59 protein-coding genes (2 of these 59 only partly in view) are annotated in these 55,983 nt (G+C 66.5%); 48 read left to right on the top strand and 11 right to left on the bottom strand.

All coding sequences use genetic code 11. From position 1 onward, the window contains the following. The 20 genes from BOQ54_RS15195 to BOQ54_RS15100 all read left to right on the top strand — a co-directional run. Positions 1-355 carry the 3' portion of a flagellin gene (locus BOQ54_RS15195; protein WP_071924203.1) on the top strand. It extends 614 nt beyond the left edge of the window, so 355 of the gene's 969 nt are visible here — the last part of the coding sequence; its start codon lies off the left edge, out of view; the stop codon is at positions 353-355. Between the two features lie 656 nt (positions 356-1,011). Further along, complete coding sequence (locus BOQ54_RS15190; RefSeq protein ID WP_071924202.1) at positions 1,012-1,983, top strand: flagellin; 972 nt, start codon at positions 1,012-1,014, stop codon at positions 1,981-1,983. A 222-nt stretch (positions 1,984-2,205) separates the two neighbouring features. After that, complete coding sequence (gene fliF / locus BOQ54_RS15185) at positions 2,206-3,837, top strand: flagellar basal-body MS-ring/collar protein FliF (protein ID WP_063187202.1); 1,632 nt, start codon at positions 2,206-2,208, stop codon at positions 3,835-3,837. After that, positions 3,837-4,472, top strand: coding sequence for a hypothetical protein (locus BOQ54_RS15180; protein ID WP_055457860.1), 636 nt, complete (start codon positions 3,837-3,839; stop codon positions 4,470-4,472). Before fliF ends, BOQ54_RS15180 begins: the two co-directional genes overlap by 1 nt. Next, positions 4,469-5,695, top strand: a complete 1,227-nt coding sequence (locus tag BOQ54_RS15175) for a flagellar motor protein MotB (protein ID WP_055457859.1) — start codon at positions 4,469-4,471, stop codon at positions 5,693-5,695. The genes BOQ54_RS15180 and BOQ54_RS15175 overlap by 4 nt, the downstream gene beginning before the upstream one ends. Continuing rightward, a complete protein-coding gene (locus BOQ54_RS15170) occupies positions 5,692-7,104 on the top strand; it encodes a hypothetical protein (protein WP_055457858.1) in 1,413 nt (470 codons plus the stop codon). Before BOQ54_RS15175 ends, BOQ54_RS15170 begins: the two co-directional genes overlap by 4 nt. Further along, positions 7,101-8,447 carry a flagellar hook-length control protein FliK gene (locus BOQ54_RS15165; RefSeq protein WP_071924201.1) on the top strand — a complete coding sequence of 449 codons (1,347 nt, stop codon included), beginning with the start codon at positions 7,101-7,103 and terminating at the stop codon, positions 8,445-8,447. Before BOQ54_RS15170 ends, BOQ54_RS15165 begins: the two co-directional genes overlap by 4 nt. After that, positions 8,392-8,958 carry a transglycosylase SLT domain-containing protein gene (locus tag BOQ54_RS15160; RefSeq protein WP_096335227.1) on the top strand — a complete coding sequence of 189 codons (567 nt, stop codon included), beginning with the start codon at positions 8,392-8,394 and terminating at the stop codon, positions 8,956-8,958. Before BOQ54_RS15165 ends, BOQ54_RS15160 begins: the two co-directional genes overlap by 56 nt. A gap of 83 nt (positions 8,959-9,041) precedes the next feature. Beyond that, a complete protein-coding gene (gene flgB, locus BOQ54_RS15155; RefSeq protein ID WP_055457856.1) occupies positions 9,042-9,425 on the top strand; it encodes a flagellar basal body rod protein FlgB in 384 nt (127 codons plus the stop codon). Further along, positions 9,425-9,847, top strand: coding sequence for a flagellar basal body rod protein FlgC (flgC, locus tag BOQ54_RS15150; protein WP_055457855.1), 423 nt, complete (start codon positions 9,425-9,427; stop codon positions 9,845-9,847). The genes flgB and flgC overlap by 1 nt, the downstream gene beginning before the upstream one ends. Further along, positions 9,844-10,173 (top strand): flagellar hook-basal body complex protein FliE, encoded by a 330-nt coding sequence (locus BOQ54_RS15145; protein ID WP_055457854.1) that lies wholly within the window; start codon positions 9,844-9,846, stop codon positions 10,171-10,173. The genes flgC and BOQ54_RS15145 overlap by 4 nt, the downstream gene beginning before the upstream one ends. Before the next feature lie 10 nt (positions 10,174-10,183). Next, on the top strand, positions 10,184-10,972 hold the full coding sequence (flgG, locus tag BOQ54_RS15140; RefSeq protein WP_055457853.1) for a flagellar basal-body rod protein FlgG: 789 nt from the start codon (positions 10,184-10,186) through the stop codon (positions 10,970-10,972). A gap of 17 nt (positions 10,973-10,989) precedes the next feature. Beyond that, on the top strand, positions 10,990-11,475 hold the full coding sequence (gene flgA / locus BOQ54_RS15135; RefSeq protein WP_245316234.1) for a flagellar basal body P-ring formation chaperone FlgA: 486 nt from the start codon (positions 10,990-10,992) through the stop codon (positions 11,473-11,475). Then, on the top strand, positions 11,475-12,584 hold the full coding sequence (flgI, locus tag BOQ54_RS15130) for a flagellar basal body P-ring protein FlgI (RefSeq protein ID WP_063187204.1): 1,110 nt from the start codon (positions 11,475-11,477) through the stop codon (positions 12,582-12,584). Before flgA ends, flgI begins: the two co-directional genes overlap by 1 nt. A gap of 90 nt (positions 12,585-12,674) precedes the next feature. Then, positions 12,675-13,181, top strand: a complete 507-nt coding sequence (locus BOQ54_RS15125) for a MotE family protein (RefSeq protein ID WP_063187169.1) — start codon at positions 12,675-12,677, stop codon at positions 13,179-13,181. Further along, the gene (gene flgH, locus BOQ54_RS15120) at positions 13,181-13,897 is read left to right on the top strand and encodes a flagellar basal body L-ring protein FlgH (RefSeq protein WP_055457850.1); all 717 of its coding nucleotides are present in this window, start codon (positions 13,181-13,183) and stop codon (positions 13,895-13,897) included. The genes BOQ54_RS15125 and flgH overlap by 1 nt, the downstream gene beginning before the upstream one ends. 27 nt (positions 13,898-13,924) lie before the next feature. Further along, a complete protein-coding gene (locus tag BOQ54_RS15115; protein WP_071924200.1) occupies positions 13,925-14,422 on the top strand; it encodes a flagellar basal body-associated FliL family protein in 498 nt (165 codons plus the stop codon). A gap of 12 nt (positions 14,423-14,434) precedes the next feature. Then, a complete protein-coding gene (gene fliP, locus BOQ54_RS15110; RefSeq protein ID WP_083585990.1) occupies positions 14,435-15,205 on the top strand; it encodes a flagellar type III secretion system pore protein FliP in 771 nt (256 codons plus the stop codon). Positions 15,206-15,372: 167 nt separating this feature from the next. After that, positions 15,373-15,720, top strand: a complete 348-nt coding sequence (locus BOQ54_RS15105) for a DUF6152 family protein (RefSeq protein WP_055457948.1) — start codon at positions 15,373-15,375, stop codon at positions 15,718-15,720. Beyond that, entirely contained in the window at positions 15,717-16,202 is a 486-nt protein-coding gene (locus tag BOQ54_RS15100; protein ID WP_071924199.1) for a DUF2214 domain-containing protein, read from the top strand. Before BOQ54_RS15105 ends, BOQ54_RS15100 begins: the two co-directional genes overlap by 4 nt. Positions 16,203-16,221: 19 nt before the next feature. Here BOQ54_RS15100 and flhB read toward each other — a convergent pair whose 3' ends face one another. The 6 genes from flhB to motA form a co-directional block, all read right to left on the bottom strand. Beyond that, on the bottom strand, positions 16,222-17,337 hold the full coding sequence (gene flhB / locus BOQ54_RS15095; protein WP_055457846.1) for a flagellar biosynthesis protein FlhB: 1,116 nt from the start codon (positions 17,335-17,337) through the stop codon (positions 16,222-16,224). An 86-nt stretch (positions 17,338-17,423) separates the two neighbouring features. After that, positions 17,424-18,473, bottom strand: a complete 1,050-nt coding sequence (locus tag BOQ54_RS15090; protein WP_055457845.1) for a flagellar motor switch protein FliG — start codon at positions 18,471-18,473, stop codon at positions 17,424-17,426. Next, positions 18,473-18,862, bottom strand: a complete 390-nt coding sequence (gene fliN, locus BOQ54_RS15085; protein ID WP_055457844.1) for a flagellar motor switch protein FliN — start codon at positions 18,860-18,862, stop codon at positions 18,473-18,475. Before fliN ends, BOQ54_RS15090 begins: the two co-directional genes overlap by 1 nt. Positions 18,863-18,898: 36 nt before the next feature. Next, on the bottom strand, positions 18,899-19,267 hold the full coding sequence (locus BOQ54_RS15080) for a hypothetical protein (RefSeq protein WP_055457843.1): 369 nt from the start codon (positions 19,265-19,267) through the stop codon (positions 18,899-18,901). Next, positions 19,248-20,174: a flagellar motor switch protein FliM gene (locus tag BOQ54_RS15075; protein ID WP_055457947.1), complete on the bottom strand. Its 927-nt coding sequence runs from the start codon at positions 20,172-20,174 to the stop codon at positions 19,248-19,250. The genes BOQ54_RS15080 and BOQ54_RS15075 overlap by 20 nt, the downstream gene beginning before the upstream one ends. Before the next feature lie 15 nt (positions 20,175-20,189). Further along, entirely contained in the window at positions 20,190-21,071 is an 882-nt protein-coding gene (motA, locus tag BOQ54_RS15070) for a flagellar motor stator protein MotA (protein ID WP_071924198.1), read from the bottom strand. Between the two features lie 169 nt (positions 21,072-21,240). On the opposite strand from motA, the gene BOQ54_RS15065 reads away from it, so the two are divergent. The 26 genes from BOQ54_RS15065 to BOQ54_RS14940 all read left to right on the top strand — a co-directional run bounded on the left by BOQ54_RS15065 (position 21,241) and on the right by BOQ54_RS14940 (position 48,790). After that, positions 21,241-22,026 carry a DUF1217 domain-containing protein gene (locus BOQ54_RS15065; RefSeq protein WP_055457842.1) on the top strand — a complete coding sequence of 262 codons (786 nt, stop codon included), beginning with the start codon at positions 21,241-21,243 and terminating at the stop codon, positions 22,024-22,026. 2 nt (positions 22,027-22,028) lie between these two features. Next, positions 22,029-22,754 carry a flagellar basal-body rod protein FlgF gene (gene flgF / locus BOQ54_RS15060; RefSeq protein WP_071924197.1) on the top strand — a complete coding sequence of 242 codons (726 nt, stop codon included), beginning with the start codon at positions 22,029-22,031 and terminating at the stop codon, positions 22,752-22,754. Positions 22,755-22,761: 7 nt separating this feature from the next. Next, the gene (gene fliI, locus BOQ54_RS15055; RefSeq protein WP_055457840.1) at positions 22,762-24,084 is read left to right on the top strand and encodes a flagellar protein export ATPase FliI; all 1,323 of its coding nucleotides are present in this window, start codon (positions 22,762-22,764) and stop codon (positions 24,082-24,084) included. 87 nt (positions 24,085-24,171) lie between these two features. Beyond that, positions 24,172-25,380, top strand: a complete 1,209-nt coding sequence (locus tag BOQ54_RS15050) for a flagellar hook protein FlgE (RefSeq protein WP_055457839.1) — start codon at positions 24,172-24,174, stop codon at positions 25,378-25,380. 33 nt (positions 25,381-25,413) lie between these two features. Further along, complete coding sequence (gene flgK, locus BOQ54_RS15045) at positions 25,414-26,826, top strand: flagellar hook-associated protein FlgK (protein WP_071924196.1); 1,413 nt, start codon at positions 25,414-25,416, stop codon at positions 26,824-26,826. Between the two features lie 5 nt (positions 26,827-26,831). Continuing rightward, positions 26,832-27,878: a flagellar hook-associated family protein gene (locus BOQ54_RS15040; RefSeq protein WP_071924195.1), complete on the top strand. Its 1,047-nt coding sequence runs from the start codon at positions 26,832-26,834 to the stop codon at positions 27,876-27,878. A gap of 21 nt (positions 27,879-27,899) precedes the next feature. Beyond that, positions 27,900-28,247 carry a flagellar biosynthesis regulator FlaF gene (gene flaF / locus BOQ54_RS15035; RefSeq protein ID WP_055457836.1) on the top strand — a complete coding sequence of 116 codons (348 nt, stop codon included), beginning with the start codon at positions 27,900-27,902 and terminating at the stop codon, positions 28,245-28,247. Continuing rightward, positions 28,244-28,690, top strand: coding sequence for a flagellar biosynthesis repressor FlbT (gene flbT / locus BOQ54_RS15030; protein WP_071924194.1), 447 nt, complete (start codon positions 28,244-28,246; stop codon positions 28,688-28,690). Before flaF ends, flbT begins: the two co-directional genes overlap by 4 nt. Before the next feature lie 29 nt (positions 28,691-28,719). Then, a complete protein-coding gene (gene flgD / locus BOQ54_RS15025; RefSeq protein WP_055457835.1) occupies positions 28,720-29,121 on the top strand; it encodes a flagellar hook assembly protein FlgD in 402 nt (133 codons plus the stop codon). Positions 29,122-29,125: 4 nt separating this feature from the next. Further along, positions 29,126-29,392: a flagellar biosynthesis protein FliQ gene (gene fliQ / locus BOQ54_RS15020; protein ID WP_055457834.1), complete on the top strand. Its 267-nt coding sequence runs from the start codon at positions 29,126-29,128 to the stop codon at positions 29,390-29,392. 36 nt (positions 29,393-29,428) lie between these two features. Then, entirely contained in the window at positions 29,429-31,516 is a 2,088-nt protein-coding gene (flhA, locus tag BOQ54_RS15015; RefSeq protein ID WP_055457833.1) for a flagellar biosynthesis protein FlhA, read from the top strand. Then, complete coding sequence (gene fliR, locus BOQ54_RS15010) at positions 31,513-32,268, top strand: flagellar biosynthesis protein FliR (RefSeq protein ID WP_055457832.1); 756 nt, start codon at positions 31,513-31,515, stop codon at positions 32,266-32,268. Before flhA ends, fliR begins: the two co-directional genes overlap by 4 nt. A gap of 3 nt (positions 32,269-32,271) precedes the next feature. Further along, positions 32,272-32,670: a hypothetical protein gene (locus BOQ54_RS15005; RefSeq protein WP_019402911.1), complete on the top strand. Its 399-nt coding sequence runs from the start codon at positions 32,272-32,274 to the stop codon at positions 32,668-32,670. Positions 32,671-32,778: 108 nt separating this feature from the next. Then, a complete protein-coding gene (locus tag BOQ54_RS15000; protein WP_245316232.1) occupies positions 32,779-33,270 on the top strand; it encodes a rod-binding protein in 492 nt (163 codons plus the stop codon). After that, positions 33,267-33,731 carry a hypothetical protein gene (locus tag BOQ54_RS14995; RefSeq protein WP_245316231.1) on the top strand — a complete coding sequence of 155 codons (465 nt, stop codon included), beginning with the start codon at positions 33,267-33,269 and terminating at the stop codon, positions 33,729-33,731. Before BOQ54_RS15000 ends, BOQ54_RS14995 begins: the two co-directional genes overlap by 4 nt. Next, the gene (locus BOQ54_RS14990) at positions 33,728-34,180 is read left to right on the top strand and encodes a hypothetical protein (RefSeq protein ID WP_071924192.1); all 453 of its coding nucleotides are present in this window, start codon (positions 33,728-33,730) and stop codon (positions 34,178-34,180) included. The genes BOQ54_RS14995 and BOQ54_RS14990 overlap by 4 nt, the downstream gene beginning before the upstream one ends. Before the next feature lie 99 nt (positions 34,181-34,279). Continuing rightward, positions 34,280-35,914 carry a methyl-accepting chemotaxis protein gene (locus BOQ54_RS14985; RefSeq protein ID WP_245316230.1) on the top strand — a complete coding sequence of 545 codons (1,635 nt, stop codon included), beginning with the start codon at positions 34,280-34,282 and terminating at the stop codon, positions 35,912-35,914. A gap of 143 nt (positions 35,915-36,057) precedes the next feature. After that, positions 36,058-38,805, top strand: coding sequence for a hybrid sensor histidine kinase/response regulator (locus BOQ54_RS14980; RefSeq protein WP_071924191.1), 2,748 nt, complete (start codon positions 36,058-36,060; stop codon positions 38,803-38,805). After that, the gene (locus BOQ54_RS14975) at positions 38,802-39,278 is read left to right on the top strand and encodes a chemotaxis protein CheW (RefSeq protein WP_055457828.1); all 477 of its coding nucleotides are present in this window, start codon (positions 38,802-38,804) and stop codon (positions 39,276-39,278) included. The genes BOQ54_RS14980 and BOQ54_RS14975 overlap by 4 nt, the downstream gene beginning before the upstream one ends. Positions 39,279-39,316: 38 nt before the next feature. After that, positions 39,317-39,721: a response regulator gene (locus BOQ54_RS14970; RefSeq protein WP_055457827.1), complete on the top strand. Its 405-nt coding sequence runs from the start codon at positions 39,317-39,319 to the stop codon at positions 39,719-39,721. Next, positions 39,718-40,890, top strand: coding sequence for a protein-glutamate methylesterase/protein-glutamine glutaminase (locus BOQ54_RS14965; protein WP_071924190.1), 1,173 nt, complete (start codon positions 39,718-39,720; stop codon positions 40,888-40,890). Before BOQ54_RS14970 ends, BOQ54_RS14965 begins: the two co-directional genes overlap by 4 nt. Further along, positions 40,887-41,717, top strand: coding sequence for a CheR family methyltransferase (locus BOQ54_RS14960; protein WP_055457825.1), 831 nt, complete (start codon positions 40,887-40,889; stop codon positions 41,715-41,717). The genes BOQ54_RS14965 and BOQ54_RS14960 overlap by 4 nt, the downstream gene beginning before the upstream one ends. A gap of 94 nt (positions 41,718-41,811) precedes the next feature. Next, a complete protein-coding gene (locus BOQ54_RS14955) occupies positions 41,812-43,149 on the top strand; it encodes a globin-coupled sensor protein (RefSeq protein WP_055457824.1) in 1,338 nt (445 codons plus the stop codon). A 302-nt stretch (positions 43,150-43,451) separates the two neighbouring features. Then, on the top strand, positions 43,452-46,049 hold the full coding sequence (locus BOQ54_RS14950; RefSeq protein WP_186437992.1) for a heparinase II/III domain-containing protein: 2,598 nt from the start codon (positions 43,452-43,454) through the stop codon (positions 46,047-46,049). A 179-nt stretch (positions 46,050-46,228) separates the two neighbouring features. Then, positions 46,229-46,756 carry an AprI/Inh family metalloprotease inhibitor gene (locus BOQ54_RS14945; protein WP_157672313.1) on the top strand — a complete coding sequence of 176 codons (528 nt, stop codon included), beginning with the start codon at positions 46,229-46,231 and terminating at the stop codon, positions 46,754-46,756. A 327-nt stretch (positions 46,757-47,083) separates the two neighbouring features. Beyond that, the gene (locus tag BOQ54_RS14940; RefSeq protein WP_055457821.1) at positions 47,084-48,790 is read left to right on the top strand and encodes a methyl-accepting chemotaxis protein; all 1,707 of its coding nucleotides are present in this window, start codon (positions 47,084-47,086) and stop codon (positions 48,788-48,790) included. Between the two features lie 122 nt (positions 48,791-48,912). On the opposite strand, the gene BOQ54_RS14935 is transcribed toward BOQ54_RS14940, so the two are convergent. From BOQ54_RS14935 to BOQ54_RS14915, 5 genes are read right to left on the bottom strand one after another with little or no spacing between them, the layout of a single operon-like run. Next, positions 48,913-49,662: an ABC transporter ATP-binding protein gene (locus BOQ54_RS14935; protein ID WP_063187209.1), complete on the bottom strand. Its 750-nt coding sequence runs from the start codon at positions 49,660-49,662 to the stop codon at positions 48,913-48,915. Continuing rightward, complete coding sequence (locus BOQ54_RS14930) at positions 49,659-50,492, bottom strand: ABC transporter ATP-binding protein (protein WP_055457820.1); 834 nt, start codon at positions 50,490-50,492, stop codon at positions 49,659-49,661. Before BOQ54_RS14930 ends, BOQ54_RS14935 begins: the two co-directional genes overlap by 4 nt. Next, positions 50,489-51,409 carry a nickel transporter permease gene (gene nikC, locus BOQ54_RS14925; protein WP_055457819.1) on the bottom strand — a complete coding sequence of 307 codons (921 nt, stop codon included), beginning with the start codon at positions 51,407-51,409 and terminating at the stop codon, positions 50,489-50,491. Before nikC ends, BOQ54_RS14930 begins: the two co-directional genes overlap by 4 nt. A 14-nt stretch (positions 51,410-51,423) precedes the next feature. Then, positions 51,424-52,491, bottom strand: coding sequence for an ABC transporter permease (locus tag BOQ54_RS14920; protein WP_055457818.1), 1,068 nt, complete (start codon positions 52,489-52,491; stop codon positions 51,424-51,426). Positions 52,492-52,498: 7 nt separating this feature from the next. Next, positions 52,499-54,124 (bottom strand): ABC transporter substrate-binding protein, encoded by a 1,626-nt coding sequence (locus BOQ54_RS14915; RefSeq protein ID WP_071924531.1) that lies wholly within the window; start codon positions 54,122-54,124, stop codon positions 52,499-52,501. A 247-nt stretch (positions 54,125-54,371) separates the two neighbouring features. On the opposite strand from BOQ54_RS14915, the gene BOQ54_RS14910 reads away from it, so the two are divergent. Both BOQ54_RS14910 and BOQ54_RS14905 read left to right on the top strand, forming a co-directional pair. Then, positions 54,372-55,388 (top strand): NAD-dependent epimerase, encoded by a 1,017-nt coding sequence (locus BOQ54_RS14910; protein ID WP_071924186.1) that lies wholly within the window; start codon positions 54,372-54,374, stop codon positions 55,386-55,388. After that, on the top strand, positions 55,378-55,983 hold the 5' end (the start) of the coding sequence (locus tag BOQ54_RS14905) for a nucleotide sugar dehydrogenase (RefSeq protein WP_055457816.1). 690 nt of this gene lie beyond the right edge of the window; the window shows 606 of its 1,296 coding nt (coding positions 1-606); the start codon lies at positions 55,378-55,380; its stop codon lies beyond the right edge, outside the window. Before BOQ54_RS14910 ends, BOQ54_RS14905 begins: the two co-directional genes overlap by 11 nt.

The raw sequence follows: 55,983 nt of genomic DNA, 5'->3' as shown, positions 1-55,983 counted from the left end.
GGGCACTGCCGGCGCGAAGATTTCGGTCTTCACCTTCGACATCAGTGGCGTGACGAACGCTGCTGCGGACCTCACGGAGCTTGAGAACGTCACGAAGGGCGTCGATGCAGTCCTCAACCAGCTGACGGACTCGGCCTCCTACCTTGGCTCCGTCAAGAAGCGCGTGGATATCCAGAACGACTTCGTCACTGCGCTGTCGGATGCTGTGACGCGCGGCATCGGCCAGTTGGTCGACGCCAACATGGAAGAGGAATCCACCAAGCTGCAGGCGCTGCAGGTGCAGCAGCAGCTCGGCATCCAGGCCCTCTCCATCGCCAACTCCTCGACGCAGAACATCCTGTCGCTCTTCCGCTAAGACGACGGTAAGCTGCACCGTGAAGGGGTCGCGCTTCGCAAGAAGCGCGGCCTTTTTCTATGAGGATGCTTCCATAAGTATCCGCCACGGCTGCGCGGCGGTTCGATTGACGGATGCTGGAGCGGGGGTTGCGAAGCGCAGCATTTCCCATCCTCGTGCCCGTGCTTGTCGCGGGCATCTACGCCTGGAACTTCGAGCAGCGTTGGAGGCGTGGATGGCCGGGACAAGCCCGGCCAAGACGAATAGGCAGGGTGTGCTGCACTCCCAGCCAAGATACCTGAACGGCGGTTCCCGGCGTCATGCCCGCGCTCGTCGCGGGCATCCACGTCTTGAACCGTCGGGCAACGTTGGGGGGCGTGGATGGCCGGGACAAGCCCGGCCATGACGACATATAGCTGGCTCAGTGCTGTCATAGGCTGGATGTTTGTATGTAGGATGGCAGGGATGATCGGCTCCCTGTGTCCTGCAGTGCCGGCACCCGCCACCACGCAAGCCCCGCACAAGCTTGCCCTTCTAATCTCGGCTCACCTATAGCGGATTGAGGCTGCGCTGTGCCGCGGCGCCCCTCAAAGGCATGATGCCGCTCCGCTATGCCGGTGCGAGCCCGGCATGTCCCTTTCAAACAATCCACATCTCAATGTGAAGGGACGAAAGCCATGTCCAGCTTGCTGACCAATGCCTCGGCGATGACTGCTCTGCAGACGCTGACGGCCACCAACAAGAATCTCTCGTCGGTCCAGAATCGCATCTCGACGGGCATGCGCGTGTCGACGGCGTCGGACAACGCCGCCTACTGGTCGATCGCCACCACCATGAAGTCCGACAACGCCGCCCTCTCGGCGGTGAAGGACGCCATCGGTCTCGGCGCCGCGACCATCGATACGATGTACACGGCGCTCGACACGACGAAGGAAATCGTCACCGAGATCAAGAAGAAGCTCGTCGCTGCCCGTGACGCCGGCGTCGACCGCGCCAAGGTGCAGACCGAGATCACCGACCTGCAGAACCAGCTCAAGGCCTCTGCCTCGTCGGCGGTGTTCAACGGCGAGAACTGGCTCGACGTCGACTCGAGCGCGACCGCCTACAACGCGACCCGCGCCGTCGTCGCCTCGTTCTCGCGGGCCGGCGGTGCCGTGACGATCGACAAGATCGACATCGACATTTCCAAGATGCACCTGTTCGATGCGAACGGTCAGGTCGGCCTCTACGACGAGGCGCTTGAGGATGATACCGGCACTGCCTACACGTTCACTGCCGTGACCCAGCGTACGGGCACTGCCGGCGCGAAGATTTCGGTCTTCACCTTCGACATCAGTGGCGTGACGAACGCTGCTGCGGACCTCACGGAGCTTGAGAACGTCACGAAGGGCGTCGATGCAGTCCTCAACCAGCTGACGGACTCGGCCTCCTACCTCGGCTCCATCAAGAAGCGCGTGGATATCCAGAACGACTTCGTCACTGCGCTGTCGGACGCCATCACGCGCGGTGTCGGCCAGCTGGTCGACGCCAACATGGAAGAGGAATCCACCAAGCTGCAGGCGCTGCAGGTGCAGCAGCAACTCGGCATCCAGGCCCTCTCCATCGCGAACTCCTCCATGCAGAACGTCCTGTCGCTCTTCCGCGGCTAATACTGACGCTTTGCCGAATGCGAAAGGCCGCGCCCGCCGGGCGCGGCCTTTTTCTTTGCAACCTCCGGACAAGGTTCGCGCGGGAGACTGCGGCACCACAACGCGACGTTGTGCGCCGAGGTATTGCGGCGGGATGCGCGGCATTGGTCTCTCGCCCAAAACCGCAGCGGTCCGCATCGCAAGGGCGACAAGAGCATTTTTGGCAGGAGCAAGAAGCAGTTCATGACCTCTCGTGCACAGGCCGAACAGCTCTGGGCCAACATCCGGGACCTGGGGACGCGGCGTCTGATCGCGCTCGGCTTCATCGGCCTTGCCGTCTTCCTCGTCGTCGGGCTCGGCGCCTATTACCTCAGCCGCCCGCAACAGGAGCCGCTCTACACCGGCCTGACACGCGAGGACGTGTCGCGCATGGGCGCCGTTCTCAAGGATGCCGGCATCCCGTTCGACGTGAGTGCCGACGGCACGTCGGTGCTGGTCAACTATGGCAACACGGCCCGCGCGCGCATGCTGCTCGCCGAGAAGGGCCTGCCGCAAAGCGCCAATTCCGGCTATGAGCTTTTCAATGATCTCGGTTCGCTCGGCCTCACCTCCTTCATGCAGGAGGTGACGCGCGTGCGCGCGCTTGAGGGGGAACTCGCACGCACCATCCAGACGATGAGCGGCATCAAGGCCGCGCGCGTGCACATCGTGCTGCCGGACCGCGGCTCCTTCCGGCGCGAGGAGCAGCCGGCCTCCGCCTCCGTCGTCATCCGTACGGAGACGGCCGACAGCGTCACGCCCGCGCGCGCCATCCGCCACCTCGTCGCAGCCGCCATTCCGGGCATGAGCATCGACAAGGTGACGGTGCTCAACACCGACGGCACGCTGGTGCTCGCCGGCGACGACGCAGCGAGCGCCGCAACCGGGCGGATGGCCAATCTCGAGCGCACCGTGAGCCTCGAGATCCAGGATAACATCCGCAAGACGCTCGTTCCCTATCTCGGCCTCAGCAATTTCGAGGTCAGCGTCGCCGCGCGTCTCAACACCGACCGCACGCGCACGAATGAGACGATCTACGACCCCGAGTCGCGGGTGGAGCGCTCGATCCGCACCATCCGCGAGACCGAGGTCTCGCAGAACAGCAACAACCAGAACCCGACGACCGTGCAGCAGAACCTGCCCAACGAGCAGGTGCAGGCCAACGGCGGCGAGGTGTCGAGCGAGGACAACCAGCGGCGCGAGGAAGTCACGAACTACGAGATCTCCAGCAAGACGGTGGAGACCGTGCGGGACGGCTACCGCGTCGAACGGCTGTCGATCGCAGTGCTCGTCAATCGCGAGCGCCTCGCGTCGCTGGCCGGCGAGGGCGCAACCGATGCGGCGATCGCGCAGCAGATCCGGGAGATCGAACAATTGGTCGCATCGGCGGCGGGAGCGATCACGGACCGCGGCGATCAGGTCAAGGTGTCCTCCGTCAGCTTCGTCGCCGATTCGCGCAATCTGGAGCCTGTCCCGCCGATCGGCATCGGCGAACTCCTGGTGCGCCAGTCCGGCAACTTCATCAATGCCGCGACCATCCTTGTCGTCGCCCTGCTCGTCATCTGGTTCGGTCTGAAGCCGGCCGTCGCCGCCATCCTCGCCCGTCCGCCAGCCGAGGAGACGCAAGTCGCTGCGGCGACCGGCGAGCCCGCCCTGCCACCCGGGACGGAGGTGCCGCAGATCGCCGGTCCGGCTGAAGGAGCCAATCTCATCGAGGAGCTCACCATACGCATGAACCAGTCGCCGCAGCGCCGGCTGGAGCAGATGGTCGAATTCAGTGAGGAACAGGCGGCGGCCATCCTCAAGCAATGGCTGTATCAGGAGGATGCCGCCTGATGCCGCGACCGCCGCTGGTCAGCTTTCTCATCGATTTCGACGCGGAGGAGCGCCGGCTGCCACAGCCGGCGCCCCGGCGCGCCGGGCCACCGCCCTTCGTGCAACCGCCGACACGTGATACCGAGATCATGATCGCCCAGGCGCTCGACAAGGGGCGCAACGAAGGCTGGGCCGCCGCCGAAGCTGCCTGGGAGGACAAGCTGCGCGTGGAGCGCGAGCAGTTTCAGGAGCAGTTGGCGGCGGCGCGGGCCGAATGGGCGCGTACGGAAGGCGAGGCCCTTGCCGGGGCGATGCACACTGCCTTCGATTCCATGCAGTCGCGCTTGTCGGCCGCGCTGGCGCGGACGCTGACGCCATTCCTGGAGCAGGCCCAGCGCCAGCGCTCGCTGGCGGCGCTTGCCGATGCCGTGCGCACCCTGGCAGAGACGACACGGCACGAGCTGATCGAGATCAGTGCGTCGGACGACCTCGCCGCCGCACTCGCCAGCCATCTGGGCGATCTGGCGGCCTCCGTGCGCTTTGTGCCCGGCGCCGGGCCGGACGTGCGTGTCGTCGCCGACGACACGGTCATCGAAACGCGGCTCGCCGACTGGGCGGCCGAGCTCGCGGCAGCCGTTGGGCAGGACGCGTCATGAACGACAAGACCCCTTCCGAAATCATCCTCGTCCGGCGCCAACTGGATGAAGAGGAAGCCCACCACGGCGGCGTGTGGAAGATTGCCCATGCCGATTTCATGACGGCGATGATGGCGTTCTTCCTGGTCATGTGGCTGATCAACGTGACCGACCAGACGACCCGCAGCGAGGTCGCGAAATATTTCAACCCGCTCAAGCTCGCCGACAGTGTCACGGACCGCAAGGGTCTGCGCGACCCGACCGTGGGTCACCCGTCCGGAGAGCCGGACAACCAGGGCCAGCCGCTCAACGTACAGCCCGGTCAGGGGCCGGGGGCAAGCACCGACGACGGCCGCCAGCCCCGGGAGCAGGGACCGGGCGCCGGGGAAGGCGTTGCCAGCCGCAGTGCGCAGGCGCCCCAGGCCCGGTACAAGGACAGCGCCCTCTTCCAGGATCCTTACGCCATCCTGGCGCAACTCGCCTCCGAAACAGCCGCAACAAACGATCCGAAGCCGGTCCCGACGAGTGTTGACCTCGTCATGGGCGAGACGGCGGACATTGGCATCACCGGCGGCGAGGCCCACCGCGATCCGTTCGATCCGACCTACTGGCGCACGGTACCGCTTCGGCCTGCGCGGGAGGAAACCCCCGGCGAGCCGCGCACCGTGAACGAGGCGCCGAAGGGGGTCAAACCGGACGCATTGGCGCGCGATGCGGCGGGCGTCCCGGCCGCGACGAGCGAGAGCGCGGCCGGTGAAAAGGCTGCTGCGGTTGCCGAGACCGGCGACGAACTGGCGGCCCTTCGGCAGGAGTTGCAGGCGGCCTTCTCCGGCGAGGGGGCGGCCGTGCCCCATCTCCAGATCGAGAAGTCGGGCGAGGGCACGCTGATCAGCCTCACCGACGAGGCCAATTTCAGCATGTTCGCCATCGGCTCGGCCGAGCCGCAGCCGCAGGTGGTCCGCATCATGCAGCGCATCGCCGAGACGCTGTCGAAGCGTCCGGGCAAGGTCGTCGTGCGCGGGCATACCGATGGCCGCCCCTTCCGCTCGGCGGATTACGACAACTGGCGCCTGTCGACGGCGCGCGCGCACATGGCCGTCTACATGCTGGTGCGTGGCGGGTTGTCGGACAGCCGGGTCGAGCGGGTGGAGGGCCATGCGGACCGGCTGCTGAAGGTTCCCGATGATCCGAATGCGGCGGAGAACCGGCGCATCGAGATTCTCCTCAAGGAGGAGAGCCCGTGAGGGCGCTGGCCGCCGCCGTTCTTGCCGGCTTCATTGCGCTCGCAGGGGCCGCGCCGGCCGCTGGGGAGGAGATGGAGGCCCAGCCATACGAGCTGGTGCGGACGCTGCAGCGCATGCAGGATCAGATCGCGGCGGGCTCGACGGCGGCCCATACCGGCCAGCGTGCCCTTCTCAAGCTGATCGAGGAGCGTTTCATGGCGGCGCCGGCGACGGTATGGCAGGAGCCGCGGAACGCGCGGGCTGCCGTCGTCTACCTGCTCAGCGGTGGACAACCAAGTGTCATCCGCCACCTCCTCGGCTTCGAGCAGAGGCCCAATGTGGACGAACGGCTGCTTCTCGGTGCGCTTGCCTATGTCGAGGGACGGGAGGACGAGGCACGCAACCTGCTCCAGCCGGTGGCGCCACGCGGCCTGGCACCGGGTCTCGGCGGGCAGATCGCCCTTGTCAAGGCGGCCCTCATGGTGCGTGACAAGCCGTCCGAGGCCATGGAAATGCTGGCCGTTGCCCGCCTGCTGATGCCGGGAACCCTGGTGGAGGAGGCGGCCCTGCGCCGCGAAATCTTTGTTGCCAGCCAGCTCGGTGACCTCGATCGTTTCGAGATGCTGGCGGAGCGCTACATGCGCCGCTATCGGCATTCCGTCTATGCCGGCAATTTCCAGCAGCGTTTCGCCGCCGCTCTGACGCGTCTCGATTTCACGAAGGATCGGGACCGGTTCGGCCGCCTCGATGGCATGCTCTCGGGTCTCGACCCGGCCACCCGGCGCGATCTCTATCTGCTCGTCTCGCGCGCCTCAGTTTACGAAGGGCGCATCGAGGCGGCCATCCATACGGCCCGGCAGGCACTGGCCCTTTCTCGTCCGGGTGAGGAAACGGCTGAACGTGCACGCCTCTATCAGGCTGCAGCCAAGATCGTGACCGAAAACGGCTATGACGAAGCGCGCGCGGAGTTGCGCCGCATCGATCGCACGCGCCTGTCGGCGGCGGATCTCGAACTGCTCGACATTGCGCAAGGGCTCGCAAGGCATATTCGCCAATGGCCGGCTGCCCTGCCGGAAACGGGCGAGATCGACGAGCCGATCGCGCCGGAGCCGAAGCAGAAGGAGGAACCGAAGCCGAAGGCCGGACAGGTGCGCCCTGGCGCGAAGCCTGCGGCGACGGCTGGCGCTGAGGCACCCCGTCCGACGCCGGCCAACCGGCCCCCCTCCGCTCGGGCACCGCAACGCGCGGCATCGCCGCCCGCCGATCCCCAGCAGCCGCTGCAGGCGGGGACGCCGGCCGCCAGTCCGGCTCGGCCGACGCCCGTTGCAACATCCGTCGTACAGCAGCCGACGCCAACGATCACGCGGGCGCAGGAACTCATCGGAGCGGTGGATGCCCTGCTCGAAGGGGCGAAGGGAGACAAAGAATGACGATGCTCGATCCGTCCTTCCTGCGCATGCCGGCCCAGCGCGATGTGGCGGCCGACAGTGGCGCGAGGGGCGAGGCTTACGACAAGCAGGGGGGGGATGCCTTCAGGACCCTCCTCGAGAAGGTACAGGGCGCGGGAGCGCGCGGCGCCGCAGCGCAGGCGGAGGACCGGGCCGACGCCATGCCCGCACGATCGCTGCGGGCGCTGGTCGAGCGGCTCGGCGAAGCGGCAGGCGCGGGGGAAGAAGCCGGGCCCCTCGATCCTCGCTCCGCCGAGGGTGAGGGTGCTGAAGCGCTGCCGGACAACGCGGAAGGAAAGGCGGGCGGTGGTGTGGAGGGCGGCGTTCGCCACACGCGGACAAGCGGGGCCGAAGGGCTGAGCCTGCCGGTGTCGGACCGACCAGGGCCGAAACAGGCCGCCGTCGAGCCGGACGGCGCGGTATTGCAGGAGGCGGAGGTCGACAAGCGTCCTGCAGCCGCCCAGCGGCTGACCGATACGAAGCAGGGCTTCGGCGTCGACATTGCGCCGCAGCCGAAGGAGCGCCCCTTGCCGAAGATGACGGTGGCCGGGCGCGAGACGCATTTCGAGCCGGTCGGCATGGTGAAGCCGCAGACCGGAGAGGGCGAGCCAGTCGAGGAGGCGCTGCCGCGGGTGAAGGGACGCATCGAGAGCGCGCCGCCTGTCGCGCTGCGCGAAGGCCGGCGCCAGGCCATTCCGGCGGCCGAAACAGCTGCACTGCGTGCCCCGAAGGTCGCGGTACAGAACGCAGGAAACGGGCAGGGGGAGGGGCTGCCGGCCCCGACGCTGCAGCGGCTCGGCGAGCGGCTCGCCGGGGAAATGCGCAGCCTGGCGTCCGGCAATGCGCAATCCGGCGCGGCGACGATGGCCGCGCATCAGGCGCAGACGGGGCAGCACGCAGGTGGGCCGGTCCGGATCCTGCATATCCAGCTGCATCCTGCCGATCTCGGCAGCGTGAGCGTGCGTCTGCGGCTCGTCGGCGATGGCATCGAGGTGCACATGCGCGCCAGCGATGCGCGCACCGTGCAGATGCTGCAGAACGACAGCGAGGCGCTCACCGGCGTTCTGCGCGCGGCCGGATACCGGCCCGAAGTGGTAACGCTCCAGATAAGCTCGGCCGATGCCGGTTCCGGCCAGTTGCAGCAGGGCGGCGGTCAGCAGACTGCTGGCCAGCAGGCGTTCCAGGGCGAGACTTGGGGGGGCGGCCGTGGCGCCTCGTCGTCGCGGGGCGAGGAACAGGCCCAGGGATCCCGGCGTGAGGGAGGGGGCGATGGCCATGCGGGCCGGGTTTCTGATCGCGATAGCAGCAGCGGCATCTATCTCTAACGCGGGCGCTTCCGCCAGTGGCGGCTCCGTCTGCGAGGGCGAGATCACCCGGGCCGCCGCCAAGTACGGCGTACCAGTCGGTGTACTCTATGCCGTCGGCCTGACGGAGACGGGCCGGCGCGGCTCCATGCAGCCCTATGCCATGAACATCCACGGCACGGCCTATTTTGCGCCAGATGCACAGGCGGCCGTGCGCCGCTTCCACGAGGCGCGTCGCGACGGCATCAAGCTGATCGACCTTGGCTGCATGCAGATCAACCACCACTACCACAGCGACCGCTTTCCCTCGCTCGAGAGCATGCTCGATCCGCGCCGCAACGTCGAATATGCCGCCCGCTTTCTCAAGGAGTTGAAGGAGCGCGAGGGAACCTGGACGATGGCCGTGGCGCGCTATCACGCGGGGCCGAACAATGATGCAGCGCAGAAGCGCTACGTCTGCCGTGTCATTGCCAACCTCGTCGCTGTCGGTTTCGGCGCCTGGACGCCCAACGCGCGCAGTTTCTGCGGCTGAGCCACGGGGAAAGGTCCCGGACAGCTTCGTGCAAGGTTAACAACCTATAAACGCCTCGGCATTCGACAGCAGGAGGCGTTCTGTTGGACCCCGTCTATCTCTTCAAGGTCGCGGCCCGCCAGGCCGACTGGCTTTCGGTCCGGCAGTCGACGGTCTCGGGCAACATCTCCAACGTCAATACGCCGGGCTACAAGGCGCGGGACGTCCTGCCCTTCGAGGAGGTCATGGACAAGACGCGCCTGACGCTCGCCGCCACCAACGCGCGGCATATCAGCATCGACGAGGCGGGCGCCAGGACGACGAAGGTCGGCAAGGGCGACAGCTGGGAGATCGTCCATTCGGGCAACAGCGTCAGCGTCGAGCAGGAAATGCTCAAGGCCTCCGAGATCAACCGCGACTACTCGTTGAATACGAATATCGTGCGGTCTTTCCACCGCATGTACCTGATGAGCGTGAAGGGATCCTGATGATCGACCCGCTACAGGCTTCCGCCCGTCTTTCCGCTGCGGGGCTCGAGGCCCAGTCGGTGCGTCTGCGCATCGTCTCCGAGAACATCGCCAACGCCCAGTCGACCGGCTCGACCGCCGGGGCCGAGCCGTATACGCGAAAGACCGTCACCTTCAAGGGTGAACTCGACCGCGCTCTCGGTGCCGCGACCGTCAAGGTCGACCGCATCGGCAAGGACAAGGCGCCCTTCCGTGTCGAATACGAGCCGGGCAACCCTGCTGCCGATGCGGATGGCTACGTCAAATATCCCAACGTCAACATGCTGATCGAAATGGCCGACATGCGCGAGGCCAATCGCTCGTACGAGGCGAACCTGCAGATGATCAAGCAGGCGCGCTCGATGATCTCCATGACGATCGACCTGCTGAGAAGCTCCTCATGATTGACCAGATCTCGTCCCTGACGTCGAACCTCGGCGGCTTGCAGTCGATCTCCCAGGCACGGCTCTCGGCGATGCAGGCGGTGAACGCCGCCGCCACCGTGCGCCAGACCACGAATTTCAGCGAGATTCTGGCGCAAGTCGCGGGCCAGGCGGTGGAGACCATGCGCACCGGGGAGGCAACGGCTCTCTCCGGCATCCAGGGGCAGGCCTCAGTCCAGCAGGTCGTGCAGGCCGTGATGTCGGCCGAACAGACGCTGCAGACGGCCATCGCGATCCGCGACAAGGTTGTTTCGGCGTACCAGGAAATCAGCCGGATGGCGATCTGAGGAGGATCCGATGAGAGCACTCGCCATCGCGGCGACGGGCATGAACGCCCAGCAGACCAATGTTGAGGTCATCGCCAACAACATCGCCAACATCAACACCACGGCCTACAAGCGGGCGCGCGCCGAGTTCGCTGACCTGCTCTATCAAGTTGAGCGGATGCAGGGCATTCCGAACGTCGCCGATACGGCGCCGATCCCGGAAGGGGCAACGCTCGGCCTCGGCGTGCGGGCGGCGGCCATCCGCTACGTGCACCGGCAGGGGCCGCTGACCCAGACGACGAACGAGCTCGATCTTGCCATCAACGGCCGCGGCTGGTTCCAGGTCACGGGGCCGGATGGCGAGCTCCTCTATACGCGCGCGGGCTCCTTCAACAAGAATGCCGACAGACAGCTCGTGACCATCGAGGGCTATCTCGTCCAGCCGAACATCGTGGTGCCGGAAAACACCATCGAGATCTCGGTCAATGCCACCGGCCAGGTCTTCGCAAAGGTGGCGGGCGAGGCAGCGCCGCAGGAACTCGGCCAGCTCGTCATGGCGAATTTCGCCAATGATGCCGGACTCGAACCTCTCGGCGACAACCTCTACCGCGAGACGACCGCTTCTGGAGAGGCTGTCCTCGGCGTGGCCGGCGACCCTGGCTACGGCAAGATCCTGCAAGGCTATCTAGAATCCTCGAACGTGGATCCGGTCAAGGAGATCACAGAACTCATCAGCGCCCAGCGCGCCTACGAGATGAACTCGAAGGTCATCCAGGCTGCGGACGAGATGGCGGCCACCGTCTCCAAGGGCATCCGTTGATCGGACTGGTGATCGCCATGGCAACCGGCACAGCATCGCGCATGTCCGGCATGATCCGGCCCCTGGCCGGCCTCATTGCCATGTTGGCGGCGCTCACGCCGACGCTTGTGCGCGCCGACATGCTGCCGGTCCCGGCGATGACCATCCGGCCCGGCGATGTCATCACGGAGAGCATGCTGACCGAACGAGCCTTCCCGCCCGGCTACACGGCCCGCTTCGCCAGCGTCGTGGACGCTGGGCAGGTGATCGGCAAGAGCGCGCGGCGCATGCTACTTCCGGGCAACCCGATCCCCTACAACGCGGTGAGCGAGCCCGAAATCGTGAAGCGCGGCGTTGCCGCACGGCTCGTCTTCGAGGGGGACGGGCTCATCATCACGGCGCTCGCGACGCCCCTGCAGTCGGCGGGCGCGGGAGAGCATATCCGCGTGCGCAATGTTGACAGTGGGCTCATCGTCTCGGGCGTCGTGCAGCCGGATGGATCGATCCGGGTGGGCGTCCCATGATGCGGCCCATATTTGCCATCGCCACCTGCGTCATCGGCGCATTATTGCTCGGCGGGCCCGCGGCGGCTGCAACCCGCATCAAGGATATTGCCAGCATCCAGGGCGTGCGCGACAACCAGCTCATCGGCTACGGCCTCGTCACCGGCCTGTCCGGGACAGGCGACACGCTGCGCAACTCGCCCTTCACCGAGCAGTCGCTACAGTCGATGCTCGACTACATGGGCGTGAACGTGCGTGGCAGCAACCTGCGCACGCGCAATGTCGCCGCGGTGATGGTGACGGCCAACATCCCGGCCTTCGCCGGTGTCGGCTCGCGTATCGACGTCACCGTGTCCTCCATGGGCGACGCGACATCGCTGCGGGGTGGGACGCTGCTCGTGACGCCGCTGACGGGCGGCGACGCCCAGGTCTATGCCGTGGCGCAGGGGCCGATCGCCGTGTCCGGCTTCTCGGCTCAGGGCGAGGCGGAGACGTTGACCCAAGGCGTACCGACGGCCGGCCGCATCCCGAACGGCGCGCTCGTCGAGCGCACGGTGCCCGGCGGGCTGCGCGACATCGGGCGGCTCGTCCTGCAACTGCACAACCCGGACTTCAGGACGGCGGCAAGCATCGCTGATGCCATCAACGCCTATTCCATGCGCCGCTTTGGCCGGCGCGTCGCAGGGGAGCGCGATTTCCGCAGTGTGGTCCTGGAGCGGCCAGCGAACGTCAATCCGGCCCGTTTCATCGCTGAGATAGGCGAACTGAGGGTGGCGCCGGACACACCGGCGCGCGTGGTTATCGACCAGCGCACCGGTACTGTCGTCATCGGCGCCGACGTGCAGATATCGACCGTTGCCGTGACCCACGGCAACCTGACGGTCCGGGTCACGGAAACGCCGATGGTCTCGCAGCCAGAGCCGTTCTCGGAGGGTCAGACCGTCGTCGTGCCGCGCACGGAGGTGCAGGCGCGCGAGCAGACGGGCCGCGTCGGCATCATCGAGGGCTCCAACCTGCAGACGCTCGTGCGCGGTCTCAACCAGGTCGGCCTGAAGCCGAGCGACATCATCTCCATCCTGCAGGCCATCAAGACGTCCGGCGCCCTGCAGGCCGACCTCGTCGTGCAGTGAGACCCTCGTGAAGTGCGGCGGAGGGACAGGCGGACAGTGGATGCGGGAAGACACGCTCGACCCGCGCGACGGGAGGAAAGGTCGCTGATCATGCGCATGTTTGCCACGATCACCGTTGCGGGTGCGATTGCCGGGCTCGGCCACGGGGCCGCGGCCCAGGATGCGGTGCAGACGGCGCGCGCCCAGGCGGAGGCGGCCCGCACCAATCCCTATTGCGCCAATGTGGCCGACGCAGCGGCAGACGCGCGCTTCGCCTGGCAGATGCAGACACTCTCCTCGCTCGAGAAGGACATCGAGCAGCGCATCGTTCAGCTGGAGAAGAAGCGGGCCGAATACGAGGAGTGGCTGCGCCGGCGCAACGAGTTCCTGAAACAGGCGGACGAGGGGCTCGTCGCCATCTTCAGTCGCATGCGGCCCGATGCCGCGGCCCAGCAACTCGCCAGTCTCAAGGACGAGAAGGCCGCCGCCATCATCGCCAGGCTCAACCCGCGCATCTCCAGCGCCATCCTGAACGAGATGGAGCCGGGGCGCGCCGCCCAGCTCACGGGCACGCTCATCGACAGTGCCCCGCGTGAGCGAGCGGCGGAGAAATCGTGATGAAGACGACCCTTTGCGGCACTTTCGCCGTTCTCCTCGCGCTGTTCTCCGGCGGCTGCGCCGTCAAGGTGGACGAGATCGGGCGCGAGCCCAACATGACGCCGGTAGGCTACGGCCTCAATGTGCAGCGTGAGCCGCTGCCCACGACCGCCTATGCCGCCTACAAGCGGCCGGGCAGCTATCATTCGCTGTGGTCTGATCGCACGCGCGACCTTTTTGCCGATCCGCGCGCGCGTCAGGTCGGCGATGTCATCACCGTCACCATCCTGATGGACGACAAGGCGCAGTTCGACAACGAGAGCGATCGCTCGCGCAATTCGAACGTCAACTTTGGCCTCGACCTCGGTTACGGCAACAGCACCACGAGCGACTCGATCTTCGGCAACCTCGCCATCAATTCGCGCTCGAACACCAAGGGCAAGGGGCAGATCGACCGTTCCGAGAAGCTGCGGCTCACGGTGGCTGCCGTCGTGACGGAGGTACTGCCGAACGGCAACCTCCTCATCAGCGGCTCACAGGAGGTTCGTGTCAACTACGAACTGCGCGTCCTCAACATCGCCGGCATCGTGCGGCCGTCCGACATCTCGCGCCACAACACCATCGCCTACGACAAGATCGCCGAGGCGCGGGTTTCCTACGGCGGGCGTGGGCGCAGCATGGAGGTGCAGCAGCCGGCGCTGGGACAGCAGATCTACGATCTCATCGTGCCGTTCTGACGCGGCGGGCAGGCGAGAGGCAGGCACATGGCGCGGGCGCCGTTATTGAAGAAGCGGAAGAAGGAGGCAGGCGGCGGCGAGCGCTGGCTACCTGCGCTTGTCATGCTGACGCTGATCGCGCTCGGTGTCGGCAGCTTGTCGGGCATTCACCTCGCCAATACCGTCAAGCGCCTCGCCAACGCGGAGAAGGAGGCGGCGCAGGGTACACCGCGTCCGCTCAAATATTCCGGCAACACCGTCATCAAAACGCTCGAGCCGGTGGTGGCGAACCTCTCCGAGCCGGCCGACGTGTGGGTGCGCCTCGAGACCTCGATCATCTTCGACAACGGCACCATCGAGAATCCGGACGTCATGGGCGGCGAGATCCGCCAGGACATGATGGCCTATGTGAAGACGCTGACACTGGCCCAGATCGAGGGCCCGAGCGGTCTGCAGCACCTGCGCGAGGATCTCAACGAGCGGGCCCGCGTGCGCGCCGACGGGCGCGTGCGGGAACTGCTGATCGAGACGATGATCGTGCAGTGAGGGCGACCGGTGATGACATTGCGTAACCGATCGATCCTTGCCGCAGGGCTGGCCCTGCCGATTCTTGCCCTGACGACGGGTGCCGCCTTCGCCCAGGCCAACAACCAGCTGCCAGACCTTGGCCAGCTCCTGCCGGGCGGTGAGGGCGCGATGACCGGCCGCATCGTGCAGATGATCGCGTTGCTCACGGTGCTGTCGCTGGCACCGGGGCTGCTCATCATGGTGACCAGCTTCACCCGTTTTGTCATCGCCCTGTCCTTCCTGCGCTCGGGCCTTGGCCTGCAGAGCACACCGGCGAACATCGTGATGATCTCGCTCGCGCTGTTCATGACCTTCTACGTCATGGCGCCCACCTTCGACAAAGCCTGGGAGGAGGGCCTCAAGCCCCTGACGGAGAACAGGATCTCCCACGAGGAGGCTTACCAGAAGGTCTCGGCGCCCTTCCGCGAGTTTATGCTGCGCCATGTACGCGAGAAGGATCTGCAGCTCTTCGACGACCTCGCCGCCGGTTCCTTCGCGCCGCGCGCCGAAGGCGAGGCGATCGACCTGCGCATCATCATTCCGGCCTTCATGATCTCGGAGCTGCGCCGCGGCTTCGAGATGGGCTTTCTCATCCTCCTGCCCTTTCTCGTCATCGACATGATCGTGGCGACACTCGTCATGTCCATGGGCATGATGATGATGCCGCCAACGGTGATCGCCTTGCCGTTCAAGGTGCTGTTCTTCATCCTCATCGACGGCTGGAACATGCTTGTCGGCGGACTGGTGCGATCGTTCTTCTGAGGACTCGTCGCTCGCCGATAGTTGATCGGCCGGTCGTTGACCGGACGTAGCGCCCTCCCTACCGTTTGCGTCCGCTTGCATCCGCCGCAAGGGAGCGCACCATGGGCTCGCAGCGCACTGCAGGACAATTCGCGCGCGTAATCGTGGCGCGCCTCTTCGTCGCATCGATGTTCGTGCTGCCGGTGCTGGCCGGCGCCGCGGCCCATCACGGCTGGTCATGGGCGGATGCAGACCAGATCGAGCTCAAGGGCACGATTCGCGACATCTATATCGGTCCCCCGCATCCGACCCTCGACATCGAGACCGCCTCCGATGGCGTATGGCGCGTCGAGCTCGGCAATCCGCGCCAGACGGAGCGGGCGGGCTTCGTCGAAAGCTCGGCCAAGGTCGGCGATGAGATCGTCGCCATCGGCAACCGCTCGCAGGATGCGGGCGAGAAACGGATGAAGGCCGTGCGCATCACTGTTGGCGGCAAGACCTACGACATTTATCCTGAACGCATCAGGACCAATTGAGCGGGTTCTTCAGCGAGGCGCTCCAGGCACTCGCCGCCTGGCCGGGCGCGGCGCTGCTGCGGCGCTCGAGCCTTGCCTATCTCCTTCTCAACGCGGCGCATATTGCCTCGATTGGACTCATCGTCGGCGCCATCGTGCCGCTCGATCTGCGGCTCGTCGGCCTCTTCCGGCGCCATCCGCTCCCGGTGCTGGCGTCCTTCCTGACGCGCATCGCGGCGGTGGGCGTCGTGCTCACCGTTCTGACAGGCGTGCTCCTGTTCTCGGTGCGCCCGGCCGAATATGTCGCGAACCCGGCCTTCCTCACGAAGCTCGGCCTCATCGCCATCGGTGCAGCCAATGCGCTGCTGCTGCGACGCAGTCGTCCATGGCGGGTGGTTGCAGCGGGCGGGCCGGTTCACCGTCGCGTGCGGTTCGCGGCTGTGCTGTCGATCGTCGCCTGGATGGGGGCCGTCGTCGCCGGACGGTGGATCGGGTTCCTGTGAAGGGAGCCTGCCTGCCGACTCACTTCAGCAGGGGTCGGTCCATGCTGTGTGGACGCGGTTGGGCGCCGTTGCCGCCTTCGCGGGTGTAGACGTAGTAGAGCACCTGCGCGACGGCCTTGAAGAACTCGGGCGGGATCATGCGATCGACTTCCGCGGCGTCGTAGAGGGCGCGGGCGAGCGGCTTGTCCTCGATGATGGGGATGTCGTGCTGGGTCGCGATCTCGCGGATCCTGAGGGCGATGAGGTCCTGGCCCTTGGCGACGACAAGGGGGGCGCCGCCTTCCTCGCGCACGTAGCGCAGGGCGACGGCGAAATGGGTCGGATTGGTGATGACCACGGTCGCCATCGGCACCGAGGCCATCATGCGCTTGCGCGACTGGTCGAGCGCCATGGAGCGCATGCGCGACTTGATGAGCGGATCGCCCTCGGCCTGCTTGAACTCGTCCTTCACCTCCTGGCGCGTCATGCGCAATTCGCGGTGCCAGCGCAGGCGTGCCCACACGAGGTCAGCCGCGACGAGCAGGATGGTGGCGACACAGACGGCCGAGACGAGCCGCAGTGCGATCGTCAGCAGCGTTTCCGGCAGGAGGCTCGGATCGGTGAACATGGCATTTATCGCCCGTGATTGCTCCGAGCCCAGCAGGATGAGGCACGCCAGGCCGACGACTGTGAACTTGAACAGGGATTTGAAAAATTCAACAAATCCCTGCTTGCCGAAAATCCGTTTGAAGCCGGCTGTCGGCGATATGCGCTGCCACTTCGGGCGGATGCGCTCGCCCACCACGCGCGGAGCGTTCTGGAAGAGGGATGCACAGGTGCCCGCTATGGCAATGACGATGACGATGGGCAAGACGAATTGCCCCGCATCCCAGGCGACGGCCTGCATCAGCACGGATGCGTCATGGCCATTCGCCAGCGAGAATCCGCCGGGCGTGTCGATTAGGCGTGTCAGCCGCTCGCCGAGCTGCGCCCCGTTGTCCCGCGTCAGGAACGAAAAGGCGATGAGGATTGCGCCGAGCGAGGCGAAGATCGACGTCTCGCGCGAATAGGGCACATTGCCCTTGTCGAGCGCGTCGCGGACCTTCTTCTCGGTCGGCTCTTCGGTCTTGCTGTCCTGATCGGGCTGCTCGGCCATGGCGTGCGCCTGGCGGCACCCTCACTCGTCCCGCCGGCCGGAGCCGTCCGGCCGTGCTTCCTGTCCGCGGCGCCCGTGCGCTCGGCTCAGCGAATGAAGGCGTCGTCGTCTCCTTCGGGGTTGAGGTCGATCTCGCCGCGCCCGGCGAGCTCGAGCGCCAGGTCCGTGATGGTGCGCCGTGCCTCCAGAACGTCGCGCTGGGCCGCCGGCTCGCGGCCGTTGAGCTCGTGCTCGACCATGCGGCGCACACGGGAGGCGAGTGAGGACAGGATGATCTCGCGGAAGGACTGGTCCGTGCCCTTGAGGGCCAGCACGATCCTGTCGTTGGGGATCTGGTCGAACAGCAGCGTGCGCGCCGCCGGCGTGAGATTGACGATGTCGTCGAAGGTGAAGAGCAGCCCTTTGAGGATTTCCGCCGACTTCGGTCGGGTAGCGCTGAGCGAGTTGAGCACGTCCTCCATATGGTCGCGTTCCATCTTGTTGATGATATCGGCCATCTTGGCGTGCGTATCCGCGCCCGCATTGCGGGAGAAGTTCAGCATGAAGTCTTCGTGAATAGTGCGCTCGATGATGCGCATCGTTTCGTCGACGATGGGCTTGAAGGTCAGCATGCGACGCATGATGTCGTTGCGCATGTCTTGCGGCAGCTGGCCCATGGCCTTGGCCGCGCAGGCCGGCTTGACCTTGGAGAGGATGAGCGCGGCCGTCTGCGGATGCTCCTTGAGGAGATAGCTCGCGAGCACGTTCTCGGAAACATTGGAGATACGGTCCCAGATCGAGCGGTTGGAGTTGCCCATCAGGCCGGACATGATCTCGGCGATTTGCTCGGGCGGCAGCACGCCTTGCAGCAGCTTCTCCACTTCGCTCGCCGTGCCGAAGAGATTCTTGCCGGTGGCGAACTGGGCCGCGAACTCTTCGACCAGGGCTTCGATCTGCGGCGCGGGGATGGGGCCGAGTTCGGCCGCCGTGCGCGTGATCTCCTTGATCTCCTCGGACGTGAAGTGCGTGAGCAGCCGGCCCGCGGTCGGCTTCTCCATGGCAAGCAGCAGCGCAGCTACCTTCTCGATGCCGCGCGTCAGCGTCCCGCGCGGCACGATCGGTTGCGGCGCCTTCGAGGGGATTGCCGTCGCCGCCATCAGCTGCCGAGCTCGGATCCGGGCGGGCCGACGATCTCGGTCAGCGACACGCCGAAGCGAGAATTGTCGTCCTCGACCACGACCACCTCGCCGCGGGCGATGACGCGGCCGTTGACGACAACGTCGACGGGCTCGCCGACGCGGTGATCGAGCGGCACGATGGCGCCGCGCCCGAGCTTCATGAGGTTTGCGACCGGCATCGTCGCCGAGCCGAGGACCACCTGCATGACGACCGGGATGCGCAGGATCGTGTCGAGGTTGCGCGGGCTGCCGAGCGGCTCGTCCTTGCCCGTCGCCCTACGCGGCTCGGTGCCCTGGGCGAACAGGGCCTCGTCGTGGGAGGCGGGCTCGCCGAGCCCGTCAAAGTCGTCGTCCGACTTCTGGTTCATTCGATCACTTCCTCGTCTTGCGCCGGTGCAGGAGCGTCACGCCGTCGTGTCCTCGCCGACGAGCCGCAGGGTGGCGCGTCCGCCCCCGGCCGGATGTTGGGCGGCCTTCTCCAGATTCGCCAGCGTGTCGTGCGCGGCAGCGATGCCTGCGTCGAGGCTGGCGAGCGTCTTGCGGGCCTCGTCGATGCGCATGGCGAGCTCAAGGAGGGTCTTCTGGCCATCGGTGGTGAAGCTGCCCATGGAGTGGCCGGCCGCCTTCAGCGCGTCCGCCGTGGCGTCGAGGGTGCGCTTGTAGTCGTAGTGGTTGCGGTCGAAGTGGCGCAGCTTGAGATAGGTCGCCAGCACGCAGGCGCTCGTCAGGGCGAGGGCGGCGAGAAGGACGTAGTCAACGAGAGAGGACGTCATCGATAAACTCCTGCTCCTGATCGATGTAGTCCTCCACGCGCAGCATGTAGGACCCGTCGGATTGGCCGAGGCGGCACCAGAAGAGCGGCTGGTCGTTGCCTTCGAGCTTGACGCGGCTGCGCGGCGTCGCCTGCAATTCGATCACCTGCCCGATCTTTAGATCGGCGATATCGCCGAGCGCCATTTCCCGCTCCTCGAGCACGGCTCGGAGCTTCACTTCGGTGCGGCTCACCTCGTTGCGGATCTGCTCCGTCCAGCGCGGGTCGCGCGTAGAATTGTCGCCGGAGAGCACGCGCGCCAGCGTCTGGCGCATCGGGTTCAGGGCCGACTGCGGGATGATGACGAACATCTCGCCGCCGCGATTGAGGGCCTGCAGCAGAAACTTGGAGACGACGGCGAGGTTGTTGCGCCGGCCGATCACCGCGAAGTCCATGCGCGTCTCGAGACGCTCGAACTTGAAGCGCGCGTCCGACACCATCGAGAACGAAGCCTGCAGGGCCTTACCCACCTGCTCGAAGATGGCCATGGAGATGCGCATCTCGATATTGGTGAAGCCGCGCTCGTCGTCGACGGGCGGCTCGGTGCCGTCGGCGCCGAGCAGCACCTCGACCATGGTGAAGACGAAGTCGCGGTCGAAGCCGACGAGGATCTCGCTGTCCCATTCCGGCACGTTGAAGACGCCGGCGACCGCGTTGGCTTCGTAGATCTCGAGGATATCGCTGACGCGACCGCTCTCGATGGTCGAGAGCGAGAAATAGGACGGCGAGGCCGAGAGGTGGCGCAGGTTGTCAGCGCAATACGTGGCCATGCGATCGAAGATCACATGCAGCATCGGCAACCGGTCGAGCGACAGGCCGGCCGCGTCGAGAAGCCTGTCGCGAATGTCGTTGCTGACGGCCTGGCTCATGCTGTTGTCCATGGATCAGGCAGCCTCCGCTGCGGCCGCATCGTTGCGGCCGATGACGGTCTCGTTCTCCACCTCGTCGATGGTCGGCCGCTCGGGCGCAGAGATGGCCTTGCGGCCGTGCTCCAGGGCGATCTGCGGCAGGGCGCCGTTCATGTAGGCGAGCAGCGTCTGCTTGACGATGATGTAGATGCGGGCCTGCTTCTCGCGTGTCAGCTTGATCTTCTGTGCGAGCGGGGTGAGCACGGCATAGGATGTGAAGATGCCGATGAAGGTGCCGATGAGCGCCGCCCCGATGAGGCTGCCGAGGATGGCTGGTGACTGGTCGATGGCGCCCATGGCTTTGACGATGCCGAGCACGGCCGCCACGATGCCGAGGGCGGGCAGGGCTTCCGACACCACGGTGAGCGAATTGTAGGGCTTGAGCTTGTGCCGGCGCATGGTGACGAGTTCCTCGTCCATCAGGGACTCGATCTCGTGCGGGCGGGCGTTGCCGATGATGAGCAGGCGCACGTAGTCGCAGACGAAGTTCGTCAGTTCCTGGTTCTTCAGCACGCGCGGAAAATTGTTGAAGATCGGCGAGTTGTGCGGATCGTCGATATGCGCCTCGACCTCGTTGCGGGCCTTGCTGCGCAGTTCGCGCAGCAGGTTGAAGAGGAGGCCCAGGATGGCGAGATAGTCGTCGCGCTTGGGCACGTCGCCGGCGATCGCTTCCTTGATCGCCTTGCCGGTGTCCTTCACGGTCGACATGGGATTGGCGATGATGAAGATGCCGAGGGCGATGCCGCCGATGATGACGAATTCGAACGGCTGCCAGATGACGGACACCTTGCCGCCGAGCGCCATGAACCCGCCGAGCATCGAGCCGATGGCGATGATCAGGCCGATGAAGAAACTCAAGTCCGATCTCCTCCGCTTGTCGGCGTGATGATTGCCAGTCCCTCCCGCTGGGCGGCGATGGCCGTTTCCTAGCCTGCGAGGCTTGCGCGGGGCTGAAAGCGGGTGGGGCGGCGCAAGGTCAGGCTCGGGCAAGCTAGAGGGTTCAACCTCCTCGCAGGAGGCTGCCGCAATGCTTTCGACCCTCGTCAGCTATCAGATGCTCACAAAGGACTTGGCGCGCTCGCTGGAGCGCACGGCGTCGGCGCCGCTCGTCTCGCGCGACAGCGAATATTATCTGGAGAACATCAAGAACGTGAAGTCGATCGACGACTTCCTGGGGGATCATCGCCTCTATTCGTTCGCCATGAAGGCTTTCGGCCTGGAAGACATGATCTATGCCAAGGCATACATGCGCAAGGTGCTGACGGAAGGTGTCGACGACAGCAAGAGCTTTGCCAACAGGCTCGCCGACAAGCGTTTCGCCGAATTTACCAAGACCTTCAACTTCGCACGCTACGGCGAGACGACGACAGTCTTCTCCTCGACCCGCGAGGGCACTGTCGAGCGCTATGTCCGCCAGCAGCTCGAGGAGGAGGCGGGGGCACAGAACGAGGGCGTGCGCCTTGCGCTCTACTTCGCGCGCAAGGCGCCGGAGCTGAAATCCGTCTACGGCATCCTGGCCGACAGGGCTTTGCTAGCAGTGGTCCAGACCGCGCTCGGCATCCCCCAAGAGGCGGCGTCGGCCGACATCGAGGTTCAGGCCAAGATGATCGAGGCCAAGATCAACTTCGAGGACTTCAAGGATCCCGAGAAGCTTGACAAGTTCTTGCAGCGGTATGCGGCCGTCTACGACGCCGTCAACAGTCCGGTGACCGTTTCGGCGCCGGTGCTCACGCTGTTCGGTAACAGCGGGCAGACGGCGGGCATGGGCGTCGACCTTCTCATGAGCCTGCAGAAGATCAAGACGGGACTGTAACAATGCAAGCTGCGCTCTATGTCGGGCTTTCGGCGCAGGTCGCGCTGGAGCGTCGGCTCAATACCATCGCCCAGAACGTCGCCAACATGTCGACGGCGGGCTACCGTGCCGACGAGGTGAAGTTCGAGACCGTCCTGTCGCGCACGGCGCGGGACTCGGTCGCCTTTGCGACGAGCGGCGAGAACTTCATCTCGCGCCGCGCCGGCGGTATCACGAAGACTGACAATCCGCTCGACCTCGCCATTGACGGGGAGGCATGGTTCGCCATCACGACGCCGGTCGGCATCGTTCACAGCCGCGACGGCCGCCTGCAGATCGGCAACGACGGCCTGCTTCGGACCGTGACGGGCTATCCGGTCCTCGACGTCGCCGGAGCGCCGATCATGATCGACGCCGAAGCCGGTCCTCCGACCGTCGGCCGCGACGGCACGCTGAGCCAGAACGGCCAGCAGATCGGCGCCATCGGCCTCTTCACAATCGTGCCGGGGGCCGATCTCGAGCGCTTCGAGGCATCGGGCGTCATCGCGCGGACGGGTGTCGCGCCTGTCCAGGATTTTGTCGCCAATGGCGTCGTGCAGGGCTATGTCGAGGAATCGAACGTCAATCCCATCATGGAGATGACGAAGCTCATCGCTGTCTCGCGCGCCTTCGACAACGCTTCGACAGCCGTGAACGATGGCGAATCCTCGCTGCGCGAGGCTATCCGCAGCCTCGGCCCGTCGAGCTGAGCCGCTTATGAACCCGCTCGAGCGGCTGGCCGCCGTCGTTTCGGCCGGTGCCCAGGAACTGCCGAGCGTGCGCGTCGGCGGTGTGGTGCGGGAGGTGACACCGACCTATTATCGTGTGGCTGGTCTCTCCCGTTTCCTCAAATTGGGCGATCGCGTCGCGCTGTGCGCCGGCGGGCGTGAGCACGCCGGCGAGGTCGTGCGCATCGACGACAGCGGTGCGACGGTCAAGCCTTTCGACGGCTATGTCGATATCGGCATCGGCGCGCGCGCCTATCGCCTCGGCACCATGGCCCTGCGCCCGCACGAGAGCTGGAAGGGACGCGTGATCAATGCCCTCGGCAAGGCGGTGGACGGGCTCGGGCCGCTGGGTGCCGGTGAGCGCGCCATGCCGGCCGACGCGCCGCCGCCCTCGGCCATGACCCGCGGGCGGGTGACGAAGCCGCTGCGCACGGGGGTGCGCGTCATTGATCTCTTCCTGCCCCTCTGCGAGGGTCAGCGCATCGGCATCTTCGCCGGTTCGGGTGTCGGCAAATCGACGCTCCTGTCCATGCTGGCCCGTGCCAGCGGCTTCGACACGGTGGTCGTCGCCCTTGTCGGCGAGCGCGGTCGCGAGGTGCGCGAGTTCCTGGAGGGGCCGCTCGCCGCGAGCCGCGAGCGCGCCATCACCGTCGTCTCTACCGGCGACGAGAGCCCGATGATGCGGCGCCTCGCGCCGCGCACGGCCCTCAGCATCGCCGAATATTTCCGGGACCGGGGCGAGTCCGTCCTGCTCATCGTCGATTCCGTCACGCGCTTCGCCCATGCGGCACGCGACGTTGCCCTTTCGGCCGGCGAGCCTGCCGTGGCGCGCGGCTATGCACCGAGCGTCTTCAGCGACCTGCCGAAGCTCCTGGAGCGGGCAGGACCGGGCGAAGAGGGCAGCGGTACCATCACGGGCGTCTTCTCCGTGCTCGTCGACGGCGACGACCACAATGACCCCGTCGCGGACAACATCCGCGGCACGCTCGACGGCCATATCGTGCTCGACCGGGCGATCGCCGATCAGGGCCGCTATCCGGCGGTCAACGTGCTCGCTTCCATCTCGCGCCTCGCCGACCAGATCTGGTCGGGCGACCAGAAGGAGCTGGCGCTGCGCCTCAAGGGCATGATCGCCCGCTTCGAGGACACCCGCGACCTGCGCCTGATGGGCGGTTACCAGACCGGCTCGGATGCGGCGCTCGACCAGGCGGTGACCCTGGTGCCGCGCATCTACGACGCCCTGCGGCAGGACCCCGGCATGCCGCCGAGCGTCGACGCATTCGGCGAGCTTGCGCAGGTTTTGCGCCAGTAGCGCCGGGCGGCTGCCGGCAAGCGGCAGCTTCACGCAAGCTTTTGCCCGTTTACTGGGGGCAACCACGGATAGCGAGGATAGGGTCCCATGAGCCTTTATGGTGTGCTGCGCACCGGCGTGTCCGGCATGAACGCCCAGTCGAACAAGCTTGGTACCGTTGCCGACAATATCGCCAACGCCAACACGGTCGGCTACAAGCGCGCCTCGGCGGAGTTCTCCTCGCTCGTGCTCTCCTCGGGCAAGGGCAGCTACAACTCGGGCAGCGTCGTCACCAACATCCGCTATTCCATCAGCCAACAGGGGCCGCTGGTCTTCACGACGTCCTCCGCCGACCTTGCGGTGCAGGGAAACGGCTTCTTCGTGGTGTCGGACGAAGGTGGCACACCCTATCTGACGCGTGCCGGCAGCTTCGTGCCCGACAGCGAGGGCAATCTCGTCAACACGGCCGGCTACTACCTGATGGGCTACCCGCTGACGAACGGCAACCCGAACGTCACGCTCAACAGCCTCGACGGTCTCGAGCGCGTCAACCTCGCCAACCTGGCGATGTCGGCGAACCCGACAACGCAGGGTTCGCTCGGCGGCAACCTGCCGATCGCCGCGGCAGCGGGGGACACGTTCCAGTCCTCGCTCATCGTCTATGACAACGTCGGCAACAAGGTGCAATTCAACGTCACTTTCGAGAAGACGACCAATTTCGACCCGCTCGCTCCCGCCAACCAGCAGTGGCAGGTCACCATCGACGGCGTCCAGCCTGCAGGCTGGACGGCCGGCCCGTTCACCCTCACGTTCGACACGTCCGGCCAGATCGTCGCCGGCGCCGCGCTAACGCCGATCAACATCCCCAACGGTCAGGCGATGACGCTCGACCTCTCGGGTATGCAGCAGCTCGCCTCCGACTATGCTCCGCTCGACCCGATCGTCAACGGCAATGCTCCGAGCCAGGTCGACAAGGTGGAGTTCGGCAAGGACGGCACGGTCTATGCCGTCTACGAGGACGGCACGCGCATCGCCACCTATCGCATCCCGCTCGCCAACGTACCGAGCCCCGACAAGCTCACACCGGAGGCCGGCAACGTCTATTCGGCCAGTATCGAGTCCGGAAATGTGCAGGTTGGCTTTCCTGGTCAGGCAGGGCTCGGCTCCATCCTTTCAGGCGCGCTCGAGCAGTCCAACGTCGACATGGGCGAGGAGTTGACGGCCATGATCGAGGCGCAGCGCAACTACACGGCCAATTCCAAGGTGTTCCAGACGGGTTCCGAGCTGCTTGACGTTCTCATGAACCTCAAGCGCTGACGGGACCCAGCCAGTCTTGCCGGAGCCCTCGTCATGAGCCTTTCCGTCGCCCTCAACACGGCCCGCTCGTCATTGCTGACGACCTCGACGCAGATCGCCGTGTCGGGAGCCAATACCAGCGGGGCGCTCGATCCGAGCTACTCGCGCAAGATCGCGATGTCCGTCACGGCCGGCGACGGCAGCGTGCGCATCGTCTCCATCGGCCGAGCGGCCGACACTTCGCTCTACTACCGCATGCTCGATGCCACGTCGCGCACGGCCGCGAGCCAGGCGCGGCTCGAGGGGCTCGATAAGCTGCATCAGACGGTGGGCGACACGGAAGATGCGCGCTCGCCGGCGGCGCGCCTCGGCAAGCTGCTCGACGCGCTCAACCAATATGCCAACGCGCCGCAGGACAAGGTGCTGGCTGGCCAGGTGCTGAGCCAGGCGAGTGCGCTCGTCACGACGCTCAACGAGGCCGCCAAGACCGTTACGACGACTCGCCAGGAGGCGGACGCCGAAATCGCCAAGTCGGTCACGCGCGTCAACGATCTGCTGGCGCAGTTCGAGGAGCTTAACCGCGCCGTCGTGAAAGGCACGGCGACGGGTGCCGACACAACTGACCTGCTCGACAAGCGCGATGCCGTCCTCGCCCAGATCTCGGAGGAGATCGGGGTTAACGTGGTCACCCGCGAGAACAACGACATGGTGCTCTATACGGACGGCGGCGTGACGCTGTTCGAGACGAGCGCCCGCAAGGTCGAGTTCACGCCGACGCTGGTCTATGGCGCGACGACTGTGGGCAACCAGGTCGTCATCGATGGCGTGCCCGTCACCGGCAACACCACGATGCCGCTACGCTCGGGCCGCATCGTCGGCCTGATGGAAGTGCGCGACGTGACGACGGTCGCCTACCAGAACCAGCTCGACGAGATTGCTCGCGCCGTCATCGAGATCTTCGACACCGGCACGGCAGCGGGCGGCCTCTTCACGCAGGTCGGCCTGCCCGCGGGCGGCGGACTGCGCCCGGGCCTTGCCGCCGACATTCGCATCAACGCGGCCTACGATCCCGACCAGGGCGGCTCGCTTGACGAATTGCGCGACGGCGACACCAACCCGACCGGCGATGCCAGCTATTCGGCCAGGCTTTTCGATCTTGTCGACCGGTTCAACGCGATCCGCGGTTTCGATCCTGCCGCGGGCATCCAGACAAGCGGCTCACTGGCCGATTTCTCAGCCTCCTCCGTCGGCTGGCTTGAGGCCCGGCGCTCGGGCGCAAAGACCGATGCCGCTTATCAGGAGACGGTGCTGGCCCGTGCCTCCGATGCACTGTCGACCGCAACCGGGGTCAATCTCGACGACGAACTCGCGCTGCAGCTCCAGCTCGAGCGCTCCTATTCGGCAGCCTCGCGCCTCATCGCGGTGATCGACGAGATGCTGCGCTCACTCCTCGAGGCGGTGAGGTAAGCGCCATGAAGACGACGTTCATCTCCACGTATTCGCTGCTCAACTCGCCGCGCTCTTCGCTGGTGCGCATGCAGGCGGATGCGGCGCGCTACAACCAGGAGATCGCCACTGGCCGGCATGCGGACGTAGGTCTCACGCTCGGCGGCCGGACGAGCCAGGCCGTGTCGCTGCGGGCCGAATACGACAACCTGACGGCGATGATCGACGCCAACAGCCGCACCAAGACACGGCTCGACGTTACGGTCGAGGCGCTCGGCAACATCCGCGAGATGGCGGACGAGTTCCAGGCCGAGCTCCTATCGGTGCCGCATGCGCAGCGCGGCAGCGAGGTGATCCGCAATGCGGCCCGCGACAAGCTTGCGGCGCTGATCGGGAGTCTGAATTCCGCCGTCGACGGCCAGTTTCTTTTCGGCGGCACCAACAGCGGTGTCACTCCGATCAACGACTATGCCGCGGGCTCCGCCAGCAAGGTTGCAGTCGATGCGGCTTTCTTCGCCGAATTCGGCTTCGCGCAGGATGACCCGGCTGTCGCCAACATCTCGGCGGCCGCCATGGCGACTTTCCTCGACAACGCCTTCTCTGATCGCTTCTTCGTCGATGCGAACTGGCAGGCGGACTGGTCCAACGCCGCCGACAGCGTCCAGCGCAGCCGTATCTCGCAAAGCGAGACGCTCATCTCCTCCGTGTCGGCCAACGAGGCGGCCTTGCGCCAGCTGGCCGCCGCCTACACGATGGTCTTCGATCTCGGCAGTGACAAGCTCAACACGGATGCGCTGCAGGTGGTGATCGACAAGGCAACGGAACTGATGGGCGGTGCCATCGCCCAGATCATCGACATCGAGGCGCAGATGGGCGTGGCCCAGAACCGGATCGAGACGGCCAATACCAACATGGAGGCGCAGAAAAAGATCCTCGCCACCCGTGTCGGGAAGCTGGAGGATGTCGATCCTGCCGAGGCGAAGGTGCGGCTCGACGCTCTCCTGACGCAGATCGAGATGTCCTATTCCCTGACGGTTCGCCTGCAGAGCCTCAGCCTGCTCAGATATCTGTAAACCTGCTAGTGAGGCGGACGGATGTATCGGCATTCCTATGCGGAAATCCTCGATGACGCGGCTTCGGAGGGGCGGGCGCGCGAGCGCATGGCCTTCGATCACGCCATCGAGCTCATGCAGGCGGCCGAGGCGAAAGGCGTCGATTCGCGCGAGGCCGTGGAGGCGATCTTCTTCCTCAACCGCTTGTGGAGCCTGCTGATCGAGGACCTGGCGAGCGACGAGAACGGCTTGCCTAAAGAACTGCGCGCGAGCCTCATCTCGATCGGCCTTTGGGTTTTGCGCGAAGCGCAGCGCCTCAGGCAGGAGATGGCCGGCAGCTTCGCCGCTCTCATCGAAGTCAACTCCGCCATTCGGAACGGTCTTGCATGAAGCGTTCGATGCAACTGTCGCTGCGCGCCGGCGAGCGCCTCTACATCAACGGCGCGGTGCTGCGGGTTGATCGCAAGGTTTCGATCGAGCTGCTCAACGACGCGACCTTCCTCATGGAAAACCATGTCCTGCAGATCGAGGACGCGACGACGCCGCTGAAGCGCCTCTACTTCGTCCTGCAGACGATGTTGATGGACCCGGCGACGGCGCAGGAGACGTTGAAGCTGTTCCGTCAGCTCTTCGATCTCGTCCCCTGCAGCTACAGTCAGACGCCCGAAGCCTCCTTCCTCGCGACGCTCGAGAAGGTGCGAAGCCTTGCCGAGGAGGGCCGGCCCTTCGAGGCCATGCGCGTCCTGCGCGGTCTCTATGCCGACGAACTGCCGCTTCTCGACGAGCACGAGCGGGAGGCCGAGGAGCCGCGCTTGCGCAAGCGGGCTGGCTAGGCCCTCGGCCAGATACCGGGAGAAAACCCATGACCGTATCCTCCGTATACAACGTGACGAACACGACGCAGACCAGTCAGTCGGCGGGTACGTCGAAGACGTCGGTAGACTACGACACCTTCCTGAAGCTCCTCGTCGCCCAGCTGAAGAACCAGGATCCGACGGAGCCGATGGATTCGACCCAGTACATGGCGCAGCTCGCCACCTTCTCGCAGGTGGAGCAGAGCGTGATGATGAACAAGAAGCTCGATTCCCTGCTCGTCGCCAGCTCTCTGCAGCAGATCGACGGGATCATCGGACGTACGCTGACGACGGCCGACGAGAGCATCTCCGGCAAGGTCAAGTCGGTCTGGATCTACGACGAGGGCGCCGTCGCGGAGCTCGAGGACGGCACGCGCGTTCTGCTGGGCCCTGGCGTCAATATCAGTTGAAGCCATGAACGAGGCTGATGCACTCGATATCGTCCAGGCGGCCATCTGGACGATCATCATCGGGGCGGGGCCGGCCGTCGCCGCGGCGATGCTGGTCGGCATCGGCATTGCGCTCCTGCAGGCACTCACACAGGTGCAGGAGATGACGCTGACCTTCATTCCGAAGATCCTCGCCATCTTCGTGGTCATTGCGCTCACCGGCTCGTTCACCGGGGCGCAGATCTTCGCCTTCACCGAACAGGTCTACGGCCGCATCACCACCGGCTTCTGAGGCGGCGGGCCGGCGCGGCGAACGAGGGAACAGGCGATGTCGGACGTGACGGCGGGGCAGGCGACGGCTGGCGGGCGCAGGGGGCTCGATGTCGGTTTCGCCATCGGCATCATCGCCATCCTCACCATTCTCTTCCTGCCGGTTCCCACGATCCTCATCGACATGGGCCTTGCCCTGTCGATCGCCTTTTCCGTGCTCATCCTCATGGTGGCCTTGTGGATCCACAAGCCGCTCGAATTCTCCGCCTTTCCACAGGTGCTGCTCATCGCCACGATGCTGCGCCTGGCGCTGTCCATCGCCACCACCCGCCTCATCCTTGCCCATGGCGACCAGGGCGTGACGGCTGCCGGCCACATCATCAACGGCTTCTCGCAGTTCGTGATGAGCGGCGACTTCGTCATCGGCATCGTCGTCTTCCTCATCCTCATCACCGTCAATTTCCTCGTCATCACCAAGGGTGCGACGCGCATCGCGGAGGTGGGCGCCCGCTTCACCCTCGATGCCATCCCCGGCAAGCAGATGGCGATCGACGCCGACCTGTCGGCGGGCACCATCGACGAGAAGGAGGCGCAGCGCCGCCGGCGCGAGCTCGAGGAGGAGAGCGCCTTCTTCGGCTCCATGGACGGTGCCTCGAAGTTCGTGCGCGGCGAGGCGGTGGCCGGCCTGATCATCACCGCCGTCAACATCTTTGGCGGGATCATCATCGGCGTCACGCGGCACAACATGTCGCTGGCTCAGGCCGCCGACGTCTTCACCAAGCTCTCGGTCGGGGACGGCCTTGTCTCGCAGATTCCGGCCCTCATCGTCTCGCTGGCGGCTGGGCTCCTCGTCTCCAAGGGCGGCACGCGCGGCTCGGCAGAGCAGGCGGTGCTCGGCCAGCTCGGCACCTATCCCAAGGCGCTGTTCGTGGCAGCCGGCCTCATGTTCACGATGGCCCTCGTGCCGGGCCTGCCGTTCCTGCCGTTCGTCGCGCTCGGCGGCCTCATGGCCTTCGTGGGCTACGCCATCCCCCGCCGCATTGCCGAGCGGGAGGCCCAGGCCGCCGCCAAGGTGAAGGAGAAGGAGGAGCAGGCGAAGCGCGAAGCCCAGGATTCGGTCAAGGAATCGCTCAAGACGGCCGAGATCGAGCTGTGCCTCGGCAAGCAGCTGTCGATGAAGCTGCTCAACGCCCACGGCGAGCTTGCACACCGGGTCGGCAAGATGCGGCGCAAGTTCGCGCAGCAGTACGGCTTCGTCGTGCCCGACATCAAGTTGACCGACACGCTGTCGCTGCCCGGCAAGACCTATCAGGTCAAGATCCACGGCACGGTCGTCGCGACCCAGGAAATGCGCATCGGCGAGATGCTCGTCGTCACTGGCGACGGCCCGCAGCCGGACGTGCCGGGGGAAATGACGCGCGAGCCGGCCTTCGGCATCAAGGCCATGTGGGTGGCGGAGACCTATTCGAACGAAGTGCGCCGACAGGGCTTCACCACCGTCGACAATGTCTCGGTGCTCCTGACACACCTTAGCGAGATCATCCGCAACAACCTCTCGCAGCTCCTGTCCTATAAGGACATGCGCGGGCTGCTCGATCGCCTCGATCCGGAGTACAAGCGCCTGATCGACGATATCTGCCCGGCGCAGATTTCCTATTCCGGCCTGCAGGCGGTGCTGAAGCTGCTGCTGGCCGAAGGCGTCTCCATCCGCAACCTGCACCTCATCCTGGAGGCCGTCGCCGAGATCGTGCCGCATGCGCGCCGATCCGAGCAGGTGGCCGAGCACGTGCGCATGCGCATCGCGCCGCAGATCTGCGGTGATCTCGCGGAGAACGGCGTGCTCAGCGTGCTGCGCCTCGGAAACCGCTGGGACCTTGCCTTTCACCAGAGTCTCAAGCGCGACGCCCGCGGCGACGTCGTCGAGTTCGACATCGACCCGCGCCTCGTCGAGCAGTTCGGCAACGAGGCTTCGCAGGTCATCCGGCGGCACCTCAACGAGGGCGCCACCTTTGTCCTCGTCACGGCGCCCGATGCCCGGCCTTACGTGCGCATGATCGTCGAGCGGCTGTTCCCGACCCTGCCGGTGCTGTCGCACGTCGAGATCGCGCGGGGCATCGAGATCAAGTCGCTCGGAACCATCTCGTGAGCGCTCAGCTTTCGCAGTCGCTCCTTGCCGTCTTCCTGATCTTCTGCCGCATTGGCGGCTGCCTCATGGTGGCGCCCGGCTTTTCGAGCGCACGCGTGCCGACGCGCGTGCGCCTGTTCATCGCGCTCACCGTCTCGCTCGCGCTGACGCCGCTGCTGCTGGGGCCGGTCGGCGCGCGGGTGGGGGATGCGGCACCGGCCGACATGCTGCGCCTGATCGCTTTCGAGACCTTCACCGGCTTCGTCATCGGCTTCATGGCGCGCCTGTTCTTCATGGCGCTCGAGACGCTGGCCGTCGCCATCGCCATGGCCATCGGCATCGGCGGCATGCTCGGCACGCCGGTCGATGACGGCGAGAGCCTGCCGTCGCTCGCGACGCTGATCACCCTGACGGCGGTCGCGCTCGTCTTCTTCGCCGATCTGCACTGGGAGCTGCTGCGCGGCCTCGTCGCGTCCTACCAGCGGCTGCCGCCGGGCGAGACCTTCGGCACGCGCCTGGCGCTGACGGAGGTCGTCGACAAGCTGACGGACGCCTTTCTCATCGCCCTGCGCATCAGCAGCCCCTTCATCATCTATTCGCTTGTCATCAACTTCGCCATCGGCGTCGCCAACAAGCTGACGCCGCAGTTGCCGATCTACTTCATCATGATGCCGCTCGTGATCGGGCTCGGCCTGTTGATCTTCTACCTTCTCTTCCGCGAATACATGACCCTCTTCATGCTCGGCTTCGCCGAGTGGCTCCGGAACGGATAACCCATGGACGCCCGCCGCAGACTGGACAAGATGCGCCGCCTCATGGACGTGCAGGAGCGGCTTTGCCGCATGGCCGAGGCTAAGCTCGTCGAAATCGAGCGCCAGCAGGCCGAGCTCTCCCGCGCGCAGACGGACATCCTGGCGAGCCTCAACGAAGGCGAGCCGCTGCACGGCCTGTTCGTGGAAACGATGGCCCGTCATCTCCACCGGCTCGCGGGCCACGCCGGGGAGCTGGAGGCGGCGCGGCAGACGCAGGCGCAGCAGGTGCTGCAGGAGGCGATGAAGCTCAAGCGCGTTGAGCGGCACGCAGCCAAGGTGGCGCGCTCCTCCCGCGAGGAGGAGGACAAGCGCAGCCTCGCGGAGATCCTCGACGCCCTGCAGGCACGCGCGACGCAAGCCTGACATAAGCCAGCGCGGGCAAATTACCCCACGGCGACAGACTCTATCCGCTCTGCGCCGTGAAAAGGGTAAGCCATGGCCATTCAGCCGCCGTCGGATATCGTGCTCGAGGTGACGCGCGCCGTCGAGCCGTCACGCTATCAGGCCGCGCTCCAGCGCCTCAAGAGCATGCCGGCGAGCGCCGCCGGCGTCGATTTCGCCGATACCTTCGACGCCGTCCGCCCGCCGGTGCTTGGCTCGACGCACGACGTGGAAGGGGCACTCACGGCGATGCGCAGTCGCGCCGCCTCGGTGCGCAGGAGCGACGGCGACCCTTATCGGAAATTCGAGGCGTTCGTTCTCCAGAATTTCTTCGAGGCCATGCTGCCGGAGAACGGCGAGGTCGTCTTCGGCACCGGGACGGCCGGCAAGATCTGGAAGTCGATGCTTGCGGAGAAGATGGGCGAGCAGGTGGCGGTATCGGGCGGCATCGGCATAGCCGACATGCTGCGTACGGCCACGGAGCGGTCGCAGCAGGCCAAGCAGCAGTTTGCACACAACGACGGAAAGGGTGTTTCCAGTCCCTTTCCAACTGCCGGAAAAGGTGAGGAGAACAGAGCATGACGTTCGATGATGGCAAGGGGTCCGATGCCGGAAGCACGGTCGGCGACGTCGGCGAACGCCGCGGCGAGGCCGGTATCCTTCCGCCTGGCAGTCCGCGGATTTCCGCTACGGGCACGGCGCTGTTGCGGGCTATGGACCGGCTTGAGTTCGTCGTCGACGTCGAGACTCGCGCACTCGAGACGCACCACGATATCGACCTCGACGAGACCAACCGTCGCAAGAGCCAGATCCTGCTCGAACTGAGCCGACTCATGAAGGTGGTCGACCAGGAGCCGATGGAGCGGCAGGTCATCGACCGCATGAGCGGAGTGCGCCAGAAGCTCGCTCGCAACCACGCGGTGCTCGAGCTCAACCTGCGCGCCATGAACGAGGTCGCCGAGATCGTTGCCGCCTCGATCCGCGCCGAGGATTCCGACGGCACCTACAATCCGGCCGGCCACCTCAAGGGTTCCGCTCGATGATGCGTCTGCTGCTGACCGGGTTCTGGGTGGCCGCCATCGCCTTGATGTCCAGCTACGCCACCGCCTATTGGGTCGCGGGCGGCAACCCGCTCGGCGCGCAGCAGACCTATCTCGAGGGCCTCGAATACAAGAAACTGGCGCCGATGACAGTGCCCGTCATCCTCGATGGCGAACTCCAGGGCTACATCGTCACACAGCTCATATTCACGGCGGACGCGGGCACATTGCGCGAGATGTCCGTCCCGCCAGACCCCTTCCTGATCGACGAAGCCTTCCGCCGCATCTATGCGGAAGACCGCATCGATTTCCGGAATCTCTCGCGTCAGAACCTGGCCGAACTGCTGCAAGTGATCAAGGATCGGACCAACGAAAGGATCGGTAGTCCGATCGTTCGTGACCTTCTCATAGAAGAAATCAACTACATCAAGAAAGACGAAATGAGGTCCTAAAACGGGATTTCTCATCAGTGATGCAATGAGTACGTTCCTTCCGGCGGGAAAGCGGGGCAAATGAAGATCTCCGGCAAGATATACGCAATTGTCGCAATCATGGGTGGCGTGACGATCATGGTCGCGGCGATGGCGGTCCATGCGCTCCGGCAATACGACGAGCAAAGCACCCTGCTCAACCAGACGGCGCAGCGCGCCTATTACGCCGAGCACCTGAACCGCCTCATCACGGCCGTCGTCATGGATTCGCGCGGCGTCTACATGTCGGAGACGAGCGATTCGGCGGTCCAGTTTGCCGAAGGCATCCGCAGACATCTCGAGGAGATGGACAAGACGCTGGCGAACTGGCGCCCGCTCGTTCCCCCGGACCGGCTCGGCAGTTTCGATGAGATGGCGGCGCGCGCCGCGGAGTTCCGCACGTTCCGCCTCGAGACGGCGCGGCTCGGTGTCGACGTCTCGCCGTCGGCGGCGAGCGAGCAGGGCAACAACGAGACAAACCGCCGCAATCGCAAGGAATTCCAGGCATTGCTCGACCAGCAGGTCGTTGCCATCCTCGGTCAGCTCGATCAGATCCGCGGCGGCATGCGCGACTTCCAGTCGCGCATGATGGGCCTCGTCATTGGCACCGCAGCGATCGGCCTCCTGCTCGGTGCGGGCCTCGCCGCCTGGCTCGGTACATTTCTCCTCAGCCGACCGCTGCGCCGGGTCACGGGCGCGCTGCAGCAGATGGCCGGTGGCGACTACGATGTCGCCATCGAGACGCGCCGTTCGCGCGACGAGGTAGGGGCGATCTGGAGTGCCACGGAACATTTCCGCGCGGCGCTTCTCGAGGGCGAGCGGCTGAAGGCCGAGCAGGCGGAGGCCGATGCGCGTGCTGAGGAGCGCAAGCGCGCGATGCTGAACGGTCTTGCTGATGCCTTCGAGGCGCAGGTCATGGGCGTCGTACGGTCGGTCTCGGCGGCGGCGGCTCAGCTCGAGCAGAATGCGGCGGCGATGAACGCTGCGGCCGAGGAGACGAACCACAAGTCGCTCGCGGTCTCCTCGGCGTCGGACCAGGCGACCAACAACGTGCACACGGTTGCTTCGGCCGCCGAGCAGCTCTCCGCATCCATTCGCGAGATCGGCCACCAGGTCACGAATGCCGCTGCCATCGCCAGCGAGGGTGCGCAGCAGGCGGGCTCGACCGTATCGGTGGTGCGCGGCCTCGACGATAGTGCCCAGCGCATCGGCGAGGTCATCCGCCTCATCAACGACGTCGCGGCGCAGACGAACCTCCTTGCGCTCAACGCCACCATTGAGGCGGCTCGCGCGGGGGAGGCGGGGCGGGGTTTCGCGGTTGTCGCCATGGAGGTGAAGAACCTCGCGGCCCAGACGGCCAAGGCGACCGAGGAGATCTCGGCCCAGATCGGCGCGGTCCAGGGCGCGACCGGCGACGTCGTGCGGGCCATCGAGGGCATCTCCGAGACGATCGCGCGCATCGACGAGATTTCGGCAACGATCGCGTCCTCCGTCGAGGAACAGGGCGCGGCGACGGGTGAGATTGCCCGCAACGTCCAGCAGGCGGCGCATGGCACGCAGGAGGTCTCGGCGCATATCTCGGGTGTGACGCGTGCTGCGGCCGACACCGGGCGTGTTTCGTCGGAGATTGTCAGTGCAGCAAGCGAACTGACGGATCAGGCGGGGCGGCTGCGCGAGGAAGTGGAACGCTTCATCGCACGGGTACGGGCGGCCTGATCGGTATGGGTTGAGAGGCCGGAGCGATCGGGGCTCTGGTCGGGACGGAATGGAAAGGAGCGGATGCGCGGGCCGACCATGGCCGGCATTGCTCCGGCGCCGGGGCGGGCGGGCCGCACGGCGGGCTTTGGGGAGTTGGGCGCATGGACGATCTGCTTCGGGAGTTTCTGACCGAGACGAACGAGAACATCGATGTCGTTGATGTCGAGCTCGTGAAGTTCGAGCGGGACCCCAACAACGCTCAGGTTCTCGACAACATCTTTCGCCTCGTCCATACCATCAAGGGGACGTGCGGCTTCCTTGGCCTGCCACGTCTCGGCGCGCTGGCCCATGCCGCGGAAACGCTCATGGGCAAGTTCCGCGAGGGCGCGCCGGTGACGACGGAAGCGGTCGGGCTCATCCTGCGCACCATCGACCGCGTGAAGGAGCTGCTCGTCGAGCTTGAAAACAACGTCGGTCAGGAGCCGGCCGGCACCGACGACGACCTCATCGCCCCGCTCGAGGCACTGGCCTTCGGGCCGCCGGCTCCGCCGGAGCCTGCGCCAGCTCCCCAGCGCAAGGTCTCCGTCGGCACGCTGAGCGACCAGGTGCTGGAGCGCGAGCTGCTGCCTGGAGAGGATACGCTCGACGAGATCGAGCGCGCCTTCCGCGAGGCGGAGGCTGAAGTGCCGCGGCCGAAGCCCATCACGAAGCCCGCAGCCCAGCCTGCCGCCAAGGCTCCGCCCGAGGCCGAGACGAAGGTCGAGGCGAAGCCCGCTCCCAAGGCCGAGGCCAAGGCGCCCGTCGCCGAGGGCGACGAGCAGGGCGGCTCCGGCAAGGGCTCGGTCTCCTCGCAGTCGCTGCGGGTCAATGTCGACACGCTCGAAAAGCTGATGACAATGGTCTCGGAGTTGGTGCTGACGCGCAACCAGCTCATGGAGATCGCCCGCCGCCAGGGCGACACCGAGTTCAAGGTGCCGCTGCAGCGCCTGTCCAACGTCACGGCCGAGCTGCAGGAAGGCGTCATGAAGACGCGCATGCAGCCCATCGGCAACGCGTGGCAGAAGCTGCCGCGCATTGTGCGTGATCTTGCCCAGGAACTCGGCAAGCAGATCGACCTCGAGATGGTCGGCGCCGAGACCGAGCTCGACCGGCAGATCCTCGACCTGATTAAGGATCCGCTGACGCACATGGTGCGCAACTCGGCGGACCATGGTCTCGAGACGTCGGAGGGCCGGCGGGCAGCCGGCAAGCCGGAGCGGGGCAAGATCCGCCTCTCCGCCTATCACGAGGGCGGGCACATCATCATCGAGATCGCGGACGATGGGCGCGGGCTCGACGTGGCGCGCATCCGCGCCAAGGCGCTGGAGAACGGCCTCGCCACCGAGGCCGAGCTCGAGAAGATGAACGAGGCCCAGATCCACAAGTTCATCTTCCACGCCGGCTTCTCGACTGCCGCCAAGATCACGAGCGTGTCGGGCCGCGGCGTAGGCATGGACGTGGTGCGCAACAACATCGAGATCATCGGCGGCACCATCGACGTGCGTTCGGTGCTCGGCCGCGGCACCACCTTCGTGATCAAGATCCCGCTGACCCTCGCCATCGTCTCGGCGCTCATCGTCGAGGCCGCTGGGGACCGCTTCGCCATTCCGCAGTTGGCGGTGATGGAGCTGGTGCGGGTGCACCACAAGTCGGGCCACCGCATCGAGCGCATCAAGAACACACCGGTGCTCCGGCTGCGCAACAAGCTGCTGCCGGTCGTCCCGCTCGCCGAACTGCTCGGCACCGCCGAACCGGAGGGCGGTGCCCCCGGCGTGGAACAGGGCGAGCAGGGCTTCATTGTCGTCATGCAGGTCGGCAACCAGACCTTCGGCATCGTGGTGGACGCGGTCTTCCACACCGAGGAGATCGTGGTGAAGCCCATGTCGACGCTGCTCAGGCACCTGTCGATGTTCTCGGGCAACACGATCCTCGGTGACGGCAGCGTCATCATGATCATCGATCCGAACGGCATCGCGCAGGCGGTGGCGCATTCGGCGACGCTCGGCTCGGGCGAGGCGGCCGGCATCGACGCCGAGCGCGCCTCTGGCAAGGGCAATGCGGTGGCGCTGCTGCTCTTCCGTGCCGGTGGGGCCGAGCCGAAGGCGGTGCCGCTGTCGCTCGTGACGCGCCTCGAGGAGTTGCCGGTCGAGAAGATCGAGCGCGCGACGGGGCGGCAGGTCGTGCAGTACCGCGGCTCGCTCATGCCGCTCGTGCCCGTCAACGAGCGCATCGAGCAGCGCGAGGGCGGCACGCAACCGGTGCTCGTGTTCTCGGATTCCGGCCGCTCCGTCGGCCTCATGGTCGACGAGATCATCGATATCGTCGAAGAACAGTTCGAGGTCACGCTCGCCTCGGATGTGCCCGGCATCCTCGGCTCGGGCGTGGTGCGCGGCCAGACGACCGAGATCATCGACATCGCCCATTACCTGCCGATGGGGTTCAAGGACTGGTTCCATCGCCGCGGCGCGATGCAGGGCGCGCCGGAGCGGCGCAGCCTGCTGCTCGTCGACGACAGCGCCTTCTTCCGCAACATGCTCGGGCCGGCCCTCAAGGCCGCCGGCTATGACGTGACGCTGAGCGACTCGGCGATCGCCGCCCTGCAGCTCTTCGAGCGCGGCGCCATGTTCGACGTTGTCGTCACCGACATCGAGATGCCGCACATGGACGGCTTCGAGTTCGCGGGCCGTCTGCGCCGCGATCCGCGAATGGAGGGTCTGCCGATCATCGCGCTGTCCGGTCTGTGCACGCCGGAGGCAATCGAGCGCGGCCGCTCCGTGGGCTTCTCCGATTACATCGCCAAGTTCGACAAGCCTGGCCTCCTCGAGGCGCTCAAGGAGTTCGCCGGGATCCAGCAGGAGGTGGCCGCATGACCAAGCCGACCGAGGCGGCGGGCAAGCCCGCCGACACCATCCAGTATGTGACCGTGCGTATCGCCGGGCAGCTCTTCGGCCTGCCCATCCTGTCCGTGCACGACGTGTTCATGCCCGAGCGCACGACGCGCGTGCCGCGGGCGCCGCGGGCCGTGGAGGGTGTGCTGAACCTGCGCGGGCGCATCGTGACGACGATCAACATGCGCCGGCTGCTCGACTTTCCCGATGCGACCGACACCCTGCAGCCGATGGCCGTCGGTATCGACTACAAGGGCGAGTCCTACGGGCTCATCATCGACACGGTCGGCGAGGTGCTGGCGCTCGACAGCTCCACGCGCGAGCCCAACCCCATGAATCTCGATCCGCGCTGGGCGCAGGTGGCCGACGGCATCCACCGGCTGGAGAGCGAACTGATGGTCATTCTCGACGTCGAGCGCGTCCTGTCCCTGCGGCAGGGGGCGATGGCGGCCTGAGCCGCATTGGTCGAAGCCGATGAGTATAGAGGCGGCTGATGAAAACGTGTCTGGTGGTCGACGATTCCCCCTTCATCCGGAAGGTGGCGCGCAAGATCCTCGAGGAATTGTCCTTCGAGGTGAGCGAGGCGGGCAACGGGCAGGAGGCGCTCGACCATTGCGTCGTCACGATGCCGGACGCCATCCTGCTCGACTGGAACATGCCGGTGGTCGACGGGCCGCAGTTCCTGGAGGCGGTGCGCGCCCTTGAGGGTGGTACCAGGCCCAAGATCGTGTTCTGCACGACGGAGAACCATCCTGGCCATATCGCGCGGGCGCTCATCGCTGGGGCGGACGAGTACATCATGAAGCCCTTCGACCGGGAGATCCTGGCTTACAAGTTCCAAGAGGTCGGGCTCATCGATGCCGATGCCCTCGCTGACGCCGGAAAGCCGCTCGCATGACCAATGTCACGGGAGTTGCCGCGGCGGGTGATCAGATCCGGGTCATGATCGTCGACGATTCGGCCATCGTGCGCGGGCTCGTATCGCGTTGGCTGGAGGAAGAGCCGGATTTTGCGGTCGTCGCAACGCACCGGCACGGGCGCCTCGCGGCGCAGGACATGACGCAGTCGCAACCCGATGTGGTCATCCTCGACATCGAGATGCCTGAGATGGACGGGCTCACGGCCCTGCCGCTCCTCCTCAGGGCCAAGCCTGACACCGTCGTGCTCGTCGCCTCCACATTGTCGCAGCGGGGCGCGGAGACGAGCCTCAGGGCGCTCGCGCTCGGGGCTGCCGACTACGTGCCGAAGCCTGATCCGACGGGGCGGCTTGCTACCTCAGCAGACTTCCGCCGCGAACTCGTGGAGAAGGTGCGCCATCTCGGACAGCGGGTGCGCTCCGGCTCGGCGGCTGGCCTGCGCCTGCCGCTCGGGCCACCCGTCGCCAAGCCGGCTGCCCCGGCGCCGGCTCCTGCGACGTCGGCCTTCCAGCCTCGTCCGCAGCCGCTGCGGGCGACAGAGAAGCTCAGGCCTTATACCGGCATCCCCGCACGCGTCCTGTGCGTCGGCAGTTCCATCGGCGGGCCGCAAGCGCTCATGCAGTTCCTGCAGGGGGCAGGGCAGGCACTCGCGCGGTTGCCCGTCCTCATCGTCCAGCACATGCCGCCGACGTTCACGACCATCCTCGCCCAGCATCTCGGCCGCACCGCCAACCGTGAGGCGGCGGAAGGAGTCGACGGCGAGCCGCTGGCGGCGGGGCGCATCTATGTGGCGCCCGGCGGCCGGCACATGCTGGTCGAGAAAGTGGGCGAGAGGCCCGTCATCCGCCTGTCGGACGCGCCGCCCGTGCATTTCTGCCGGCCGGCTGTCGACCCGATGTTCGAGTCCGTCGCGCGGGTTTTTGGCTCGGCAGCGCTCGGGGTCATCCTGACCGGCATGGGCAGCGACGGTGCCCGGGGCGCGCTTGCCATCGCGGATGCGGGCGGCAATGTCATCGCGCAGAACGAGGCGACAAGCGTCGTGTGGGGCATGCCGGGCGCGGCGATTGCCGCCGGGGCTTGCGCAGGCGTGTTGCCAATTGAGGACATCGGCCCCAGGGTCAGCCAGCTGATCGTCGGAGGTAGAGCATGATTGCGGCCGGCGATTACGAATTCCTGCAGCAATTCCTCAAGCAGCGCTCGGGGCTCAACCTGTCGCAGGAGAAGCAGTATCTCATCGAGAGCCGGCTGGCGCCCGTGGCGCGCAAGGTGGGGCTCGCCGGCGTCGAGCAACTCGTGGCGCGTCTGCGCACTGCCCCATCGGGCGCGGTCGCCGATGCCGTCGTCGAGGCAATGACGACGAACGAATCATCCTTCTTCCGCGACAAGACACCGTTTGAGACCTTCGTGTCCTTTGTGGTGCCGAGCCTCATCGACCGGCGCGGCTCGCGGCGCATCCGCGTCTGGTGCGCGGCAGCATCGACGGGGCAGGAGCCCTATTCCCTAGCGATGACGCTGAAGGAAAATGCGCACCTCCTGCCGGGGGTCACGGTGGAGATCCTGGCGACGGACCTGGCCGGCCACGTGCTGGAGCGAGCCCGGGCGGGGCTCTATTCGGCCTTCGAAGTGCAACGCGGGCTGCCCATCCAGTACCTGCTCAAGTATTTCGAGCAGAAGGGCGACCAGTGGCAGATCCGGCCGGAGATCCGGGCGATGGTGCAGTTCCGGCAGTTCAATCTGCTGCAGTCCTTTGCTGGGCTCGGCACGTTCGACATCATCTTCTGCCGCAACGTGCTCATCTACTTCGACATTCCGACGAAAGCGGACGTGCTTTCGCGCATGGCGAAGGTGCTCGCACCCGACGGGTACCTGGTCCTCGGCGCCGCCGAGACGGTAATGGGCATCTCCGATGCCTTCCGGTCCGCTTCGGGGCGGCCCGGGCTTTATGTGGCCAACCGGCTGGCGGAGGCCACGGCATGATGGGTGCCGTCCGGCCGTCCCTCTCCCTTTTCCCGTTCCCGCCCACCGCCGCGAGGGGCAGCGCTGCGCGGGATGAGTTCGCATGGTAGGAATAATGTCCGAAACGGTTCTTTCCCTGAACGAGCGCTTGGCCTTCTACAAGATCGACGCTGCGGCGCGTGGCGAGCTTGAGACCGCGTGGAGCCTCATCGCGCCCCACATGCCGCGCATCATCAGCGACTTCTACCGGCATCTCGCCAAATTCCCGATGACGGCGCGGCTCGTCGACAAGCGGCAGGACCGGCTCGCCAAGCTGCAAGCCGAGCACTGGCGCCGGCTCTTCACCTCGGGCTTCGATGAAAGCTATCTCACGAGCGTGCGGGCCGTGGCCGTGGCCCATGTGCGCGTCGGCGTCGAACCCGACTGGTACATCGGCGGCTACAGCGTCATCCTCGCCGAGCTGACGACCGTGCTTGCGCAGGAGACGCGGCTGCGTTCGGGCCGGCTGGCGCGGCTCGCTAGCGCCGTCGGCAGCGCGGTGATGTTCGACATGGGCATCGCGGTCTCCGTCTATCACGAGACCTTGCTGACTGCGGGCGAGGAGCGCCGCACGCGGCTGACCGGCGAGATCGACATCTTCGATCGGACCTTTTCGCACAGCCTGTCGGCGCTCAATCAGGCGGCGCACGTCATGCGTGGCGCATCCGAGCAGCTTGGCGAGGCGACCGGCCGTACGAGCGAGCAGGCCGACAACATGACGATGACCGCCGAGGAGATGGCTGAGCGGGCGGCCCGCAGCGCGGCTGCGGCGGGCACGATGGCGAAGTCCATCGAGGCTGTCGAAAGCTACGCGCAGCGGGCTTACGAGATTGCCGGCAAGGCCGCGGAGCAGGCCAAGGCGGCCGATGCCGGCGTGCGGGGCCTTGCCGAGGTCACAGAGCGCATCGGCTCCATCGTCGAGCTCATCGGCGGCATCGCGCGGCAGACGAACCTGCTCGCCCTCAACGCCACCATCGAGGCGGCGCGCGCGGGCGAGGCAGGGCTCGGCTTTGCCGTCGTGGCGCGCGAGGTCAAGACGCTGTCGACGCAGACGGCGAAGGCCACCCAGGAGATTTCCGACCAGATCGCGGCGATCCAGCAGGCCACAAGGGCGACGGTCGGCGACCTCGACGGCATCGGCGCCGTCATTCGCGAGGTCGTGCAGTCGGCCGAGGCGATCGCCGCCGCGGTCGAAAACCAGGCTGCGGCGACCCATTCGATCCTGACCGCAGTCGAGGAAATGTCGCAGGATGCACAAGGCGTGGCGAGCGCCGTGGCGACCGTGCGGGCCGCTGCGCAGGACATCGGCGGTATCGTCAACACCGTGCAGACGCTCGCGTCCTCGCTCGACGAGCAGGCAGCGAACATGAACGGCGACGTGCGCCAGTTCTTCGACCGTGTGGCGGCGGCGTGAGCGGCGAAGACGAACAATCGGGAAAGAAGAAGGGAACGCAGCGCGTGCGGCCCGGTCTCGAGGCCCTGTTGCAGCCCGGTCTGGCGAAGGCGCCGGACCGGGTAAAGCCGTTTCAGCCGCCGCGCTTGCCCGGCCCCGTCAAGAAGCGGGCGCAGCCGCCGAAGGCCGCGCCCGTTCCGCCCTCCGCAAGCCCCGCCCGCGCCCCCGGGGCAGCGGAGGCCATGGGCGGGCGCGAACTGTTGCCGGCGGCCGTCCGATACGGCGCAGATTCGGCCGCCCGCGGCGACGGCCAAGGACATGTTGTGGAGGCGCGCAACCGCCGGGCGCGCGTGCAGTTCTCCTTCGGTGGGGTGCCGGCGGACCGGTGGTGCGAATTGTCTTTCGCGCTCACCTGGGCTGATAACGAAAAGACCGGCGGCATACCGGATGCCATCCGCCTTGGCTTCGACTTCCAGACGGGCGACGGCGTCAGCCTCGACCTGCCCGCCGTCGCCGGGTTGATGCGGGGGCGGATCGACCCCTTCTCGATCGACGTCGCCGGACCTGCCGCGCCTGGCGGCAAGTTCGCGCAGGTGCGGGTGGCCTTCCGCCTGCCGGCCGATGCCGAGCGCGTGGAACTGACGGTGCGCAGCTGGCGCAACACGGCGCCGTTCGAAATCGCGACGCCCCGCCTGCGACCGCTGCCGCAGCCCCCCGCAGAGGCTGAGGTGCTGCCGGCAAGCCAGCTTCTCGACAGCGAGCCGCAATGGGAGACCTGGGGTGTCGTGCCGGGCGGCGGCCTCACGGTGCGCGGCCAGTTGTTCTGCGCGGCGCCAGCACCCGACATGGCCTTTGCGCGCATCGTCTATCGCGACGCACAGGGCCGGGCGTTGCCGCGTCCCTATGCGGGCACGCTCGAGGCGGAGGGCGTCGGCGCCTTCATCATGTTGCCGACAGACCGGCGCGTGCGCCGCTTCACACTGCGTCTCGATCCGCCCGCGGGAGCCAGCACGGTCGACATCGGCTTCCAGGCGCGGGGCCGCTCGGATATCCGCCGCATCCTGCCTTACGAAGTTTCGCTCGACGACGGGCTCCCGGCCGCAACCGAGGACGACGGGCTCGTGCTGCTCGGCCGGCTTGCCGAGCTGTCCGCGGCGTCCGCGAGCGACTCCCGCGGGCTTCTTGCGGCCTTTGTCGACGAAACGGCGCTGTCCGCGGCGCCGTTCGTCCAGACCGACCTCGCCGGTTGGCTCGCCGGCGGGCTGGGCACGGTCGCAGACGGGCGCCTTCGCCTGGCCGGGCATGAAGACTGGCCGCTGCCGGAGATGCTCGATTGGCAGGAGGATCCGTTCGGTTGCGGCCTGTGGCGCGCCCGCTATCACGCGCTCGGCTGGCTCCTCTCTCTGCCGGAGGATGGCGAGCGCAAGAGCCTTGCCCGGGCGGTTGCGCTCGCGCTGTCGTGGCAGGCGGCCACTCCACGGGCCGACGTCGACGACGAGGATCGCTACGGCGCGCGAACGACGGCCATCCGGCTCGAGGTGCTGCTGCAACTCCTCGCACGGGCGCTTAAGGCCGGTCTGCCGGCGGGCAAGAGCGCCGGGCTGCTTGCCGAAATCGTGCGGCACGCCCGGTTTGTCGCCGAGGCGCTCGGCGACAATCTCATCGGTGAGGCGCGAGAGCGGCTGCATGCGGCCGCCGCGCTCGCCGTCGTCGCCGCGGCGCTGCCGCGCCTGCCGCTCGCCGGACCGTGGCGCTGCATGGCGCTCAATCACATTGACTGGTCGATGATTCAGCTCTTCGCCGAGCCGGCGATGCCGAGCGTAGGCTCCTCGCACCTGCATTTCGAGGCGCTTGCGGTTGGCCTCGCGCTGCAGGGAGTGCTTGCTGCCCTGCCGGACACGGAGGGTTTGCGCCGGCGCATGGCCCTGCCGCTTGGTCGGGCTATCGCGACGGCCGTGGCGCTAACGGATCCTGACGGCTGCCTCGCGCCCTTCGGGGAAACTGCGGGCGGGGCGGAACATCTGCCTATCCTCAGGGACCTCATCGCCCGCTGCGGGCGGGACGTGATGGCCGAACCGGCGGTGGCAGAGATGCTGGCCGCCCGTGCCTCGGCGCCACGTGTGCTCGACCGGCAGGCGGGGCTCGTTACGGCGCGTCACAGGAACGGGCACGATTGGGCCTATTTCGCCGCCCGCTTCGGTGCGAGCGACGCCAAGGGTCACGAGGACTGCGGGTCCTTCGTTTATGCAGCCAAAGGCATCCGCTGGATCAGCGATCCGGGCGGCATTGACGTCAGGGGTGACGGCGCGCCGGGCAGCTACTTCCGCTCGGCGGCAGCCCACAACATCCTGCGACCGCTCGGTGCGGCGGGCGTCTCCGGCTGTGGCTGGCTAGCGGCCGAGGTCGCCCTCGAGGGAGCGAGTGCCTTCCTCGTCGACAGCAACGTCCACGGGACGTTCCATTATCACCGGCGACTCTTCCTGCTGCTCGACGATCTGTCGGGAATTGCCGTGTTCGACCGACTGACGGGTATCGAGCCCGGAGTCGATATCGCCGCCGAGGGCTTCCTCCATCTCGGGCCGGGTGTTGCCGGGGTGCTCGTGGCGGCCAATGTCGGCCTTGCCCTTGCCGGCAATAGCCGGCTGCAGATCGTTCTGCAGGCCCGTAAGGGCGCGCTGAACGGGGTGTCCTTCATCTGCGGACAGGAGGCCGGGCCGGGCGGCGAGCAGGGCTTCCTGTCGGGCGCCTGCGGGGAAAAAGAGCCGGCAAATGTTCTTCGCTATTCGGTGTCGGGGAAGAGTGAAGTCACCGCCGGCGTGCTGATCGCCACGGGCGATGCCGCCCGCCGCCGGCTTGCCGAATGCCTCGGCGACCCCCGCCTGACGATGCAACTCGAGATGCCTTTTGGGGCCATGGCATGAAAGTGACGCGCGAACTCACGTCCTCGATCGGGGAAGACGGCCGGGATCATGCCCGGCCGCTCTTGCAGCTGCTGTGCCGCAGGACGTGGCCGCTCCTCAGCCTCATCGTCCTTGCGGGATGCAATGCGGGCGACTTCAACAGCTGCGAGCGGTATTACACCAGTCCTTGGAACCCTCCGATGCGGTGCTATCGGCCCCTGCCGCCCTCGCTCGAGGTGGAAGCGGTCGTCGTGGCGCCTGCCGCCGCTGCGCGTCCGCGTGGCGGGATCGCGCGCGAGGAGCCGATGCCGTCCGTTCCGGTACAGCCCCCGCCGGCGAAGCCGACGGTGTCCCCTGCGCCGACGGGCCAGACGGCTGCCGGCCCGCTGCCGGCGCCGAAGGTGGTCAAGGGCTACACCCCACCACAGGCAAGCCATGCAAAGCCCGTACCGCAGCGGTCCCAGGTCTCTGGCCGATGGCGCATGACGGAGGCGGGCGGGAAGGCTTGTGAACTGGTGCTCACCAATGCAGGCCTTCTCGACCAGTACCGCGCCTCGACGAACGGCTGCGCAAGCGAGGCACTGCGCAGCATCAACGGCTGGGATCTGAAGGGGGGCGAGGTGGTGCTCTATGCGCGCGGCGCGATGATCGCCCGCCTTGCCGAGGATCACGGCGGTTATCGCGGCGTCGTGCTCAGCTCAGGGGCGGGCCTTGCACTGGCGCGCTGAGGTTGTCCTCCAGCTTCGCGCAAGGCTGGCAGCCTAAGCTGACCATGGTGTTGGTGGGAGAATTGCGTTCTTCGGTCCTGCGCGGGTCTCCGCGGCCGGTCTGACCGGAGAAGCGCCGGCGGCTCATTCGCTCAGCGAACACCGCCGAGTTGCGTCTATTCCGAAATGCGATCGAGAAGGCTCTCCGGCCGACGGAGTGCCCCATCGGCGAGGCAACGCCGGCCACCGGCAAGGGTGGGCGGCACCAAACGAAGGGCGACCGGCTGGCAAGAGCCGGTCTGCGAATGCGGGGTGGCTGGCATGGAAACTGCCAAGGTTCGAAACGGATTGGGTCGCTTTCTGGGAAAGATCGGCCTCAGGACGATCGGCGCGCGGCTGGCGGCGGTCGTCGCACTCTTTGCGGTGAGCACGGCTGCGATCGTGGCCATCCTTGCATCCATGCAGGCCACCTCGATCCGCGATGCCCGCGTGGACATGCTGCAGTCAGTGACGGGTGTCGTCATCAAAGCCATCGACCAGCAGTTCCAGGAAACGGCGAAGGGCCTCATCGGCGAGGGCTGGGCGCAGCAGCGCGCTCGCGCTGTGGTCCGTGCCATGCGCTACAACGGCGAAGAATATTTCTTCATCATCGACGACGAGGGCAATTCCATCGTCAACGGCGGCCAGCCAGCGATGGAGGGCAAGAATATCCTGGACGCAAAGGACGCCAACGGCGTGGCTTACGTCAAGGAAATGATTGCCATCAGCAAGGACAAGGGATCCGGCTACGTCGCCTACGACTATCCGCGGGCAGGTGGGGACATGTCGCAGGCAGTGCCCAAGCTCGCCTATGTCGAGCGCTTCGGTCCCTGGGGCTGGACCGTCGGCACCGGCGTCTATACCGACGACGTGACGGCGCGCATCCAGCACGCCGCGCTCGTGGCGGCTGCGGTCGGCTTCGCCTTCTTTCTCGTCATCGGCGGCTTCGCCTTCATCTTCGCCCGTAACCTCACACGGCGCATGCGCAACCTGCGCGACGTTATGCTGCGCCTGGCCGATGGCGACAGCAACGTCGTGGTGCCACCGGTTGTCGGCCGCGACGAGATCGACGAGATGACGGGCGCGGTCGAGGTCTTCCGCGAGAATGCCATCGAGCGCGAGCGGCTCGCCGCCGAACAGGAGGCCGAACAACTCGCCAAGGAAGAGCGGGCGCGCAATATCGAGGCGCTGGTCAGCCAGTTCGAAGCCGAAGCGATGGGCGTTGCGCGCGCTGTCGCCGCCGCAGCTTCGCAACTGCAGCAGAATGCGGGCGCCATGAACTCCGCAGCCGAAGAGACCAGTCGCCAGTCGACGACGGTTGCCGCGGCCGCGGAACAGGCGACGAGCAATGTCAACACAGTCGCCTCGGCCGCCGAGCAGCTCACGGCCTCCATCCGCGAGATCGGCCAGCAGGTCACGACGGCCGCCCGTGTCGCAAGTGCCGCCAACGGCCAGACGAAGTCGGCAGCGGACGTGGTGCGCGGCCTCGCCTCCAGTGCCCAGCGCATCGGCGAGGTGGTGAGCCTGATCACCGATATCGCCTCGCAGACCAGCCTGCTCGCCCTCAACGCCACCATCGAGGCGGCGCGGGCGGGCGAAGCGGGCCGCGGCTTCGCCGTCGTTGCCACCGAGGTCAAGAATCTCGCCGAGCAGACGGCCAAGGCCACCGACGACATCTCGGCCCAGATCGCAGCGGTGCAGAACGCGACCAACGACGTGGTGGCGGCTATCGACAGCATTACCGAGACCATCCGTCAGATCGACGAGGTGTCGACGACGATCGCCTCGGCGGTGGACCAGCAGGGCGCGACGACCAACGAGATCGCCCGCAACGTCTCGCAGGCTGCCCAGGGGACGCAGGAAGTGTCGTCGAACATCACTGGCGTCAGCCGTGCGGCGGCCGAAACGGGTGTCGTCTCCAGTCAGATCGTCGAGGCGGCCAACGACCTCGTGCGTCAGTCCGACGCCCTGCGCCAGCAGGTCGACGGCTTCATCCGACAGGTGAAGGCAGCCTGACCAAGGCGACCTAAGCCATCCCTGCGAGGGTTCAACGAACATCCGCCGCGCGACGGGCGCGGCGGATTTTCTTGTTTGCAAGGGAGCGAGCGGGGCACGGAGCAGTGGCTGCCGGTCCAGCCTTAAGCCTCGCGCCGGAAGCCCTCGCTCGCCACCATCAGCTCGCGCGTATAGGCCGTTTCGATGCGCCGGGCGGCGAGGTCGGCGGAGGTGAGGAGCTCCACCGGCCGGCCGTGCTGCATGACCAGCAGGCGCTCGCACATGTGCGTGACGACGGCGAGATCGTGGCTGACGAGAACATAGGTGAGCCCGCGCTCGCGGCGGATGTCCTCAAGGAGGTTGAGCACCTCGGCCTGCACCGAGGCGTCGAGAGCCGAGGTCGGCTCATCGAGCAGCAGGATCGACGGCTCGAGGATCAGGGCGCGGGCGATGGCGACCCGCTGGCGCTGGCCGCCCGACAGCTGGTGCGGATAGCGGAAGCGGAAGCCCTTGCCAAGCCCCACCTCGTCGAGGGCCTTCAGGATGCGCCGCTCGGCATCGCCGATGCCGTGCACGGCAAGCGGCTCAGCGAGCGCCCGGTCGATGGTGTGGCGCGGATGCAGCGAGCCGTAGGGGTCCTGGAAGACCATCTGCACCCGGCGGTAGAAGCTCTTGCTGCGCGCGTGACTGATCGTCTCGCCGCCGATGGAGATGGTGCCATCGGCGATCGGTGCGAGGCCGGCAACGGCCCGGAGAACCGTCGATTTGCCCGAGCCCGATTCCCCGACGAGGCCGAAGGATTCGCCCTCCCGCACCGAGAAGCTGACGCCATCGACGGCGCGAAAATCGTCGAATACGACTGCAAGGCCCTTGATCGCGAGTGCGTCCGTCATGCCGCCCACTCCGGCTTGCGGTCGAGCACTGGCAGGGGATGGTGGCTCTGCCCGAGCTTCGGCAGGCAGTTCAGCAGCCCCTGGGTATAGGGATGCTGCGATTGGTGCAGCCTGTCAGCCGCGATTTCCTCCACCACGCGGCCGGCATACATGACGAGCACCCGGTCGCAGAAGGAGGAGACGAGCCTGAGATCGTGCGAGACGAAGATCAGGCCCATGCCGCGCTCGGCCACGAGCCTGTCGAGGATCGAGAGCACCTGCAGTTGCACGGTCACGTCGAGGGCCGAGGTCGGCTCGTCGGCGATGAGCATGTCCGGCTCAGCAACGAGCATCATGGCGATCATGGCGCGCTGGCCCATGCCGCCCGAGACCTCGTGCGGATAGAGGTTGAAGACGCGCTCAGGGTCCCGGATCTGCACCGCCTCCAGCATGGCGAGCGTGCGCCGGCGCGCCTCGGCGCCCGAGCCGCGGCCGTGGGCGGCGAGGGTTTCCATGATTTGCTCGCCGATGCGCATCACCGGGTTGAGCGAGAACTTGGGATCCTGCAGCACCATGGCGATGCGCTTGCCGCGCAGCGCCCGGCGTTCCTTCTCGCTTGCCGCGAGCAAGTCGATGCCGTCGAAGACGAGGCGGCCGGCGGTGACGTGTGCATGCGGCGGGGTGAGGCCAAGGATGGCGCGGCCGGTCTGCGATTTGCCCGAGCCCGATTCGCCGACGATGCCGAGGCGCTCGCGTCCGAGGGTGAAGGAGACACCGCGCACGGCCTCCACCATGCCCGAGCGCGTGGGAAAGCTGACTCGCAGGTTTTCGACATGGAGGAGCGCGCTCATTGGCCGGCCGCCTTGGGGTCGAGCGCGTCGCGCAGGCCATCGCCCAGCAGGTTGAAGCCGAGACTGACGACAAAGATCGCGACGCCGGGGGCTGCGGCGACCCACCATTGGTCGAGCACGAAGCGGCGTCCCGAGGCGATCATGGCGCCCCATTCGGGCGAGGGCGGCTGGGCGCCGAGGCCGAGGAAACCGAGGCCGGCCGCCGTCAGGATGATGCCGGCCATGTCGAGCGTCACGCGCACAATCACGGACGATACGCACAGCGGCATAATGTGACGGGCAATGATGCGCGCGGGCGAGGCCCCTATCAGCCGCACCGCATTGATGTAGTCCGCATGGCGCAGCGTCAGCGTCTCGGCGCGGGCGATGCGGGCATAGGGCGGCCACGAGGTGATGGCGATGGCGATCACGGCATTGACGATTCCGGGCCCCAGCGCCGCGACGAAGGCGAGCGCCAGCACGAGGCGTGGGAAGGCGAGAAAGATGTCGGTGATGCGCATCAGCACGGCATCGACCCAGCCGCCCGCATAGCCCGCGATGGTGCCGATGAGGAGGCCGACCGGCGCGGCTATGACCGCAACCAGGATGACGACGAAGAGGGTGATGCGCGAGCCGTGCACCACGCGGGCGAAGATGTCGCGCCCCTGGTCGTCGGTGCCGAACCAGTGCATAGCGCTCGGCGGCAGCAGGCGGGCGGTGCGCAGGTCACCGTCGGTCACGGCCGAATAGGGCGCGATCATGTCGGCGAAGACGGCGACGAGGAGGAGGGCCAGGATGATGAAGAGGCCCGCCATGGCGAGCCGGTTGTCGGCAAAGCGAGACCAGGCGGCATAGGCACGGCCGAGGCGGGCCTGTCGGCGCGAGGCCGGTCGCTCGCTCGTCAGCCATGCGCGCCAGGTTTGAGCATCGTTGGTCATCTTGCGCGGGTCCGCTATCGGGCTCGGGTTCTGGGGTCGAGGACGCGGTAGAGCAGGTCGGACAACAGGTTGAGGCCGATGAAGACGGAGCCGACGACGATGGTGCCGCCGAGGACGGCGTTCATGTCCGCGTTCTGCAGCGAATCGGTGATGTAGAGGCCGAGGCCCGGCCAGGAGAACACCGTCTCCGTCAGCACCGAGCCTTCGAGCAGGTTGGCGTAGGACAAAGCGATGACCGTGACGAGCGGCACCAGCGCATTGCGCAGCGCGTGGCGCCAGATGACCGTTCGCTCCGACAGACCCTTCGCCCTTGCCGCCACGACATATTCCTGCCCGAGCTCCGTCAGCATGAAGGAGCGCGTCATGCGGCTGATATAGGCCATCGAGAAATAGCCGAGCAGCGACGCCGGCAGGATGAGATGGCCGAAGACGTTGCGGAATGCCTCCCACTCGCCCTGCATGGCCGTGTCGAGCAGCAAGATGCCGGTGACGGGCGTCACGGTGTATTCGTAGACCACGTCGATGCGGCCCGGCCCCTCCACCCAGCCGAGGCGGGCGTAGAAGACGAGCAGCGCCATCAGACCCAGCCAGAAGATCGGCACCGAATAGCCGACGAGACCGATGACGCGCACAATCTGGTCGAGGAAGCTGCCGCGCCGTACCGCTGCAAGGACGCCGAGCGGCACGCCGAGAAGGGCGCCGATGAGCGTGCCGAGCGTAGCGAGTTCCAGCGTCGCGGGGAAGACGCGGCGGATGTCGGTCATCACCGGGTTCGACGTCAGCACCGAGATGCCGAAATCGCCCGTCAGCGCCTTGCCGACATAGATGACGAACTGCTGGTAGAGCGGCAGGTTGAGGCCGAGTTCCTCGCGCACGCGCTCGACGACGTGCGAGGGCGCCCGGTCGCCGACGATGGCGAGCACCGGATCGACGGGAATGACGCGGCCGATGAAGAAGGTGACGGCGAGGAGGCCGAGATAGGTCAGCGCGACGACGACGAGAAAGCGCGCGACGGCCATGGCCGTGGAACGCAGGCGGGCGCGTCTGCGCCCGCCCGCTCCGGCGGAACCCGCGAGTGCCATGCGGGCCTCAGTTCTTGGAAACCCTGAAGACGTAGGTCGAATCGGAGGTGGAGCCGAGGACGAAACCTTCGACATTCTTCCGCACGCCCGCGGTCTCGACCATCTGGTAGATGATGACGAAGGGGCTCGTCTTCAGCAGGTCGCGCTGCAACTCGGTGTACATCGCCACGCGCTTGGCCGGGTCACGCTCGAGCACGGCGGCATCAGCCTTCTTGGTCAGTTCCGGAATATCCCAGGCGTTGCGCCAGGCAAGCGGCTTGGAGGCCGCATTGTCGGAATTGTCCGGGTTGCGCGCGAAGGTGTCTGCGTTGGTGTGGGGGTCCCAGTAGTCGGCGCCCCACTGGCCGATGTAGATGTCGTGATTGCGGGCGCGGTACTTGGTCAGCGTCTGCTTGCCGTCGCCGGGGATGATCTCGAGTTTGATGCCGGCCTGGGCAAAGGTACGTTGGACGGCCTCGGCAATGCCGGCGACCGGCTGCGTCTGACGTACGTCCATGGTGACGGAGAAGCCGTCCTTCAGTCCCGCCTTCTCCAGCAATTCCTTGGCCTTGGCGATGTCGAGCTTGTAGGGCTTCTCGTCGATGGCGCCGAGCAGACCCATGGGCAGGAAGGTCTGATGGATGGTGCCGATGCCCTTGATCAGCGTCGCGCCTATGGCGTCGTAATCGACCAGCCACTTCATCGCCTCGCGCACCTCGGGCTTGGCGAGGGTCGGGTTCTTCTGGTTGAGGCTGAAGTAGTAGATCGTGCCCTTGGGCCGGTTGGTGATGGCGATGTCGGCGTTCTTCTCCACCGCCGCCAGATCTTCCGGGCTCAGGTTGCGGGCGATGTCCACGTCGCCCTTCTCCAGCAGGAGACGCTGGGTCGCGCTTTCCTTCACGTGGCGATAGATGACGCGCGGCAGCTTGGCCTTCTCGCCGTAGTAGTTGTCGTTGCGCTCGAGCGCCAGGATCTCGTTGGCGCGCCAGTCGCGGATCTTCATCGGGCCGGAGCCGGCATAGTTCGTCTTGAGCCAGGCGTAGCCGAGGTCGCCGTCCTTCTCGTGCTCGAGCACGAGCTTCTTGTCGACGATGGCGGCGACGTTGGCGGTGAGACAATTGAGGACGAAGGTTGGCGCATAGGCCTTGTCGGTCTCGATCACGACGGTGAGGTCGTCGATCTTCTTCACTTTTTCCGCGACATTGTCCTTCGTCAGGCCAAACTGGGTGAGGATGAAGGCCGGCGACAGGTCAAGCTTGACTGCGCGCCGCAGCGAGAAGGCGACGTCGTCTGCCGTCAGCGGGTTGCCGGAGGCGAATCTGAGGCCGGGCTTCAGCTTGAAGGTATAGGTCTTGCCGTCTTCCGAGACCGTCCAGCTTTCGGCGACGTCGCCGTAGAGCTTGGAGGGATCGGCCACATCGAAGCGCACCAGCCGGTCATAAGTGTTGCCCATGATCTCGCCGGCGCTGATCTCGAAGGATTCGGCGGGGTCGAGCGTGATGATGTCGTCGATCGCCCAGGCGAGGACGAGCGTATCCTTCGGGGTCGCTGCGAGGACGACAGGGCTCGTGGAGGCAATGAGGACAGCCGCGGTGGCGCTCAGAAGGCCACGGCGGGTGAAGCCGCGAGCGAAGAGATTTTTCACGGCGATCATGGGCGTGTGGATGGGCGTTCGGGTCATGGACATGGATTGTTCCCCCATTTTGCGCCATACGAGGGCATGACGAGGGACGGGCGTCAAGAGCGCGCGATGGGCAATCCCGGGTGGAGAAAGGGCACAGGTGCCCATGCGGGAGGCAGTCCTTGAGGGGTATGTCCGCGAGGCTGTGCAAAGGCGGCGCCAGCGGTTATGAAGCGCTGTCCGCCGCTGCGGCGGCGGACGAGCTGGACGGGCCAGGCACATGACCATTCTCGTCACCGGCGCTGCCGGCTTCATCGGATACCACACGGCCGAGGCGCTTCTGGCGCGCGGCGAATCCGTGGTCGGCCTCGACATCGTGAACGACTACTACGACCCGGCCCTGAAAGAGGCGCGCCTCGCGCGGCTCGCCAGCCGCGCCGGTTTCGCCGAGGTGCGGGTTGATGTCGCCGATCGGTCGGGGCTCGAGGCGGTCTTTGCCCGCCATCGGCCACGCGGGGTCATTCACCTCGCGGCGCAGGCGGGGGTGCGCTATTCGGTCGAGAACCCGCATGCCTATGCCGGCAGCAATCTCCTCGGCTTTCTCAACATCCTCGAATGCTCGCGGCAGGGGCGCATCGAGCACCTGGTCTATGCCTCGACGAGTTCCGTCTATGGCGCCAACGCCGCCCTGCCATTCTCGGAGCGGCACGGCGTCGGCCATCCGATGAGCCTCTATGCCGCCACCAAACGCGCCAACGAGGTGATGGCGCATTCCTATGCGCATCTCTACGGGCTGGCATGCACCGGGCTGCGCTTCTTCACGGTCTACGGCCCTTGGGGGCGGCCGGACATGGCGCTGTTCAAGTTCACGCGCGCCATCCTCTCGGGTGAGGCCATCGACGTCTATAACAACGGCGACATGCGCCGCGACTTCACTTTTGTCGACGACATTGTTGAGGGCGTGGTGCGCGTGTTCGACCGGCCGGCGCGGCCCGATTCCGCCTGGAACCCGGCGTCGGAACACCCCGATCCCGGCACGAGCGGCGTTGCCCCCTTCCGCATCTACAATATCGGCCGCGGCAGCCCCGTGCCGCTGATGGACTTCGTCCGCGTCCTCGAGGCCAAGCTCGGACGCAGGGCCGTCTGCAATATGCTGCCGATGCAGCCCGGCGACGTGGCTGCCACCTTCGCCGACACGAGCGCCCTCGCGCGCGACACCGGCTATGCGCCCTCGACCTCGGTCGAGACCGGTGTCGGCCGCTTCGTCGACTGGTACCGGGAGTATTATGGTGTCTGACAGGCCGGACCGGGTCATTTCGGTCGTCGGTCTCGGCTATGTCGGCCTGCCGGTGGCCTGCGCCTTCGCCGCGGGCGGCTATCGCGTCATCGCCTTCGACATCGACGCGGGCCGGATCGCGGAACTGAAGGATGGCATCGACCGGACGGGCGAGGTCGAGCCGCAGGAACTGGCGGCGCCGTTGCTCCACCTGACGGGCGATGCCCAGGCGTTGCGCGAGGCAGACTTCCACATCGTCACTGTGCCGACGCCGATCACCCGCCAGCGCCTGCCCGACCTCGGACCGCTCCTCGCCGCCTCGCGCACTGTGGGGCGCGTGCTGAAGCGGGGCGACATCGTCGTTTACGAATCGACCGTCTATCCCGGCGCGACGGAGGAGGACTGCGTGCCGGTGCTGGAGGCCGAGAGCGGCCTTATCTTCGGTCGCGACTTCACGGTCGGCTATTCGCCGGAGCGCATCAACCCCGGCGACCACGCCCATCGGTTCGCCACGATTACCAAGGTCGTCTCCGGCTCGGATCCGGCGACGCGGGCGACGGTCGCGGCCGTGTATGGCGCGGTGGTGCGGGCCGGCATCCACGAGGCGCCGTCCATC

Source organism: Chelatococcus daeguensis (assembly GCF_001887265.1).
Classification (GTDB): domain Bacteria; phylum Pseudomonadota; class Alphaproteobacteria; order Rhizobiales; family Beijerinckiaceae; genus Chelatococcus_A; species Chelatococcus_A sambhunathii.
This window is presented reverse-complemented; position numbering and strand designations above follow the sequence as displayed.

Bases quoted from the DNA above. Each gene is read 5' to 3' on its own strand.
- BOQ54_RS14920 (WP_055457818.1), bottom strand. From the start codon at position 52,491: ATGGCACTCGCGGGTTCCGCCGGAGCGGGCGGGCGCAGACGCGCCCGC.
- BOQ54_RS14975 (WP_055457828.1), top strand. From the start codon at position 38,802: ATGACCAAGCCGACCGAGGCGGCGGGCAAGCCCGCCGACACCATCCAG.
- fliI (WP_055457840.1), top strand. From the start codon at position 22,762: ATGAACCCGCTCGAGCGGCTGGCCGCCGTCGTTTCGGCCGGTGCCCAG.
- BOQ54_RS15040 (WP_071924195.1), top strand. From the start codon at position 26,832: ATGAAGACGACGTTCATCTCCACGTATTCGCTGCTCAACTCGCCGCGC.
- BOQ54_RS15105 (WP_055457948.1), top strand. From the start codon at position 15,373: ATGTTCGTGCTGCCGGTGCTGGCCGGCGCCGCGGCCCATCACGGCTGG.
- BOQ54_RS15145 (WP_055457854.1), top strand. From the start codon at position 9,844: ATGATTGACCAGATCTCGTCCCTGACGTCGAACCTCGGCGGCTTGCAG.
- BOQ54_RS15075 (WP_055457947.1), bottom strand. From the start codon at position 20,174: ATGAGCCAGGCCGTCAGCAACGACATTCGCGACAGGCTTCTCGACGCG.
- flgI (WP_063187204.1), top strand. From the start codon at position 11,475: ATGCGGCCCATATTTGCCATCGCCACCTGCGTCATCGGCGCATTATTG.
- BOQ54_RS14965 (WP_071924190.1), top strand. From the start codon at position 39,718: ATGACCAATGTCACGGGAGTTGCCGCGGCGGGTGATCAGATCCGGGTC.
- BOQ54_RS14915 (WP_071924531.1), bottom strand. From the start codon at position 54,124: ATGATCGCCGTGAAAAATCTCTTCGCTCGCGGCTTCACCCGCCGTGGC.
- flgH (WP_055457850.1), top strand. From the start codon at position 13,181: ATGAAGACGACCCTTTGCGGCACTTTCGCCGTTCTCCTCGCGCTGTTC.
- fliQ (WP_055457834.1), top strand. From the start codon at position 29,126: ATGAACGAGGCTGATGCACTCGATATCGTCCAGGCGGCCATCTGGACG.
- nikC (WP_055457819.1), bottom strand. From the start codon at position 51,409: ATGACCAACGATGCTCAAACCTGGCGCGCATGGCTGACGAGCGAGCGA.
- BOQ54_RS14955 (WP_055457824.1), top strand. From the start codon at position 41,812: ATGTCCGAAACGGTTCTTTCCCTGAACGAGCGCTTGGCCTTCTACAAG.
- BOQ54_RS14990 (WP_071924192.1), top strand. From the start codon at position 33,728: ATGATGCGTCTGCTGCTGACCGGGTTCTGGGTGGCCGCCATCGCCTTG.
- flgK (WP_071924196.1), top strand. From the start codon at position 25,414: ATGAGCCTTTCCGTCGCCCTCAACACGGCCCGCTCGTCATTGCTGACG.
- BOQ54_RS14960 (WP_055457825.1), top strand. From the start codon at position 40,887: ATGATTGCGGCCGGCGATTACGAATTCCTGCAGCAATTCCTCAAGCAG.
- BOQ54_RS15165 (WP_071924201.1), top strand. From the start codon at position 7,101: ATGACGATGCTCGATCCGTCCTTCCTGCGCATGCCGGCCCAGCGCGAT.
- BOQ54_RS14910 (WP_071924186.1), top strand. From the start codon at position 54,372: ATGACCATTCTCGTCACCGGCGCTGCCGGCTTCATCGGATACCACACG.
- BOQ54_RS14930 (WP_055457820.1), bottom strand. From the start codon at position 50,492: ATGAGCGCGCTCCTCCATGTCGAAAACCTGCGAGTCAGCTTTCCCACG.
- flgG (WP_055457853.1), top strand. From the start codon at position 10,184: ATGAGAGCACTCGCCATCGCGGCGACGGGCATGAACGCCCAGCAGACC.
- fliP (WP_083585990.1), top strand. From the start codon at position 14,435: ATGACATTGCGTAACCGATCGATCCTTGCCGCAGGGCTGGCCCTGCCG.
- BOQ54_RS15065 (WP_055457842.1), top strand. From the start codon at position 21,241: ATGCTTTCGACCCTCGTCAGCTATCAGATGCTCACAAAGGACTTGGCG.
- BOQ54_RS15115 (WP_071924200.1), top strand. From the start codon at position 13,925: ATGGCGCGGGCGCCGTTATTGAAGAAGCGGAAGAAGGAGGCAGGCGGC.
- flbT (WP_071924194.1), top strand. From the start codon at position 28,244: ATGAAGCGTTCGATGCAACTGTCGCTGCGCGCCGGCGAGCGCCTCTAC.
- BOQ54_RS14945 (WP_157672313.1), top strand. From the start codon at position 46,229: ATGCGGTGCTATCGGCCCCTGCCGCCCTCGCTCGAGGTGGAAGCGGTC.
- flgC (WP_055457855.1), top strand. From the start codon at position 9,425: ATGATCGACCCGCTACAGGCTTCCGCCCGTCTTTCCGCTGCGGGGCTC.
- BOQ54_RS15005 (WP_019402911.1), top strand. From the start codon at position 32,272: ATGGACGCCCGCCGCAGACTGGACAAGATGCGCCGCCTCATGGACGTG.
- fliN (WP_055457844.1), bottom strand. From the start codon at position 18,862: ATGAACCAGAAGTCGGACGACGACTTTGACGGGCTCGGCGAGCCCGCC.
- BOQ54_RS14985 (WP_245316230.1), top strand. From the start codon at position 34,280: ATGGGTGGCGTGACGATCATGGTCGCGGCGATGGCGGTCCATGCGCTC.
- BOQ54_RS14970 (WP_055457827.1), top strand. From the start codon at position 39,317: ATGAAAACGTGTCTGGTGGTCGACGATTCCCCCTTCATCCGGAAGGTG.
- BOQ54_RS15190 (WP_071924202.1), top strand. From the start codon at position 1,012: ATGTCCAGCTTGCTGACCAATGCCTCGGCGATGACTGCTCTGCAGACG.
- flgA (WP_245316234.1), top strand. From the start codon at position 10,990: ATGGCAACCGGCACAGCATCGCGCATGTCCGGCATGATCCGGCCCCTG.
- flaF (WP_055457836.1), top strand. From the start codon at position 27,900: ATGTATCGGCATTCCTATGCGGAAATCCTCGATGACGCGGCTTCGGAG.
- fliF (WP_063187202.1), top strand. From the start codon at position 2,206: ATGACCTCTCGTGCACAGGCCGAACAGCTCTGGGCCAACATCCGGGAC.
- flhB (WP_055457846.1), bottom strand. From the start codon at position 17,337: ATGGCCGAGCAGCCCGATCAGGACAGCAAGACCGAAGAGCCGACCGAG.
- BOQ54_RS14980 (WP_071924191.1), top strand. From the start codon at position 36,058: ATGGACGATCTGCTTCGGGAGTTTCTGACCGAGACGAACGAGAACATC.
- BOQ54_RS15180 (WP_055457860.1), top strand. From the start codon at position 3,837: ATGCCGCGACCGCCGCTGGTCAGCTTTCTCATCGATTTCGACGCGGAG.
- BOQ54_RS15050 (WP_055457839.1), top strand. From the start codon at position 24,172: ATGAGCCTTTATGGTGTGCTGCGCACCGGCGTGTCCGGCATGAACGCC.
- BOQ54_RS15090 (WP_055457845.1), bottom strand. From the start codon at position 18,473: ATGGCGGCGACGGCAATCCCCTCGAAGGCGCCGCAACCGATCGTGCCG.
- flgD (WP_055457835.1), top strand. From the start codon at position 28,720: ATGACCGTATCCTCCGTATACAACGTGACGAACACGACGCAGACCAGT.
- BOQ54_RS14935 (WP_063187209.1), bottom strand. From the start codon at position 49,662: ATGACGGACGCACTCGCGATCAAGGGCCTTGCAGTCGTATTCGACGAT.
- BOQ54_RS15160 (WP_096335227.1), top strand. From the start codon at position 8,392: ATGGCCATGCGGGCCGGGTTTCTGATCGCGATAGCAGCAGCGGCATCT.
- BOQ54_RS15175 (WP_055457859.1), top strand. From the start codon at position 4,469: ATGAACGACAAGACCCCTTCCGAAATCATCCTCGTCCGGCGCCAACTG.
- BOQ54_RS15080 (WP_055457843.1), bottom strand. From the start codon at position 19,267: ATGACGTCCTCTCTCGTTGACTACGTCCTTCTCGCCGCCCTCGCCCTG.
- flhA (WP_055457833.1), top strand. From the start codon at position 29,429: ATGTCGGACGTGACGGCGGGGCAGGCGACGGCTGGCGGGCGCAGGGGG.
- flgF (WP_071924197.1), top strand. From the start codon at position 22,029: ATGCAAGCTGCGCTCTATGTCGGGCTTTCGGCGCAGGTCGCGCTGGAG.
- BOQ54_RS15125 (WP_063187169.1), top strand. From the start codon at position 12,675: ATGCGCATGTTTGCCACGATCACCGTTGCGGGTGCGATTGCCGGGCTC.
- BOQ54_RS14995 (WP_245316231.1), top strand. From the start codon at position 33,267: ATGACGTTCGATGATGGCAAGGGGTCCGATGCCGGAAGCACGGTCGGC.